Here is a 57,671-nt window from a genome sequence, read left to right on the forward strand (position 1 = left end):
GTTCCTGAGGAATATAGAGGAGGAGTTCCTGTTGTTTTTATGATTGGATTGTCTAAATATTTTGATCTTATTTTAGGGAATAATAATGCTATTATTTTTAATACAAAATATTACCGAACGGTATTGTTCTTAGGATTAGGTTTAGTTGTTTTAACCTTTGTTTTAAATATAATTTTTATACCGATTTATGGTATTACAGGTTCTGCATTTGCAACGTTGTTATCTATTACAGCATACAGTTTGGCAAAATTACTTTTTGTAGTTAAGAAACTTCATTTGTATCCTTTTACTAAACAAAACTTGTATTCATTGCTGGTTACAACGGTATTATTTCTATTATTTTACTTTTGGGAATTTCCAGTTTATCCTTTAATCGGAATTGCTTTAAAATCAGTTATTGTGACGGTTTTTTATGTGTATTTAAACTATAAATTTGCTATCTCTAAAGAGATAAATCAAGTAATAAATAAGTTTATAGGCAAGCTTGGAATTAAAATTTAGTAAGAAATAAGGTCACGAACTAAAAGTGATGCATTTTGTTTTTATATTTGTTATAGCCGCTTGTGGTTTTATTACATACAAATATGAAAAAGAGAATAATTGTTTTTCTGTTTATTTCGTTGCTATTAGTTTCACAAGTTAGTTTTGCTCAAAAGGCAAAAAAACAACCTGAAAAAGAAATCGTTCAAAGTAATACTGTCGATACGATTGCTAAAATTAATTTAAAAGGATATCCTGTAACACCTTTTAAAGACACCCTTTTTTATGTTTATAATAAGGTAGGTTCATTCTCGGCAGAGAATAGAGCCAAAGCTATTTCGGACAAAATAAAAAAGATTTATGAAGATGCTTTTTTTGTAAGCGATTCTCTAAAAATTATTCCTTCGGATATAAGTTTGGATATTGTTTACGAAAGTGATTTTGTTATAATGTCGATTCTTGAAGCGGATGCGAAATCAGAGAATATGCCTGCTGCCAATGTTGCCAAGCGTAATTTTACGGCAATAAAAAGAGCTATTCTTTTCCAGAATGAAAACTATTCTTTATTACCAAAAAGACTTGGATTTACGGCTCTGCTAATATTAATTCTTGGTCTTGTATTGTTTTTTGTAGGCAAACTTTTTAATAAAGGAAGTCTTTATGTATCCAGAAATAAAAAAAAGTATTTTACAGGATATAAATACAATGAGATAACTATTCTTAGTCCGCAAAAGCAACACTTTTTGGCATTACGATTAATAGGAGCTATAAAGGTTTTCGTTTTGTTATTAATTGTGTATTTATCTTTACCAATACTCTTTAGTATTTTTCCTGCTACCGAAGGTTATACAACAACTTTATTACGATGGATTCTTACGCCTGCAAAATTGGCTGTAATGGGGTTTCTGGCATTTCTTCCTAATTTGTTTACAATACTTGTAATTGCATTTATTTTTAGATACACCTTAAAAGGGATTAAGTTTTTTGTAGATGAGATTAGTAAAGGGAACATAAAAATAGATGGTTTTTATAGTGATTGGGCAAAACCAACCTTTAATATCATCCGCTTTTTAATGTATGCCTTTATGTTGGTTATTATTTTTCCGTACTTACCAGGTTCAGATTCACCTATATTTAAAGGAGTTTCGGTTTTTGTGGGAATCTTATTTTCATTAGGATCGTCTAATGCAATTGCTAATATGGTTGCAGGACTTGTAATAACCTATATGCGCCCTTTTAAAATAGGAGATTTTATAAAAATAGGAGATGTAAGCGGAGAAGTAATTGAAAAAACGGCTTTGGTTACGCGTGTAAGAACACCAAAATTTGAGGACATTACAATACCGAATTCAACTGTTTTATCGAGTACATCGACTAATTATTCGGCAAACACAAAAGAAGATGCAAGAGGATTGGTTATGCATTCTACCGTTACAATTGGATACGATGTGCCTTGGAGAGATGTTCATAAAGCATTAATTAATGCAGCTACAAAAACGGATTTTATAGAAACTACTCCGGCTCCGTTTGTTTTGCAAACAAGTTTGGATGATTTTTATGTTGCCTATGAAATTAATGCTTATACCAAAGAGCCTCAGAAACAACCTCAAATTTATTCATCCCTACATCAAAATATTCAGGATAGTTTTAACGAAGCTGGAATTGAAATTATGTCGCCACATTATAAAGCGCTGCGTGATGGAAATAAAACGACAATACCCGAAGACTATTTAGGTAATAATTACGAAACTCCTACGTTTAATATAAATGGCAAGTTATAATTTGTTTAAAAGGAATTAGATAGCTAAAAAAAAAGAGAATTGCCTTATGTGTAATGAAACTTTTAATAAGGGACTCTATCTTGTGGAATTAATATTTTTTAGTGTTTTATGATGAAAAATTAATTGTAATATCACTAAAAGTGGGTATTGTGTAGTTTCTGATTGTGAGCTAATTTTGCTTTCTAAATTCCCCCAAATAAATTATTAAAGTAAATAGCTAAAATAATTTTAATTAACGATTATGAAAAGCCCACAGTTTACACAAGAAGAAAGTCTACAAGTATTTTCGAATATAATTTCAAATAAAATACATAACGGTTTTATCTTAGAAGAAAGAAACGATGAAATGCTTTTTGCAGTTTTATCAAAAGGGGAAAGAGTAGTTGATCATAGTTTTAATTTCCTGATTTGTTGCTTAACATTCGGATTATGGTCTATTGCGTGGTTATATTTAACCATAGAATCATCTAAAAACAAAAAGATATTAGTTGCCATCGATGAAGATGGAATTCCTTTTGAAGATAAATGTTATTACGAATAATTTAAGATTACAGTTTGTCTTTTAGATAAATACCTGTTATAGATTTTTTTACTTTAACGATTTCTTCCGGAGTTCCTTCGGCCAATAATTCTCCACCATTTTCTCCGCCTTCTGGACCTAAATCTATTATCCAGTCGGCACATTTTATAAGGTCAAGATTGTGTTCAATCACAATTATAGAATGTCCTTTGTCTATCAATGCATCAAATGAAGCCAATAATTTCTTGATATCATGAAAATGAAGTCCAGTTGTAGGTTCATCAAAAACAAATAAAGCTTTATCTTTTGTCGCTCCTTTTACCAAGAACGAAGCCAGTTTTATACGTTGTGCTTCACCACCAGAAAGAGTTGAAGACGATTGTCCTAATTGTACATATCCTAAACCAACATCTTGTAGAGGTTGCAATTTTTGAGTAATCTTAGTTTGGCTGTTTTTAGAAAAGAAACTAATAGCGTCATCAATTGTCATGGTTAAGATGTCATTGATGTTTTTGTCATCAAAAGTAATTTCTAATACTTCTTTCTTGAAGCGTTTTCCGCCGCAAGTTTCGCATGGCAACTGTACATCTGCCATAAAAACCATCTCGACGTTAATAGAGCCTTCACCTTTACAAGTTTCGCATCTTCCACCATCTACGTTAAAAGAAAAATGTTTGGCTTGGTAGCCTCTTATTTTTGATAGTTTTTCTTTGGCATATAATTCTCGTATATCATCATAAGCCTTAATGTAGGTTACAGGATTAGAACGCGAACTTCTTCCAATAGGATTTTGATCGACATATTCGATATGTTTTATTTGCGAGAAAGAACCTTTTATTTCGGTAAATTGACCAGCTTTTTCGGCTGCATTATCTAGTTTTTTCTGAATTGCAGGGAATAAAATCTTTTTAACAAGTGTACTTTTTCCGCTACCAGAAACTCCCGTAATTACAGTTAAAACATCTAATGGGAAAGTAACATCTATATTCTTAAGGTTGTTTTCGCGAGCCCCAATAACCTGTACGAAATTTTTAGATTTACGGCGTTGTTTAGGAACAGAAATTTCTAAATCGCCATTTAAATATTTAGCTGTTAGAGAAGTTGATTTTAATATTTCGTCATACGTTCCCTGAGCCACTAATTCTCCTCCAAAAGTTCCTGCTTCAGGACCAATATCGATAATCATATCGGCAGCTTTCATGATGTCTTCATCATGTTCTACAACAATTACCGTATTACCTAAGTCACGAAGAGAAAGCAATACTTTTATCAATCGTTCAGAATCTTTTGGGTGTAAACCAATACTTGGCTCGTCTAGAATATACATCGATCCAACTAAACTACTTCCTAGAGAAGTTGCCAGATTGATACGCTGAGATTCTCCACCTGAAAGAGTAGAAGAATTTCGGTTTAAAGTAAGATAAGATAATCCTACTTCTGTCAAGAATGATAATCTATTATTAATTTCGACCATCAAACGTTTTGCGATTTGTTTTTCGTAAACGTTAAGATCTATTTCGTTGAAAAAAGTAACTAAATGCTGAATTGGTAAATCGACTAAATCGGAAACCGTTTTGCCGTTTATTTTTACGTAAGAAGCTTCTATTCGTAAACGTTTTCCTTTACAAACATGGCATTTTGTTTTTCCGCGGTAACGCGAAAGCATTACTCTATTCTGAATTTTATAATTTTTTTCTTCTAGTTCTTTGAAGAAATCATTTAAACCTTCAAAATATTGATTTCCTTTCCAGATTAACTCTTTTTGTTCCTCGCTTAATTGAAAGTAAGGTTTATGTATCGGAAAATCGAATTTATGAGAATTATTTACCAACTGATCACGAAACCAACTCATGCTTTCGCCACGCCAAGGAAAAATAGCATTCTCGTAAATAGATAAAGAAGTATTAGGAACGACTAAATCGGCATCGATACCAATAATATTTCCATATCCTTCGCAAGCAGGGCAAGCTCCGTATGGATTATTGAAACTGAATAAGTGCGGATTTGGTTCTAAAAATGTGATTCCGTCTAACTCAAAATTATTAGAATAACTGAATCTTTTATTTGTGTTTAATTCCTGTAAAAAACAAATTCCTTTTCCTTCAAAAAAGGCAGTTTGAACAGCATCGGAAAGACGATTATAAAATTCTTCCTCGTCTTTTACAACGATTCGATCAATAATCAATAAAATATCCTGATCCTTTTTCGTGTCAAGCGAAGAAGCAAATTCATCCAAACGAACCATTTCGTTATCGATTAATATACGAGCAAAACCTTGTTGTAATAAAACATTAAATTTTTCTTCTAGTTTTCTTCCTTTTTCAAGATGAATAGGAGCTAGAAGTAACCATTTGCTATCTAAATCGAAGCTTTTTACTTCGGTAACAACATCGGTAACAGTGTTTTTTTTGACTTCCTGACCTGAAATCGGAGAGTATGTACGACCAATTCTTGCGAAAAGTAACTTTACATAATCGTAAATCTCTGTAGATGTTCCTACAGTCGAGCGCGCATTAGTAGTATTTACTTTTTGCTCAATAGCAATTGCAGGAGCAATTCCTTTTATGTATTCGACCTTTGGTTTGTCTAATCGACCTAAAAACTGACGTGCATACGATGACAAACTCTCGACATAACGACGTTGTCCTTCGGCATACAAAGTATCAAAAGCCAAACTTGATTTCCCAGAACCCGAAAGTCCCGTGATAACAACAAGTTTGTTTCTTGGAATGGCAACATCTACATTTTTTAAATTATGTACCTGAGCACCTTTAATAATGATATTCTTCTTTGGGTCGAGTGTAGAAAGGTCAATTTGCATACAAAAAATCAATTTCCACAAAAGTAATCAATTTTCATTTGAGTTATGTTAAGGAGAGGGACTCAATTTGTTTAAAAATAATGTGATAATTGTTGTTTTAGAGTTTAGATAAGTGTGATAAAATACTATTTGTATTTTTATTTCATTTTTTGCCAAAATAGTATTTTATCAATAAATAATGATTTATTTTAGTGCAGTTTTAGTACTAAATTAATACCACAGAGGCATTGAAATCGAAACTTTATTTTTTATTCATTTTTTTATATTGTAGTGTTTATTCTCAGGAATTACCGCCTATAATTAAATATTCTCCCAGTGTTTACGGAGCGGGTAATCAGAGTTGGATGATTTCGCAGGATCAAAAGCATTCTTTGTTTTTTGCTAATAACGAAGGGCTTTTGGAATTTAATGGAACCAATTGGGAGTTATATCCATCTCCTAACGAAACGATTATTAGGTCTGTAAAAGTTATAGATGATAAAATTTATACAGGCTTTTATATGAATTTTGGTTATTGGACAAGGCAGCCAAACGGAAAATTAAAATATACTTCGCTTAGTGATTCTATAAAAAATAAAATTCTAGATGACGAACAGTTTTGGAATATCTTAAAATACGACCAATGGATTTTGTTTCAATCTTTAAACAGAATTTATATTTATGATACTAAAACTAAAAAGTTTCAGATAATAGCACCTAAAAATGGTGTAGTTAAATCTTTTAGAACAAATACTTCTATTTACTTTCAGACTATGAAAGAAGGTCTTTTTGAAATAGAAAGCGGCAAAAAAGTCTTGATTTCTGACAATCTGATTTTAAAGAATAATACTATTGTAAATATTTTTTCTGATGATGAAGGTTTGCTAATTCAGACGCAATTAAGCGGATTTTATAAGCTAATCGGGAATAATTTAACCAAAATTTATACGGAGATAGATAACGAATTGGCAGCTAGTTTTGTTTATAGTAGTCAGCTACTTTCGGATGGTAGTTTTGCGCTTGGAACGGTTTCGGACGGGATTTTTATAATTTCGAAAGAAGGAAAACTCAAGTATCATATTTCTCAAAATAAAGGACTGAGTAATAATACCGCTTTATCATTGTTTGAGGATGATGATAAAAACCTTTGGGTAGGATTAGATAACGGTATAAACTGTATTAATCTTCAGTCGCCCATTCATAGTTTTACCGATGATACAGGGATTCTGGGAACGGTTTATGCCTCGGCAACCCACAACGGAATTTTATATATAGGAACAAATCAAGGGTTATTTTATAAAAAATACCAAAGCACCGAAGAATTTAAGTTTATAAGCGGAACCAAAGGTCAGGTTTGGTCTTTGTTTACCTATGACGGAACTTTATTTTGTGGGCACGATTCGGGAACATTTGTTATAGAGAATAATATTGCTAAAAAGATTTTTTCGGCGTCTGGAACTTGGAAATTTGAAACAATCGCGAGTCATAGTAATTTATTGATGCAAGGTAATTATTATGGCATTTCGGTTCTGGAAAAGGGTAATAATCAGTGGGAATTTAGAAATAAAATAACAGGATTTGATTATTCGTCACGCTATTTTGAAATTACTAAGAATCTGGAGATATATGTAAGTCATGAGTACAAAGGAATTTTTAGGTTACAACTAGATAATGAACTAACAAAAGTTAAAACATTTTTTGCATATGCATCGCCCAAGAAAGGGAAAAATGCGAGTTTAATTAAGTTTAATAATTCTATTTATTATGCTTACAAAGGAGGGATTTTTAAGCTTAATAATGCAACAAAACAATTTGAAAAAGACAAACTGTTAAGTTCCGTTTTTGAGAAAGACGAATATACTTCGGGGAAATTAATTGTAGATAATTCTAATAAGATATGGTTGTTTTCTAAAAACTACATTCATTATTTTTCGGCAAGTAAACTAGGAAGTGAGCTTAAGCAAAATGTTATTCCGATACCTGCATCGTTAACCAACTCCATGTTAGGATTTGAGAATATTACGCAAATATCCAAATCAGATTACCTCATCGGTACAACTGATGGTTATTATACGCTGAATATTGATGATTTGAGTTTTAAAAATTATGTAGTTTCTATTGCTGCCATTACTACAAATAAACTTAATGAACGAATTGCCAATGAATCTATTCTTGAAGAAGGAAGTTTTAAATCTGACGAGAATAATATAACTTTTAATTATACGGTTCCTGAATACAATAAATACATTAACTCAGAATACCAATATTTACTAGAAGGTTTTCAGGATGATTGGAGCGAATGGAGTGTAAAACCAGCGGTGAATTTCAAGAACCTTCCGTCAGGAAATTATACATTTAAGGTAAGGGCAAAATTTGCCAATAAAGTATTAGAAAATACGGCAACATATTCGTTTACGATATTAAAACCCTGGTATCTTACCAATGTGGCTTATTTTATTTATTTGTTATTAGTATTAATCGTAGCTTATTTTATAAATAAAGCCTACAGGAATTATTACCATAAACAGAAAGAAAAACTAATAGAAGAAAATAATTTGTTATTAGAGATTAAAGAGCTTGAAAATGAGCAACAATTAATGAAGTTGCGAAACGAGCAATTAACTCAGGATGTCGATAGTAAAAACAGAGAATTGGCAGTTTCTACAATGAGTTTAAATAGTAAAAACGAATTATTGGCTTTTATAAAAGAAGATTTAAAGAAAACATCCGAAGACGGGGATAAAAATATAAAATCGGTAATTACGACCATCAATAAAAATATCACCGAAGATGATTCCTGGAACGTGTTTAAAGAAGCATTTGACAATGCTGATAAAGATTTCCTGAAAAGGATAAAACAACTTCACCCTTTATTAACTCCAAATGATTTACGACTTTGTGCATACCTGAGATTGAATCTGTCGTCAAAAGAAATTGCTCCATTGCTAAATATCTCGGTAAGAAGCGTGGAGATAAAACGTTACCGTTTGCGTAAAAAAATGGATTTGCAGCATGAACAAGGCTTAGTAGAGTATATTCTTGCTGTATAGGAAGCTACTAAACAGAAAATTTCACCTATACATCACCACAACATTAACGTTATTGTTGTGGTTTTTTTTATGATTTACATTAATATTTTAACATAATTTAACATTGCGGATTTACTATTAATACTGGTAATTTTTTATGTTATATTAAAAATAAATAGTCTTTTTTGTGATTGTATGTTTTTTGTAAAGGTTGTTTTTGAATTATTATCAGTGAATCCGAATAAATTTATCTTTCAATAAAAACTAACTAATTATGAAATCTAGATTATTACTAATGGTATTGTTACTGTTTACATCTTTTGCGTTTTCGCAAGCTTTTGATGTAAAGGGAACTGTACTCGATGGCTCAGGTTTATCATTGCCTGGCGTAAATGTAAAAGTTAAAAGTTCGTCACAAAGTACAACCACCGATTTTGACGGATCTTTTAAGTTGTTAGGTATCCCAAAAGGAACCACAATTGTTTTAAGTTATATTGGTTTTAGAACACAAGAAGTTGTGGTTTCGAGCAGTATAATTACTGTAAAGATGAGTGATGATGCCAGATCGCTTGATGAAGTTGTTGTATTAGGATACAGCAGCAAAAAGAAAAGAGATGTAACAGGAGCAGTTTCTATTGTATCTAGTAAAACCATCGAAGATTTACATCCTATTAAAGTAGAGCAAGCCTTGCAAGGAACCGTTGCAGGTGTTAGTGTTACTGCGCAATCGGGTTCTCCGGGAGCAGCTATGGATATACATATTAGAGGTGTTGCCACCAATGGAAATAATGCTGCAACTGTATTTATAGATGGATATCAGGGAGATTTGAGTATTTTAAATCCTAATGATATCGAATCGATTACGGTTCTTAAAGATGCGCAAGCAGCAATTTATGGAGTATTAGGAGCTAACGGAATTGTTTTGGTAACTACAAAAACGGGTAAAAAGAATTCTAAAACCAAGGTTTCTTTTAATTCCTCTTTTGGTACACAGGAAACAACCAAAAAAATGTCGGTATTAAATGCTACAGAATATGCATTATTATTAAATGAGAGTTATGCCAATGGCGGACAAACATTGCCTTATCCTAATGTTTCGGGTTTAGGAAAAGGAACAGATTGGCAAGATGAAATTTTTAATCCAGCTCCAATAATTAATAATGATATATCAATATCAGGAGGTTCTGATAAAATCACATATACATTTAGTGGATCTGATTTAAGCCAACAAGGTATTATTGGAGGTTCTAAATCTGACTTTAAAAGAAATACAGCAAGATTGTCTTTAGGAGTCGATTTATCTAGTAAAATAAAACTACAAACCAATATTATTTATACTTACCTAGATAGAGATTCATTAAATGAAAACGGATTGGGTTCTGTGCTTTTTAATGCCATAAATACACCTTCGACTTTACCAGTTCGTGACCAAAACGGGAATTATACATTAGTTCCTAGTACACCAGGTTACGGAGTCGAAATTATTAATCCGCTTGCACAAATAGAGAATACATACAATGATTATAAATTAAAAAAATTGAACGGAAGTGTTAGTCTTACTTATGATGTAACCAAAGAGTTTAAACTAACATCACGTATCGGGTTTAATACAGGAAATAGTATTAGGAAAAACTTCTCAAAGCAAATAAGTTATGGAGGAAAAGTGTTTGATATTTCCCGAAGCAGTGTTACTCAAAACACAGTAAACGATAATGATTATACCTACGATTTTTTGGCAGAGTATAAAAAGACACTTTTTGACAGTCATAACATCAAAGCAATTTTTGTATCAACAAGTTATAAAACTTGGGGATCAGGACTTGGAGCAACAGGGTATGATGTACCTAATAATTCATGGCAATATGCCGATATAAATTTGGCTAAAGGAACAAGCCCGGCTGGAGGTCGTGATGTTTCGTCTTATAACTACGATGAAAGAAGAATCTCTTATGTTGGAATTTTAGAATATGATTTTAAAGGAAAATATCTTTTTAGCGGAGTTATCAGAAGAGATGCTTCGACCAAATTTGGACCAGATAACAGAGTAGCATTCTTTCCGTCATTTACTGGAGGATGGGTAGTCTCTGAAGAATCATTTTTAAAAGATAACAGTTTCATTAATTTCTTAAAACTAAGAGTAAGTTATGGAGTTTTAGGAAACGACTTAATCCCTAATAATGGTTATGCAGGATTGTTAGATGGAGAAGCGACTTATGTATATAATGGAGCTTTAGTAAACGGAACCGCAATTGGGGCGTTACCAAATTCAAAATTGCAATGGGAAGAAGCTAAAAAGTTTGATGTAGGATTAGATTTTCGATTATTTAATGAAAAAATAGACTTTACAGCAGATTACTTTATAGATACACGCGATAACTTATTAATCCCAAGAATTCCAGTATCGGCAATAACAGGAGTCTATGCTCCGGGAGCTTCTCCGCCTACTATGAATGCAGGTTCGGTACGCAACAAAGGATTTGAGTTTGCTATTAATTACAAAGACAAAATATCTGATAGTTTTAATTTTAATATCGGATACAATATAACAACCATCAATAATGAAGTTTTAGAAGTAGCAAATAGTACAGGTTATACCGATGCAGGAAGTTTTGGAGTAGGGCAACCGCTACCTCCGTCAAGAATGGAAAAAGGACAACCAATAGGTTATTTTTATGGATATAAAACTGATGGAATTTTCCAGAACCAAGCCGAGATTGCAGCACATCCATCTCAAGCAGCTTTAGGTTCGGTTACAACAGCTCCAGGAGATATTCGCTATAAAGATTTAAATAATGATGGCGTAATAGATAGTAGAGACAGAACCAACATTGGGGATCCAATTGCAAGTGTAATCATGGGATTAAATTTAAACTTTAATTACAAAAACCTTGACTTTCTTGCTTATTCCTATGCATCTATAGGAAATGATATGGTTAGAAACTACGAGCGTACACTTACAGATGTAAACAAATCTAATTATGTTTTAGGAAGATGGACAGGCGAGGGAACAAGTAATACAGTTCCTAGAGTAACAACCGGAGCGACAAACAACACTCTCTTTTCAGACTATTATGTAGAAGATGCTTCGTTTTTAAGAATCCAAAACGTGCAATTAGGCTATACATTAAACAAAGCATTCTCGGATAAAATCGGAATCTCAAAACTACGCTTGTATATGGGAGTAAACAACTTGTACACATTTACCAAGTATAGAGGTTTTGATCCAGCTGCTTTATCAGGACCATTAAATGCCGATAATGTTTCGCAATCGTCAGTGGGATCAGGAATCGATAACGGATTTTATCCAACACCAAGGATTTATACAATGGGATTAAATCTAAATTTTTAAAATTAAGAAAATGAAAAAGTATATTATAAATATAGGACTAGGAATCGTGCTTTTGGGAGCAATAAGTATTTCTTGTACAGATAGTTTTGTCGAGCGTGATCCAGTATATTCAATAGATTCCGAAAATTATTTTAATTCAGAGTCAGATTATTACAATGCCTTAATTGGAGCCTACGATTTATTGCAATCCTCTTATGTAAATGTTTTGTTGGGTGAGATAGCCTCAGACAATACATTTTCGGGAGGAGAAAGTGCCAGTGATGTAATAGGATTCCAGCAAGTAGATGATATGACGCACACAGCTGTAAATAGTAATATAAAAGATGTTTGGAACTGGATGTTTGCGGGAGTTAATAGAGCAAGTTACATTTTAGAGTTTAAAGACAAAACAGACTTCCCAGGGAAAAATCAAATATTGGCGGAAGCACATTTTTTAAGAGCATATTATCATTTTGAATTAGTAAAATGGTTTGGAGCTATTCCGCTAAACGGAGACAAGAGATTTAAATTAAATGATGAGAAAATAATTCCGCGTTCATCAGTTCCAGAAGTTTATGCTTCTATAGAAGCCGATTTGCTTTACGCAGTCGATAATTTAAACCCAAATGCCCCAGAGGTAGGAAGAGCGACTAAAGGTGCAGCACAAGCACTATTAGGAAAAGTGTACTTGTATCAAAACAAATATTTGGATGCATCCAAAGTTTTAGATAAAGTAATTGAATCAGGTAAATATTCATTAGTGACAGATTACAATACAATCTTTGAAAACGCTGGAGAAAACGGAAGAGAATCTGTGTTTGAAGTACAATATAGCGATGCCGAAGGAGCAAATTTTGGATGTTTACAATGTAGCGAAGGTAACGTAGCAGTAGGATTTAACGGAGTAAGAAACTATGTAGGACCATTTTTTGACTCAGGATATAGTTTTAATGTACCAACTCCAAAAATTGCCGATGCATTTGAGGTTGGCGATAAACGTAAAGATGTTGCTATTCTGGATATTGTTGCTTGGGCTGCAGCCAATAATGCCACTTATGGAGTAGGATATAAACACACAGGATATTTTAACCGTAAATATTTACCACGTCAAGGCGATGCTAATATTGGGGATCAAAACCTAACAAATCCTAATAATTATAGAGCAATACGTTATGCCGATGTTTTGTTAATGGCAGCCGAAGCTTATAACAGAGGAGGATTAGACGATGCCAAAGCAAGAACATACTTAAACGAAGTAAGAAGACGTGCATTTGGAGATACAAATCATGATATATCAGCTTCAGGACCAGCCTTAACAGATTTTATCTGGTCAGAAAGAAGATTTGAATTTGTTGGAGAAGGACTTCGCTTTTTCGATTTAGTGCGTACAGGAAAAGCAGCACAAGAAATTGTAGGTTTTAAGGCTGGAAAAAATGAAATATTTCCAGTTCCTATCGAAGAGATTCAATTCTCAAACGGAAACTGGCAGCAAAATCCTCAATATTAAAAAATAGTATCATGAAAAAATTACATTTTATTATAAGTCTGTTCGTTTTAGCAATCGCAATAGGTTGTTCTAATGACAGTAGTGGCAGCGATGTCGATATAGATTCGGTAGGAGCGCCAGTAAATATATCGGCACTTACAACAATTGCACAAGATAATTCAGGAAAAGTTACTTTTTTGCCCAAAGGCGAAGGAGTTACACAATATGAAATTTATTTTGGGCACGGAGCCACACAGCCCGTTATTGTAAATCCAGGAGCTACAACTACACATACATATCCAGAAGGAATATATCAGGCAAAAATTGTAGCAATGGGAATTAATGGAAAAAAGACAGAAATAACGCAAACACTTACAGTTTCGTTTTTGGCACCAACAAATTTACAGGTAACATTAGCGCATGTAGTTGGCGATAATTTATCGGCATCAGTAAGCGCAAAAGCCAATTTTGAAACCTTCTTTCAGGTTTATTTTGGCGAAGACCCAAATGAAATTCCTGTTGATTTTATGGAAGGAGAAACAATTAAGCACACTTATGCAAACGTTGGGACTTATGAAGTAAAAGTTGTCGCTTTAAGCGGAGGAGTAGCAACGACTACGCATACAGAATCGATAACAATTTCGAACCCAATTCTTCTGCCAGTCGATTTTGAGTCGGCTACATTAAATTACGCATTTAATAATTTTGGAGGAGCACTTACCACAGTAGCCAATAATCCTAGTGTAGATGCCAGTAATGTAAGTGCAAAAGTGGCTAAATTAACCAAAACGGCAGGAGCAGAAGTTTGGGCAGGTTCATTCTTAGAACTAGGAGTGCCGATTGATTTCTCGACATTGAAAAAAATCAGAATTAAAGCTTGGTCTCCAAAAGCAGGAATAGTGGTTAAAATGAAATTAGAGAATTTAACTGATTCAAATATAAATGCCGAGGTAGATGTTACCAATACAGTTGCAAATGGTTGGGAAGAACTTACATTCGACTTTTCGGCTGTAGATAATACCAATAAATACCAACGAGTAGTTCTTTTCTTCGATTTTGGTAATGCAGGAACAGGAGCCGATTATTACTATGATGATATTCAGTTAACCTCTGGAGGAGAATCTCTAGTGCTGCCATTAACATTCGAATCGGCTACATTAAGTTATGCTTACGGAAATTTTGGAGGAGCAACCACAGCAGTCATTGCAAATCCAGATAAATCGGGGATAAATACATCAGCAACCGTAAGTGCTTTAACAAAAGGGAACGGATCAGAAGTTTGGGCAGGTTCATCATTAGCATTAGATACTCCAATAAATTTCTCCACATTTAAAAAATTAAAAATGAAAGTTTGGTCACCACAGGCTGGAATTATTGTGAAATTTAAATTAGAGAATCTAACAGACTCGAGCATAAACAAAGAGATAGATGCTACCACAACAGTTGCTAATGGATGGGAAGAACTCACGTTTGATTTTGCAGGGATTGTAAATGCCAATAATTATCAGAGAATTGTAGTATTCTTTGATTTTGGAAACAGTGGCACAGGCAAAACATACTATTTTGATGATATAAAACAATCCAACTAAAAATATAAGGAATCATGAGTAAAAAAATAATTATAAATATCGTGTGCATACTCACCATGCTTCTTATGGTAGGTTGTCAGGAAGATAATTTAAAATTTGGAGAATTACAAGCACCAACAAACCTTGTAATTACTGCCGAAATTGTAGGTAAAACGGATGCAGATCCTAACGGAGATGGCTCGGGATTGGTAAAACTTGTCGCTACTGCAAATGATGCAATCTCATACAAGTACGCCTTTAGCGACGGTACATCGTTAAACTCGCCAACAGGTAAAACCGAAAAGCGATTTACCAAAACAGGATTAAATACCTATACAGTAACTGTAATAGCAACAGGAACAGGAGGAATACAATCAAGCACCTCGATAGAGGTTACAGTACAAAGTGATTTTAGTGATCCCGATGCAGTAATGTTCTTAACAGGCGGAACTTCTAAAAAATGGTATTGGTCAGCTTCAGAACCAGGCCATCTGGGTGTTGGGCAAAATGATGGCGACGCAACCAAGAATTATTATGCTAATTATTATACAGCAGGACCATTTGAGAAAGCAGCTTCACCAGCAAGTAGTTGTTTATATGATAATGTATTGACCTTTTCGCTAGACGGGGAACAAATAAAATATCAGCTGGATAACGGAGGAGCAACATTCTTTAATGCAGCTTTTGCAAGCGTAGCAGGAGGAAGTTCGCCAGACGATGCATGTTTAGCATACAACTCAAGCGGGACAAAAATAGTATCATTAAGTCCTTCAGAATCGGTTATTATGGGTAATCCAGACCATTTAACGCAAACAAGAGGAACAACAATGAATTTCTCCGATGGAGGATTTATGGGGTATTATATAGGTCAGAACTCATACGAGATAATCTCCATAACAGCAAACAGAATGGTTGTAAGAGCAGTTATGGGAGGTAATCCGGCATTAGCATGGTATCATATATTTACCACAACAAAACCTACTCAGGCGCCTCCAGCTGATTATACCACTTTAGTTTGGTCGGATGAATTTAATACTGACGGAGCACCAAATCCTGCAAACTGGGTAAATGAGTTAGGAACTGGCGACAGCGGATGGGGAAATAATGAAAAACAAAATTATACCAACAGTCCAAACAATGTAATAGTGCAAGGCGGAAGCTTAAAGATAACTGCCAAAAAAGAAGCTTCAGGCGGAATGGCATATTCCTCGGCACGATTAAAAACAGATGGTAAATTTAAATTCACCTATGGTAAAGTTGAGGTAAAAGCCAAATTACCAATAGGAGGAGGGACTTGGCCAGCAATCTGGATGTTAGGACAAAATTATGCAACAAATACATGGCCAGCTTGCGGAGAAATAGATATTATGGAGCATGTAGGTAATAGCCAAAATCTGATTCATAGTACACTGCACTATCCAGGACATTCTGGCGGAGGTGGAAACACAGGTTCAACAACTATTGCAACAGCATCATCAGAGTTTCATGTTTATAAAGCAGTTTGGAGCCCGGAATCAATTAAGTTTTATGTAGATGATGCCTTGTTTCATTCTTTTGCCAATGATGCAACAACACCATTTAATAAAGATTTCTTTCTGATACTAAATTTTGCAATGGGAGGAAACTTTGGAGGAGTCATAGATCCAGCATTTACACAATCTACAATGGAGATAGATTATGTAAGAGTATATCAATAATATAAAAGTTAAAGTTAGTCGGAATAAGGAGGTTAGCGGCACATTTGTTGGCCTTCTTATTTTTAATGATAAATAAAAGAAATAAAATGAAGAGAATTTTAATCCTATTATTAATAGGTAATTTAAGTTTTGCACAACAAGCAAAAAGGAAATTGGTTTGGGAAGAAAATTTTAACGGAAAAACCCTAAACGAAACAGTTTGGAATTACGAACTCGGAGACGGTTGTCCTGATTTATGTGGTTGGGGTAATAACGAAAGACAAATTTATACCAAGACAAACCATCAATTAAAAGATGGAAGCTTAATTATTAATGCAAGAAAAGACGGAAATGTATATACATCAACACGTATTACAACCAAAGGCAAAAAAGAGTTTAAATACGGACGCATCGAAGCCAGAGCCAAATTACCAGTTGGTCATGGCCTATGGCCAGCATTCTGGATGTTAGGAGCAAATAAAGATCAGGTAAACTGGCCAAAATGTGGCGAAATAGATATCTTAGAGTATATAGGCAGAGATCCACACATGGTTTATACCACATTACACACGCAAGATAGCCACGGGAATACAATTAATACCAAGAAAACTGCATTTCCAGATATCGAAAAAGGATTCCATGTATTCGCAATAGAGTGGACAAAAGACAAAATCGACTTTTTTGTAGACAAAGATTTAGTGTACACATTTGAACCGAAAGATAAAAATGAAGACGTTTGGCCATTTGATAAGCCATTTTATATATTAGTTAATCTGGCAATAGGAGGAAATTTTGGAGGACCTGAAGTAGACGATAAAGTTTTTCCACAAGATTTTATTGTCGATTATATTCGGGTATATCAGTAATTTAAGATTGCAAAAAAAAGAAGGTTAAATCGTAATTACTTTATTTTGTGAGATTTAAGCTTCTTTTTTAACTGTTGTAACCAAAATGTTAATTTATTGTTTCTTGGTCTTTTTTTAGAAATCATTGACTTTATTTTAATGTTTCTCAGTTTTTTGTGTTAATTATTCTTAATTTAATTTGCTTTATAAAATATTTATTTGTTAAATTTGAACACTTAATTAACACTTTAAAAACCAGAAGCCTATACATTAAAATTACTTTTTAGAAAATTACTCCAATTCAAAACTAAAACTAAAAGGTAGTATTATGGCTAATCTGCAAATTCCTGACGCTCTATTGGTGAAGAACTATGTTGAAGGTAACGAAAGTGCCTTGTCAACATTAATAAAAAGACATGAATCTAAGATTTATGGATTCATATATTCAAAAATAGCAGACAGAGATATATCAAATGATATTTTCCAAGATACATTTATAAAAGTAATCAAGACATTAAAAAGTAATTCTTATAACGAAGAAGGTAAATTCCTTCCTTGGGTAATGCGTATATCACACAACTTAATTGTGGATCATTATCGAAAAAATAAGAAAATGCCAATGTATAGAGAAACCGAAGAGTTTTCGATATTCTCCATCATGTCCGATGATTCCTTAACGATAGAGAACAAAATGATTATGGATCAAGTTGAGGTCGATTTAAAAAAATTAATCGAAGAACTTCCAGATGATCAAAAAGAAGTACTCGTAATGCGTATGTATCAAGACATGAGCTTTAAAGAAATATCCGAAATAACCGGTGTAAGTATTAATACAGCATTAGGTAGAATGAGATATGCATTGATGAATATTCGAAAAATTATAGAAAAACATCAAATTATTTTAACTAATTAATATACTAAATTGAGCAATAGGTCGTTGTTATATAAAATAAACATTTATTAGCATGGCAAAAATTTACTCAAAAAAAGTGATGATTAGTAAAAATCTAAAACCAAACAAAGAAGTAGTTTCTTTTTTATTGAGCTATTCACAAGCCTTAACAGTAGTGAAAATCGAAGATAAAAGTTTTGAGATTATAGCTAATTAAACAGCCCACAGCAACTGTCGGATGTTTTGAAAGTAAATGAAATTAATCAAATTGGTCGTTTGATTAAAAAATCACTAAGGGCAATATGCAATTAGTGATTTTTTTGTTTTTTAGAAGACTGATTTTCGTAATACTCATCAATAACCGATTTTCTTCCAATAGTCTTTGTGATAATATCTTTATCAAGATCCCACCCACGAGCAGGCGAATATTCTCGACCGTACCAAATAATTTCAAGATGCAAATCATTCCAAACCTCCTCAGGAAAAAGACGTTTAGCATCCTTTTCAGTTTGAGTAACATTTTTTCCGTTAGATAAATTCCATCTATACATCAACCTATGAATGTGAGTATCTACAGGAAATGCAGGAACACCAAAAGCTTGCGACATAACAACACTTGCTGTTTTATGCCCAACAGCAGGCAATTCCTCCAGATATTCATAACTCTGAGGAACCTCACCGCCATGTTTATCAATCAGGATATGCGACAAACCATAAATACCTTTAGCCTTCATAGGCGATAAACCACAAGGACGAATAATATTCTGAATTTCTTCAACCGACATTTTAATCATATCATACGGATTATCAGCCTTTGCAAACAATATAGGCGTAATCTGGTTCACACGAACATCAGTGCACTGAGCCGACAATAAAACAGCGATTAATAAAGTATAAGGGTCTTTATGATCTAGAGGGACAGGGATAGTAGGATATAATTCTTTTAACGTATTTATAACAAAAGTTACCCGTTCTTGTTTATTCATTTCCGTAAATTTAATCCCGTAAAAATAGCACAAATTTTATCATGAGCCTAATCCAGCTTTCCGTTACAACGCCTCATCGCGGTAGTAACATTTTTAAGTATTCGCAAGAGCTTCCGCTGGTCGCTTTGCCAATACATAAAATGTAAACCACCACAATTCCGGGGTTTTCACTACAATCTGGGCTAACAAATCAGGAATTATGGCAGATGAGTTAGGAATTATAAGCCATGAATTATTTAAATTTACAATCAAAAAATCTAAACTAATCAGTTGAGTAATCTAACAATCTAAGCGAGTCTAAAATTCTAAGTAGTCTAAGCCAGTCTAATTAATCAAAGAAGTCTAAAAAAATATAAAAATGACAACATTACAAATAGGAGATAAAGCACCAAATTTTTCAGGAACAGATCAAGACGGAAACACACATAAACTAGCCGATTATGCAGGCAAAAAATTAGTAGTATTCTTTTATCCAAAAGCAAATACACCAGGATGCACGGCCGAAGCTTGCGACTTAAGAGATAACTACGAACGTTTTCAAGCAAATAATTATGCATTATTGGGAGTTAGTGCCGATGCACAAAAAGCACAAGCCAAATTCAAAGAAAAATACGATTTCCCTTTCCCGTTATTGGCAGATGAAGATAAATCAGTAATTCAAGCCTTTGGAGTTTGGGGACCTAAAAAATTCATGGGTCGTGAATATGACGGAATCCACAGAACAACTTTTGTTATCAACGAAAAAGGAATTATCGAAGACATAATCTCAAAAGTAAAAACCAAAGAACACGCCGATCAAATCTTGAAGTAGAGATTACTATTTCGGTTTTTAAACTCAGTTTTCATGAGGTCTTTGTCAAAGTTTTGAACCAAGGCTGTAAGGAACTTTAGTAAAAAATATTATTTTTATTTTCGTATATCTTTAAACATATCATGAAATGCAAATCAGAACAGATGTGAGAGAAATATTAAGTTATATCTCAGATGATCAACTTGATTTTTTTGCTCGAGAAACTATGGTTGATTGGAATGCTAAAAAATTAAAAGGTAAGGAATTATTTAAACTTTGTGTTTTTGGAGTTCTAAATGAAAATAGAGCTAGCTCTAGAGTATTTGAGAATTTTTATGAAAATCATTTCTTTTGTAAATATGCTCAAATTCCTAAAGATAAAAGTGTTAGTCACAGTAGTATTGCTGAGAGAATAGGAAAAATAAACGTTGCGTATTTTGAGAAATTATATCAGCATACTGTTACTATCTTTCAGGATAAACTTAACGAAAAAGATAAAGCTAAATTAAGTTTATACGACTCAACAATTACAAGTTTATCAGCTTCTTTACTGAGTTTTGGAATGCAAAATGGACAAAAGAACAAAAAAGGCGAACAAGGAAAAAATAGTATAAAATTCACGATTGGCTTTAGTGAGCTGCCTTTTAATGTCAAGTTTCACAAAGATCAAAAAATGATTAGTGAGGATTTGGCTTTGGGAAATATTCTAGAAGAGCACATAGCCAATAAAAAAGATATTGCAGTTTTTGACAGGGGAATGAAGGATAGAAAGACAATGGTTGAACTCTCCAATGATGATAAGTATTTTGTGACCCGAATTTATAAATCATCTAAATATGAAGTAGATAAAGGTAGTAAAGTAACTCTATTAGATTTTGAAAATGAAATCCTTAAACTAACAAGACATAGCAAGGTTTACCTTTATGCTAATCAAAAGAAGACTAAAATAGTTTTTAGATTAGTTGAGGGGATATTAAAATCTGATGGAGAAAAAATATTGTTTTTAAGCAATTTACCTGAAGATGAATTTACAGCAAATCAAATAGCTGAAATTTACAAAAGACGTTGGGATATTGAGCGTTTCTTTAGATTCATAAAACAAGAATTGAATTTTAAACACTATTTTTCAAGACAGTGGAACGGAATTCAAGTAATGATTTACATTATTTTAATTGCATCAATATTGCTTTTGAGTTACATAAAACTAAATCAATTAAAAGGATATAAAATCCCCAAAATGTCATTTTGTAATCAATTGCAAAATGACATTATTCAACAAGTAGTAATACATTGTGGTGGAGATCCTACTAAATTAGAAACATTTAATACATGAAACCAAGTTCCTTACAGCCTTGGTTTTAAGCTTTGACAAAGGTCTGTGTGTAAAAACGAAAAACTTAAAGGCTCTTATGAAATCTAGAGCCCTAGCCCTGATAGAAGCGGTATCCTTTTTCTGGCTTCTTTAGACAGGAAAAGATACAAGCGGATAGCAGGAAATAGCTTCTAATTAAAATTTCAATATCTAAAATTCCAAATTCCAATTGTTTTATGGTTCGATACCTTTGTCAAAGTTTTTAAAACTTTGACAAAGGTTTACAGGCAAGTCAAAAAAAAATCCCAAACTCTTTTTAGAATTTGGGATTTTAGATATTGTAATTTAAAGAAATTTAGATTTTCTTCATTTGATCTTTCATCATTGTGATTTGCTCTTTCAGCATTCCTTGTTTGTCTAATTTCTTAGCTTCATTCAACAAATTAGTCGCTTCAAGCTTTCTTCGGCGTGACATAGCAACACCAGCAAGGTTTAATTTTGCAACAGCTAAATCCATATCCATAGATAAGCCAAGTTCAATTGCTTTTTTGAAATATTTCTCAGCTTGATTAATATTAGTTTGAGAAACCATAATGCCATGTAGGTAATTAAAGTAACCTTGTTGTTTTCTTACTAAAGCAGTTTCAGGATTTTTGATGTATGCCAGCCATTTTTTAGCACCTTCAAAATCTTGTTTTCTTAATTTCAGGAAGGCTAATAAGATGAATTCATTTTTAAAGTAAAGGAAAATAGGTATTCCAGCTAATAATATAAGAAAGATTCCGTTTCCGGTATTACTTTCTGTAAATTGCCAAACGCCAGCAACTACTAATAGTCCGGCTAAAATAATTTTAATATTTCTGTGAAACATAATAGGTGTATTTTTGTGATTGCAAAGATAGTAAAATGAATTAAAAATATTTTTATAAAACTACTTGCAAGGAAAAAAAGTCTTTGTATATTTGCACTCGGTTTTAGAGTAACAATATTCGAAGAACAAAAAGAAGATATTAGACACCATATTTAAAGATACAAAGCAATGAGCAAAAGAACGTTTCAACCATCGAAAAGAAAAAGAAGAAATAAGCACGGATTTATGGACAGAATGGCTTCTGCGAATGGAAGAAAAGTTCTTGCACGTAGAAGAGCTAAAGGAAGACATAAACTGACTGTTTCTAGCGAACCTAGACACAAAAAATAATGTTTCTATAAACATAAATAAGGCGTTACTTTTTTTAGTATCGCCTTTTTTTATACCTTGTCATTAAAAAATGAGTAATGTTTTAATTTCTAATGCAGTAGGATTAAACATTAAAAGAAAATATAACTACACAATACAATTAAAATGCCAAAAGACACATCAATAAAATCAGTTTTAATAATAGGTTCGGGGCCTATTGTTATTGGTCAAGCTTGCGAATTTGATTATGCAGGATCACAATCAGCACGTTCTATTCGTGAAGAAGGAATTGAAGTTATCTTGATAAACTCAAATCCAGCGACTATTATGACCGACCCATCAATGGCGGATCATGTATATTTAAAACCACTAACTACAAAATCGATTATTGAAATTCTGAAAGCACATCCACAAATTGATGCTGTTTTGCCTACAATGGGAGGACAAACTGCATTAAATTTATGTTTGGAAGCTGATGAAAAGGGAATTTGGGCTGATTTTGGAGTAAAATTAATTGGTGTTGATGTGAACGCCATTAATATTACTGAAGATAGAGAGCAGTTTAAACAACTTCTTGAAAAAATTAATGTACCAACTGCACCTGCAAAAACGGCTACTTCGTACTTAGAAGGAAAAGAAATTGCACAGGAATTTGGTTTCCCACTTGTAATTCGTCCTTCATTTACACTTGGAGGAACTGGAGCTGCGATTGTTTATAAAAAAGAAGATTTTGATGAGCTTTTAACAAGAGGTCTTGAAGCTTCGCCAATACATGAGGTTTTAATTGATAAAGCTTTAATGGGTTGGAAAGAATATGAGTTGGAACTTTTAAGAGATAAGAATGATAATGTTGTAATTATTTGTTCTATCGAAAATATGGATCCAATGGGAATTCATACTGGAGATTCGATTACAGTTGCACCAGCAATGACTTTATCGGATACAACATTCCAAAAATTAAGAGATTACGCTATATTAATGATGCGTAGTATCGGAAACTTTGCAGGAGGTTGTAATGTGCAATTTGCGGTTTCGCCAGACGAAAAAGAAGATATCGTTGCGATTGAAATCAACCCTCGTGTATCTCGTTCATCTGCATTAGCATCGAAAGCAACTGGTTATCCAATTGCAAAAATTGCTTCTAAACTAGCTTTAGGGTACAATCTTGATGAGTTGCAAAACCAAATTACAAAATCGACTTCGGCTCTTTTTGAACCGACTTTAGATTATGTGATTGTAAAAATACCTCGTTGGAACTTTGATAAATTTGAAGGTGCTGACAGAACTCTTGGTCTTCAGATGAAATCTGTAGGTGAGGTTATGGGTATCGGACGTTCATTTCAAGAAGCTTTACATAAAGCAACACAATCATTAGAAATTAAACGTAATGGTTTAGGTGCTGATGGAAAAGGATATAAAAATTACGAACAAATTATCGAGAAACTAACTTTTGCAAGTTGGGATCGTGTTTTTGTAATTTATGATGCAATTGCAATGGGAATTCCGTTGAGCCGTATTCATGAGATTACTAAAATAGATATGTGGTTCTTGAAACAATATGAAGAACTTTATACGCTAGAGAAAGAAATTTCAAACTATAAAGTAGCTACTTTGCCAAAAGAACTTTTGCTTGAAGCGAAACAAAAAGGTTTTGCCGACAGACAAATTGCTCACATGATGAATTGTCTGGAAAGTGAAGTGCATACTTTACGTATGGATAAGAACATTAATCGTGTGTTTAAATTAGTAGATACTTGTGCTGCCGAATTTAAGGCGAAAACTCCTTATTACTATTCAACTTTTGAAGCTGAAATAGAAAAAGCAAATGGGGAACGTTATGTAGATAACGAAAGTATTGTTACCGATAAAAAGAAAATAATAGTTTTAGGTTCTGGACCAAACCGAATTGGACAAGGAATTGAATTTGATTATTCTTGCGTTCACGGTGTACTTGCAGCTAAAGAGTGTGGTTACGAAACTATCATGATTAACTGTAATCCAGAAACTGTTTCGACAGATTTTGATACTGCTGATAAATTGTATTTTGAGCCAGTTTTCTGGGAGCATATCTACGATATCATTCAGCATGAAAAACCAGAAGGTGTAATTGTACAGTTAGGTGGTCAGACAGCATTAAAACTAGCAGATAAATTATCTAAATACGGTGTAAAAATTATAGGAACAAGTTTTGATGCCTTAGATTTAGCCGAAGATAGAGGACGTTTCTCTGAGTTATTAACTGAATTGCATATTCCTTTCCCTCAATTTGGAATCGCTGAAACTGCGGATGAAGCTTCTGCTCTTGCAGATACTTTAGATTTTCCATTATTGATTCGTCCTTCTTATGTATTAGGTGGTCAGGGAATGAAAATCGTAATCAACAAGAAAGAACTTGAAGAGCACGTTATTAATTTATTGAAAACAATTCCTGGGAATAAATTACTTCTGGATCATTACTTAGCTGGAGCAATCGAAGCTGAGGCTGATGCAATTTGTGATGCTGATGGAAATGTTTATATCATAGGAATAATGGAGCACATCGAGCCTTGTGGAGTTCACTCGGGAGATAGTAATGCGACATTACCTCCTTTTAACTTAGGAGAGTTTGTAATGCAACAAATAAAAGATCATACTATAAAAATTGCGAGAGCTCTTAAAACAGTTGGTTTAATAAACATACAATTTGCGATAAAAGATGATACGGTTTATATTATCGAGGCAAATCCTAGAGCATCGAGAACAGTACCATTTATTGCAAAAGCTTACGGAGAACCTTATGTAAACTACGCTACAAAAGTAATGTTGGGACATAATAAGGTAACCGATTTTAAATTCAACCCGCAATTAAAAGGATTTGCAATTAAACAACCTGTATTCTCTTTTAGTAAATTCCATAATGTAAACAAAGCATTAGGGCCAGAGATGAAATCAACAGGTGAAAGTATCTTGTTTATCGACGACTTAAAAGACGATCAGTTCTACGAATTGTACTCAAGAAGAAAAATGTATTTGAGTAAATAATCTCAAATCCTGATATAAAAAAAGCCTCAAAATCTAAATTTTGAGGCTTTTTTGTTTAATAGGAGAATTGCTTATTTTACAATTATCTTTTTAGATGTATTGTTAACTTTTAAAATATAATTTCCTGAAGTTAAATTTGATAAAATGATTTTATTGTCTTTGCTGTCAGATGCTTTGAAGTTTTGAACTTCTCTACCTGTCATGTCAAATAATTGAATCGTTTTTAAATCAACTTTACTGTTTTCGATAACTAAATAATCTGTTGCAGGATTAGGATAAACTACAAAGTTATCTGTTGTATTGTTAACGTCTTTTAATCCTAACATTGGGTCAGTAATTTTAATTACTTTTTTGGCACTTGTGCTAACGTAAAGTGCTCCATTGTAAAAAGCCATTTGTCCTGCGCTGTCACCAAGATTAAGTCTTGTATATTGAGTTTGGTCTCCATTTGAGCCCCCTGCAGGGAAACGAAAAATTCTACCTAGCGTACCTGTTGAAATGTATAAATCTCCATTTGGTGTGTAAAGAAGGTTAGATGGATTCATCATTCCTGAAATAAGTGTGCTTACAGTACCTGCAGGGGTTATTTTTTTTATTTCGCCTTCAACTTTATCTGCAACAATTAAATTGCTCGATTTATCAAATACCATCCCATTTGGTTGAGTAAGACCTGTAGCAAAAGTGGTAACTATTCCATTAATGTCTATTTTTTTGATGCTTCCGGAAATAGCTTCTGAGTAATATACATTGCCAGATGCATCGATTGCTATCCCGTAAGGGTCATTTAAAGCTGGGTAAGAAGTTGCTACCCCGGTTGGTGTTACTTTTTTGATTTCGTCAATGGAGCCTGATCCAGCAATCCAAAGATTACCATTGGGGTCAAAAGCTATTTGTTGTGGTGTTCCGTTTAGAGAACTAATAAAAGGAGTTTTTATAAGGCTTGGAGTGATTTTAGTTACATTGTATGCGCTGTAATCGGCAACATATAAGTTTCCAGCACTATCAAATGCAATTCCTGTTGGTGTATTTAATCCAGTTACATAATCACTAGGTGTTTGGGCATTAATACTAAATGTAGAGAATAAAGCAAAGAGTAAAATTTTTTTCATATATATGATTTTAATGTTTGGTCAAATATATATTATTTCGTTTTCAGTGTTGCTTTTTTTGTAAAAAATTATGTCGTTTTGTTTTTATTTCTGTTAAAAAAAAGATGAAATATCATAAATTTTATTAATACTGCTTTTGATACAGCTTTTTGAATAGAAATAATCAAATTCGGGTATAAAAAAAGCCTCAATCAAGAGGCTTTTTTGTTTTTAAAGTAAGAATTATTTAATCAGTTGTTGTAACGGTTTAAGTTGTTCCATATCTATATTAGATTCTTTAAGAACGGTCATTAATGTCATGATATTGTTTGGATTCATATTTTTTCCTAAAACACGAACTACTGCAAAACCATTTTCATTTCTGTTGGCATAAATTATGAACTCTTCAATATTCTCGTCTGTTCCTACATAGCTTACTGAAGCGCCATCTTTTCCAGAACCAAATTTCATTAATTGTTGGTATTTTGGGTTCTTTAAAATAGTATTTAGCTTAGTTCTTTCGGCTTCATATTCCGTTTGGTTTTTATCATTTCGTTTAAAAGCCAAGATGTTCATTTTGTCGAAAGAGTTTAATGCTTCGCTTTGTTCAGCAGATAGTTTTTCTTTGTTTACATTGAGAATACTTGGCGAAACATCGAGAGCAATAAAGTTTTTGTTTTCGGTATTTTCTACGAAATATTTCTGTAATGAAGGTTCAGAATTGCAACTTACTAGAAGTAATAATCCTAAAAAGGCGAAAATGTTGGTGATTCGTTTCATGTTATTTTTTTCCTTTAGATGCTTTTTTCAAATCAGAACCTCCAGGTAATTTCATTTTGTCTGTAAGTACCGAGATTTCATTTAAATCAAAATTACCAGTAAGTGATAGTAAAACTGTGTCTTCATTTTTACCTGAATCAATAAACATAAATAACTCTTTTATTTGAGTGTCGCTTGCTCCAGATTTTACATAAATTTTTACGTTTCTTCCGTTATCGTTTACTCGCATTAACTCTTCTAAACCTGCAGATTTTATGTATTTATCTGCGGTAAGTTTCATGTCGGCTTCAACTCTGGTACTTTGTGTTGTAAACACCTTTAGATTATCTAGTTTTTTAATAAGGCTTAAGTATTGTTGTGTTTCTTTATCCGAAGCATCAACTTTTACCTTACTCATTAAATCGAACATTTTTTTGTTTACGATTACAGATGTTACATCATCCTGACCATCATATTTGTCAAAAGCTCCTTGTGCATAAAATGCATGGCTTACAAATGCGAAAACTAGTGTTATTATGAAATTTTTACTCAAGCTTCTTCTATTGTTTTTTCTGTTTTCGTGAATCGTTGATTTCATTTTATCGAGTTTTATTTTGTTTGAAAATTAAGTTTTTTGATTGTTCGTATTCTTTAATATACTGGACACTTTCTATACCAGTATTAACATTGTGTGACACCATAGCCAAGGCTTTTTGCGTCGCCGCCAAAGCTTCTTCTGGGGAGTCATAAGTTCCTAAGTCTGATTTTGCAACAACAGGAGTTGTGTTATTTGTGTTGTTGAGGTAAAAATAAGAACCTATTCCTAGTAAAAGGACAGCCGAAGCAGCAATTGATAACCACGCCACATTACGTTTCTTAGTTTGTAGTGGAATTTCTTGCGTTAAACGTTGTTCTTTTACTTGAGAGAAATAACCAAAAAGTGGTTTGTATTGCTCTAAATGCTGCGCAACATTCGGAGAAGAAAAGTAATTTTTTAATTCATTTTCTTCGGCAATAGTGCTTTCTCCCTGAAAGTATTTTTCTAATAATATTTCTATTTTATCTGATTCCATATTGATGTGTATTAAGCATAGATTCTCTTATTTTTTTTCTAGCTCTTGAAAGCGCTACGCGAATAGCGGTTTCATTCATATTAACTATTTTGGAGATTTCGTCAAACTCATATTGTTCGACATCTCGTAACTGAATTAAAATTTGTTGCTGCTCTGGCAATTGACTCATTATTTTTTCTACCCATTCTAAACTATTATTATCTTCTACTTTTTGATCTAATCGCGGCTCTCTATCGGTGTAATTAGAATGTACAAGGGTAAGATTACTGGCTCGTTTTGATTTTAATTGATCCAGACAATAATTTTTTGTCATTGTCATGGCAAGAGCTTCAACATTATTATAAGTGCTTAATGTTTCTTTCTTACTCCATAGTTTAACTAAAATCTCTTGCGAGGCATCTTCTGCTTCTTCTGTACTTATGAGTAATCGTTTTGCCAGACGAAATACTTTGTCTTTAAAAGGATTTACTAACTGAAGGAAAACGATTTGGTTCATAAAAATTACAAATTATAGGTTCGCTTATAGTATCAAGACGAAACAGAATTATTTTTGTTACAAAAGTGTGTGAAATAAAACTAAAGATAGTATTTTTACGTTAATACTATATTGATACCTACTATATGAAGACAATATTAAGAACCGCAATATTATTATTTTTAGCAGTATTCTGCTTTCAAGCCTGTCAGGATCAAGATGATGTGGCTGCTCCTAAAAACCTACAGGTTCAGGATTTTATCTGGAAAGGATTAAATCAATATTATTTATGGCAAGGTGATGTTCCTAATTTATCCGATGATCGGTTTAATAATAATCAAGAAGCGTTAAATTCTTTTTTAAGAGGATATCCAGATCCCGAAACATTATTTAATTCTTTGCGAGTAGATCCGTCAATAGACAGATTTAGTTGGATTGTAGATGATTATACTGTATTGGAACAAGAACTTCAAGGAACATCTAAAAATAATGGAATTGATTTTAAATTAAGTCCAAAATCTAAAGGTTCTAATGATTTGATTGGTTTTGTGCGTTATATTCTTCCTAACTCAGATGCTGCAAGCAAAGGAGTGAAGCGTGGAGATTTATTTTATGGTATTAATGGTACGCAAATTACTTATGATAATTATAAAACTTTACTCGCGCCAGATAGTTATACGATAAATTTAACTGATTATGATGGAACGACATTTGTACCAAACGGCAAATCGGTTACGCTTACTAAATCTGTTTTGGATGAAAATCCAATTTTCATAAATAAAGTGATAGAGAAGAATGGTCGTAAAATAGGTTACTTAATGTATAATGGTTTTTATGGTAACTATGATGATCAATTAAATGCTGCATTTGGAGAATTAAAAGGAAAAGGTATTACCGATTTAGTTCTTGATTTGCGATATAATGGGGGAGGTTCTGTGCAAACAGCAACCCGATTAGCAAGTATGATTACAGGACAGTTTACAGATAAAGTTTTCTCTAAACAAAAATGGAATGCTAAAATGAATGAAAGTTTAGAAATTAATAATGCAGAATTTCTAATCAATAATTTTGTAGATAAATTTAATGGAGTTGCTTTAAATAGTTTGAATTTGACCAAAGTATATATATTAACTTCTAAAAGTACAGCTTCGGCAAGTGAATTGGTTATTAATGGGTTAAAACCATACATTGATGTAATACAAATAGGTGATGTAACTATAGGTAAAAATGTAGGTTCGGTTACTTTGTATGATTCTCCTACTTTTCTTAAAAGAAATGTTAATCCAAGTCATAAATATGCGATGCAGCCAATTGTTTTGAAGATTGTTAACTCAGTAGGTTTTGGAGAATATACTAATGGATTAACGCCTACTTATAGCGTAATAGAAACTATAAATTCGTTGGGAGTTTTAGGAGATGAAAATGAGCCATTATTAGGCACTGCAATTTCTAAAATTACAGGTACAGGTAAAGTAATTTTGCCTAAAGATGGTAAAGAGTTTGAATACTTTACCGATTCTAAATCAATAGATGGTATTCGAAACCAAATGTATGTAGATAAAGCTCCTGAAGGACTTTTGAGAGCATTACAAGATTAGATAGAGAAATAAAAAAGGCTTTCGTTAGAAAGCCTTTTTTAATAAAGTAAAATGTAAATAAATGATTTTAATTAGTCATTGAAGTAAAATCCGTTTGGTCCTAAGCCAACTGTTAATTCCTTTATAAGAGTACCATTTAAATTATAGATATAAGCCTTACTATTTGAAGCAAAATCACCTCCGTCTGAAACATAAATTTTGTCATTCTTTACAGCAAAACCATACATTTTTCCATATTCTGAAGTTGAAGAATATTCAAAAACAGGTGTAGTAGATGCTGTTGTAGCAGTGTAATCTATTGCGTAAACAGCTGTATTTGCTGTATAATATATTTTGTTATTGTAAATATCTAAGTTTCTAGCTCCGTCAAGTGATTCTGGAAAAGTAATTTTAGTGATGGTATTATCTGATAATTTTACTTTTGCAATTTCGCTTCTATCTCCGTATGGAGTTCTGATAATATATAACGTACCATCTTTGGTTTCCATTGGATCTCCACCAAAGCCAATAGTCACTTTAGTTTCTATTTTGTTTGTACTTGGATTAATGATAACTAATTTATCACTGTTATAAGGCTCAGTTATGTAAAGTTTATTGTTTGTAAGTTCAATACGGTTGGCAGTTCCGTCTAAAGGAATTGTACTTTCTACCTTATTTGTAGATAAGTTAATTACAGCGACAAAATCATCAGTATTTCCTACTGGGTTTGTTTTGCTCCAGTATGTGTTTGCATTAGTAACATATGCTTTCCCATCTTTTACAACACCATATCTAGGTTTGATAAGTCCAGTCTCAATTTTAGCTACTAATTTAAAAGTGTAACGATTTACTACGTTAATCACATTTGTACCTCCAGAAATAATGTAGGCTTTGTCGTTATCAAAAAAGATATTTTGAAGATATTTTCCGATATAGTCATTACCATTTGTTGGTCCGTAAACATCTTTAACAAAAGTGTTTGTATTTAAGTCTTCATTGATAAAAGACACAGAACCACCACTGATATCATTTCCTTCATTTAAGATAAAAATACCATCCTCATAAGCTCCTTTTGGACCATCGTCATTGTTGTCATTATCATCATTAGAGCAAGAAGCAAGAAGCGAAATGCTTAATGCTAATAAAAATAATCTAGTTAGTTTCATTATATTAAAATTTAAGGTTTATGTACAAATTATAATTTCTTCCAGGCATTGGTCTGAATTCTAGACTTTCATATTCTTTATTCCAAACGTTTAAAATTTGAAAACCTATTTTAAAAGAGGATAAAAGTTTGAAGTCATAGTCTATACCTATGTTTGAAACGGTGTAAGCAGGAATTATGTTTTTTGGGTCATTATCGGATTGTGTATAAACAAAATCATTGTATAAAAATTGATAATTGGCTGAGAACTTATTTCTGTAATATGAAATTGCTCCTGTAATTTTATTAAAAGGAACAAAGAACAATTGCTTTTTGGTTTCGTCATTTTCTGAAACGGTATAAGCATAAGTCGCATTGACATTAAAATAATTTTTACCAAAATGTTTTTTCCAACTTAATAAGGTTTCAGCTCCGTAACTATTTACTTTGTCGGTGTTCTGAGGCATCCAGATGCCATTATCACTAGGTACCCATCGTAATAAGTCTTTTATTTTCATGTAATAAAAAGTTTGGGTCAGTGAGATATTTTTGTATGTAAAAACATTTCCAATTTCGGCTTGATAGGAGTTCTCTGGTTTTAAATCAGGATTTCCTCCTTCTTCCCAATACAAATCATTAAACGTTGGAATTCTGAAATTTCGAGAGAAATTTAATTTCAGATTATATAATTTACTAAATTGATAAGATGACCCTAAAGAGAATAAAACAGGAGATTTGTAATTATTTGTAAATTCTTTTCGGATGCCTAACTCGTTTTTCCAATTTGCAAAAAAATCTTGTTTTATCATTAATGCAGCTGAGCTAATTTCTCTCACATGATCTCCAAAACCAGTTCCGTAACCTTTGGTTCTATTATAATCTAGGATAGCGTTTACTTGAGTTGATTTAAAAAGAGTGTATCCTAAATCAGCTTTAGTAATTAGGCTTTCTGTTTTTCCGTGGCTATAGTTGTTTTTTGAATTATCTTCAAAATATTGATATTTCTCAGTAATAAAAGCAGTTTTAAAGTTGGTTGTGAATCTGCCAAAATCACCATCATATTCTATTAAATTACGACTGAAACTATTAATGTATTTTGATTTGGTTTCAGATTCAGAAATAATTGAAGTATTTCGGTCAGTATTAGATGTTTGGCTGTATAATTTAAGGCTGTTCTTTGCGTCAAATTTATAACCTAGGTTTGCGCTCATCGTAATGATATCATATTGCCCGTTTTGGTTCCAGCGTTGTTCACCTTTCCAGTTGTATCGGTTTAAGTATTTGTAATCATTGGCTGAGCTATTTTTAGAAAATCCAATTTGTGCGCTCCACTTTTCGTTTGAAATATTTGTTTTGTAGTTGATTCCAATGGTATTAAAGCTTCCGTAATCTAGCTTTAAATTATTTTCAAACCTTTTGTAAAAACTTAAATCATTGTTTAAATGTACTGTTCCTCCCACAGCACCACTTCCGTAAATAACACTTCCTCCACCAGCTTTTACACTTACCGAATTGTAGTCAGATCCGGCTATAGTATTAAAATCGGTACTTCCGTTCATCTGAGAATTGATATTGATACCGTTCCATATTACAGCAGCTTGGGAAGCCGTTGTTCCTCTAAAAGCAACTGTCGAAAGCATACCACGACCGTATTCTTTAAAATAAATAGTAGAGTTAAAGTTTAATAAATCGGTAAGTAATGCTTCATTTCTATTAATAATAGAGTCATTAAGTACTTGAATTGATTGTGAATCAGAGTATTTCTTGAGGTTAGTGTCGGAAACTATAACTTCTTTTAATTTTGTTATAGAATCATTTTGTGCCAAAATGAATTGGCAAACTAAGAGCGAAAAACAGATGTAAAACTTTTGTAATGTCATAATTTCTAAACTCTTTTTCCCGAGAGTTCGATATTTGTTAACAAAGGCAGGTCTCCTGGCTTCGCGTCTTGTTGTTTCCCTTCCCGTCCTAAAACAGTGGTTTGTAGTTAACAACAAGCATCCCTTACAGGACTAAGCTTACAGTTGCGGGTACAGCTCAAGATTTTCGAATGTAGATTTTGATGTTTTCAATCTTCAATTACTTGATTCCCTTTTAATGTGTCTCAAAAAATATAGCACAACCTTAATGAAAGTGCAAATATAAAGTTAAAAAAGCTTATAAATCAATTCTGTTTGATTATTTAATACTATTCATAAACAAAACAAAAATTGATTTTATTTAGATATCGACTTTAATTACTTGTCCAAAATCGACTTTGTTTTGGAAAGCATCTTTAAGAGGAAGAGAGTTTAAAAGACATAATATGCTTCTTATTACTCCGGCATGTGCAACAATAATTGCCTTTGACGGTTTTTTAGCAAGTATTTCGTTTTCTATAAAATGAGTGACTCTTTCATGTAAATCGATGAAAGATTCTCCGTTTGAAACTCGAATATTTACGAAATCTTCCATCCACGGATTTAAATCATTTGAAGAAATTTCATTCCAATTTTTCATTTCCCAATCACCAAAATCCATTTCCATCAAACGTTTGTCCTCTTTGTAATTTAAAATTTTGGTTTCTTGTTGGATATGTTTGGCAAGTAACACACAACGTTTTAATGGACTCGAATATAACAATGCATCTTGAGGTAATTGCTTTACAATGTTTTCAAAAATCAAATCATAAGGTTCAGCAATATTTACATCAGTTTGACCGTAGCAAATTCCTTTTTCGCAAACAGTTTCGGTATGACGAACTAAATAAATTTCCATACTGCTATAACACTTAAATAAAAAATAACTTCGCAAACTTGTTGTGTTGCGCCCAAACAATCTCCAGTATAACCATCAATCCATTTTTGGAAATAACGTGCCAAAAAGTAGCGTGTTAGGAAAACTGGAATTAATACTAAAAGTAATTGATATTGAAAATAAGAAAGAACCAAGAGAGGTAATAAACCAAAAAAGAAAGAACCTAAAACTTCTTTCCAGCTAAAGCTTTTTGCAATTGGTTTGCTTTTGCTTGTCGCATCTTCACGAGAATATTCATGTGTAAATACGATGCTTATAGCTGCTAAACGACTAATAGAGTGTCCTGCAATAAACAACAATAAAATAGTAATTACCGATTGCTGACTTGTAATTGTCTCTATAGTTACCAGTTCTGAAAGTAACTGAAATTTTAATAAAAATAATAATACAACACCAATAGCTCCATAAGCGCCAATGGCACTGTCTTTCATGATGAGTAAGATTTTTTCTTTGGTCCAACCCCCACCAAAACCATCACAAACATCGGCAAAACCATCTTCATGAAAAGCTCCAGTAATTAAAATCCCAGCAATCATTCCTATAATTACTGCTGCGGGTGTTGAAACTAAAAATGAAGCACCATAAAATGCCAGAAAAGATATACCTCCAACAATCCAACCAATCAAAGGGAAATATCGACTTGCTTTATTAAGGTAATCAGGATTATGGTCGATATTTTTAGGACAAGGAATCCTTGTGTAGAACATTAATGCAGTAAAAAAAATATGGAGTTGTTTTTTCATTTAATAGTTTTATTTATTTGGCTAAAGATAGTTGCTGAAACTAAAAACTGCGACTGAATACTGTTTTACTTCTTACTAACTCCAGCATTTTCAAAAGTAGCCATTTCGTTAAGGAAAACAATTGCCGATTGTAATATAGGTAAAGCAATTGCACAGCCCGTTCCTTCGCCTAAGCGTAAATTTAGTTGTAGAACTGATTGAGCTTCTAGATAATCTAATAATTTCTGATGTGCTTGTTCAGCAGATGAATGACAGTAAATAGCATTTTTCTTGATTTCAGGATTTATTTTATAAGCAATTAAAAATGCCACAGTACAAATAAAACCATCTACCAGAATTAGCATATTGTTTTTATAAGCGGCTAACATTCCGCTGGCCATTTGTATGATTTCAAAACCACCAAAATAGGCGAGTTGTACTTTTAATTCGGCTTGACCGGAATAATTTTCAATGGCTTTTTTTAGGATTTCCTGCTTCTGAATTAATTTTTCTTCATCAACTCCAGTTCCTTTTCCAACACATTCTTCTATAGAAAAACCTGTTAAAACACTCATTAAAACCGAAGCTGTAGATGTGTTACCAATACCCATTTCGCCAAAACCAATGCAATTACTTCCTGTTTTTGCAACAGAATCTACAATTTCTGAACCTTTCAAGAAACACAATTGTAATTCGGTTTCGCTCATTGCGGGAGCGTGTAAAAAGGATTGAGTTCCTTTGGCAATTTTAGCATTAATTAAATTCGCATTTGTAGGGAAATCATAATTTACACCAGCATCTACGATAGAAAGTTCAATTTTATTTTGTTTACAAAAAACATTTATTGCTGCACCGCCTTCTAGGAAATTACCAACCATTTGTCGGGTTACATCTTGCGGATAAGCACTCACGCCATGATTGGCAATACCGTGGTCTGCTGCAAAAACAACAATATTTGGTTTTATAATCTCAGGTTCCAGAGTTTGAAAAACTGTTCCTATTTGGAATGCCAGCTTTTCTAAAATACCTAAAGCTCCAATAGGTTTAGTTTTTGAATCGATTTTATGCTGTAGCGCTTCTTTAAAAGAGCTTTTAACTTCGACTTTAGGTTTATTATCAAAATCTAATTTCGGAATAAGACTCTCATTTATAGTTTTGATTTCGGTACAATCAAAAGTTTCCGATTTTTGTTTCCACTTTAATTGCTGCAACATGGGTTGATTATCGTAGTTTGTCGCAGGTTTACCAATACAGAAATAACCAAGCGGTTCTATATTTTCAGGTAAATCAATTATTTTCTTAAACTGATAATAATTTAAAATAGAAACCCAACCCATACCATAACCTTGCTCCGTAAGTGATAACCAGATATTTTGGGCAGCACAAACCGAACTAAATTTTACAGCTTCATTACTACCAACAGTTCCTATAGTAAAATTGTTTAGCACCGAGCGGTCATAAGCAATTATCATCCCAATAGGAGCCTCTTCTATAGCTTCCAGCTTCAAGGATTTATAGCGTTCTTTTTGCTCCTCATCATCAGTTAATAACTCCGCTTTTTTATTATAATCCAAAAATAAATCTTTGATAGCTTTTTTAACTTCATCCGATTTTATGATGTAATACTTAGTTGCATCTGTTAAACCCACCGAAGGCGCCCAATGTCCAGCTTGTAAAGCATTTTGAATAACTTCATCAGGAACTTCGTCATTAGTAAAGTGGCGTGTATCGCGGCGTGATTTTAATATATCATCTAAATAGCTCATGTTTTTTCTTTTTAAGAGGTTCAAAAGGAACAAAGGTCTAGGCTGATAGCCCAAAGCCGAAAGCTCTCGGCTTTTACTTTCCTTTTATTGTAACGGGAATTCCCGAAACCATAAGTACAACAGTATCGGCATTTTTAGCCAAAAACTGATTCATCCAACCTTGTAATTCAGTAAATTTTCTTCCTACGTGCGTATCAGCATGAAGTCCCATTCCTATTTCGTTGGTAACAATTATCAAAGTAGAATCTGGCTGATTGGCTATTTTTAGAAACTCAGCTTTAGCTTCTTCAAGAGATAATGTAACATCATTTTTAGTATCTACAAAAAAGTTAGTTAACCAAAGCGTTACACAATCAATCAAAGCTACTTTACCCGAAAAATCAATTTCGCTCAAATGTTTTTCCTTCTCAATATTTGTCCAGCGTTCGTCGCGTTCTTGTTGGTGACGATCAATTCGATTCTGGAAATCTTCATCCCATTTTCTAGCCGTTGCCACATACATTGGTGCATTTGTAAGTTGCAAAGCCAGTTGTTGTGCATAACCACTTTTCCCCGAACGCTCACCACCAGTAATCAAGTAAACCATCTTTTTTTAATTGTTAATTATTAATTGTAAATTTTAGAAGGGCGTTCCCTTCGGGCGGGCTATTCGCTATATCTTTTATTTTTTAAAGAAAAAAATAAAAGGATACCACTACTATCCCTAACGCAATTGCACCAACTATTTCTTTCGTGTTAATTGGTGAAATTCGTGTTTATTCTTTTAAATCAGTAAGGGCAATGTCGACATTTGTTTCCGCAACAGCTTCCTCTTTTCAGATGAAACCATTCCTTAAAAACATAATTTCCGTTTTCCAGATAATAATCGATTCCTTCAATAAGTGTATTGTTTTTTGGCAAAGCCGAAGCTTTATTGTCAGTTGCAATTTCTGGAGTGATTGTATTTACAAAATCATCTATTTTTACCACACAGGCATTTTTTAAACAATTCGGGCAAAGACAATCCACAACATCCGAAGGTACAAAAATAGGAGGGAAGTTGTTGCACCAACATTTATTTCCGTCGGGAGAATCACCGCAATTAAATGCAGTTCCGCAGCTTGAGCAGTTTTTTACTTTAAGACCATTCATACTGCAAAGATACTATTTGTTCAATTTTTTACGTTTAAAAGTAAACAAGAAATTTAGAAATTGCGCTACCTTTGTCGCTATCCAAATTGTAAAAGATGAAATTGTATGATTCAAAATCAGATATGATATAGAATAACAATTCCATAATTTCTTTAAAAACAAATAGTAACTACCTATGAAGTCATCATTACATAAAGTTATTTTTCTTTTCTCCTTTTTAGTATTAATAGGATGTAAGAAAAACGAAAGTACACCAGAAATAAAATCCGAAATAGGACAAAACAGTATCGAATATGCTTCGGGACTTTCTATAAAAAAATTCACTGGATATTCAGTTGTAAAAGTTACAAATCCTTGGCCAGATGCAGGAAAGGATTATACTTATGTATTAAAAGAAAAAGATGGGGTTGTGCCCGATAGTTTAAAAAGTTATACTACAATCCAGATCCCGTTACAAACAATTGTAGTAACATCAACAACCAATATTCCGTTTTTAGAAATGCTTGATGTCGAGAATAATTTGGTAGGTTTCCCGCATACCGATTATGTTTCTTCAGAGAAAACAAGAAAATTAATAGATAAAGGTTCTGTTAAGAATGTTGGTCAAAACGAAAAATTAAATATCGAGCAACTTATCGAATTAGCACCAAATTTAATTGTCACTTTCGGAGTTGATAATAACAATCCAATGTTAGATAACTTACAAAAAAGCGGTTTAAAAGTACTAATTCAGGCCGATTGGATGGAGCAATCTCCACTAGGAAAAGCCGAATGGATAAAACTTTACGGTGCATTATTTGGAAAAGAAGCACAAGCCAAAGAGCTTTTTGATAAAATTGTAACCAGTTATAACGAAGCTAAGAAATTAGTAGCCTCTAAGAAAGCAACTTCAACTGTTTTATATGGTTCTATGTACATGGATCAATGGTATGTTGCCAAAGGAAATAGTTGGGTAGCACAATTTATGGCCGATGCCAAAGCCGATTATTTATGGGCAAATCTAGAAGGAACAGGAAGTCTGGGATTATCATTCGAAAAAATATTAGACAAAGCCAAAACAGCTTCAGTCTGGATTGCGACAGGTTCTTTTAAATCATTAACAGAATTAGAAAAAAGTAATCCACATTACAGCCAGTTTGATGCTTTTAAAACAAAAAACATATATACTTTCGAGAATAAATTTGGAGCAACTGGAGGAACAATTTATTATGAATTAGCTCCAAGCCGACCAGATTTAGTGCTGAAAGATTACATTAAGATATTTCATCCTGAGTTATTGCCAAGTTATGAATTTACTTTTGCATCTAAATTAAACTAAATCCAATTGGCGAATCAAAAGCGAAATACAATCTTGTTCTTTATACTCGGTTTAGCACTTTTGTTATTATTCTTTCTGGACATTAGTTTCGGGTCTATCACAATTCCTTTTAAAGAAGTTTATACCAGTTTAACAGGAGGAGAAGCAAGTAAATCGACATGGGAATATATCATAATTAATTATCGTTTGCCTAAAGCAATTACCGCAGTATTAGTTGGTGTAGGATTATCGATAAGTGGTTTGTTGATGCAAACATTATTCAGAAATCCATTGGCTGGTCCCGATGTTTTAGGATTAAGTTCCGGAGCGATATTAGCAGTAGCAATTGTGATTTTAGGAGCAGGTTTATTGCCTTCATTCTTAAATACAATTTTGCTATCAAGCTACGGGATTGTAATTGCATCAACATTAGGGAGTATTTCGGTTTTATTACTGGTTTTATTAGTATCGCAACGATTACGAAATACAATGGCTATTTTAATAGTCGGGCTTATGTTTGGTAGTTTTACCAGTGCTATTGTTGGGGTTTTGACCTATTTTAGTTCGGCTGAACAATTACAGAAATTCACTTTTTGGTCACTAGGAAGTCTAGGAAATCTTTCCTGGTCATCGATTATAGTTTTAGCAGTGAGTGTTAGTATCGGTTTACTTTTAAGTGCGAGTAGTATCAAACCATTAAATGCATTGTTACTTGGAGAGAATTATGCCAAAAGCATGGGACTTAATTTTAAGAGAACAAGACTTGTAATTATTTTTGCCACAAGTATTTTGGCAGGAAGTGTTACTGCTTTTGCTGGGCCAATTGCTTTTATAGGATTAGCCGTTCCACATATAGCAAAGCTTACATTTAGAACCAGTAATCATGCTGTTTTATATTGGAGTACCCTTTTTTATGGAGGAATAATTATGTTGTTTTGCGACATCGCATCACAATTACCAGGATTAGAAACTACATTGCCTATTAATGCAATAACATCAATAATTGGAGCGCCGGTAGTAATTTGGTTATTAGTCCGAAAGAGAAATTTTGAGTAAACGTTTTTGCAACAGCTTTGTGAGCTTTGCGGTTAATTTTTTTGCCACAGATTAAAAAGATTAGAATGATTTTTTAAACCTTAGCACCTTAAAGAAAATGAAAAGCATCCTATCAACTTCAAACTTAAGTATTGGCTATAAGTCCAAGAAAGCAACTGTGACTATTGCTCAAAACTTAAACCTGAATTTAGAACCCGGAAAACTTATTGCTTTAATTGGTGCAAACGGAATCGGTAAATCGACATTGCTACGAACAATAACAGGAATTCAACATCCATTATCAGGAACAGTTTTGCTAAATGATAAGAACGTATTTGAATATAAACCACTCGATTTAGCACAGAACTTAAGCATTGTTTTAACCGAAAAATTACCGCCAAGCAATCTATCCGTTTTCGAATTAGTGGCTTTAGGGCGCCAACCTTATACAAACTGGATTGGGACTTTGACGCAGTATGATATTACTAAAGTAAATGAGGCATTAGAGCTCACACAAATAAGTCATTTATCACACAAAAAACATTACGAAATAAGCGACGGGCAATTGCAAAAAGTATTAATTGCACGAGCTTTAGCACAAGACACGCCATTTATTATTCTAGATGAACCAACTACACATCTCGATTTATTGCATAAAGTAGCTTTGTTTAAGTTGCTTAAGAAACTAACTCACGAAACGGGGAAATGCATTTTGTTCTCTACACATGATATTGATTTAGCAATACAATTAAGCGACGAAATGATTATTATGACACCCGAAGCTTTTATACAAGACGAACCTTGTAACTTAATTGCAACAGGAAGTTTTGCAACTTTATTTAAAGACGACCATATTAAATTTGATGCCGAAAAAGGGAAGTTTGTGATTACTTAGAATTCAGGTTTTTTCGACCTTGTGGGAAGAAAATCGATGTCAGATCCGATTAAACGATTAAACAAATAATCGCTTAAACCTTCAGCCCAATCTGTCTCTTAGCTTCACCCACCACAAACGCAACCGAATTTGCGATATTAAAACTTCTTATTAGGGACGACATTGGAATCGTAAGATGATTTTCGAATTGTTCTAAAACTTCCTCGCTCAATCCTACGCTTTCTTTACCAAAAACCAACCAATCTCCATCTTGGAAATCTGTTTCAAGATATGATTTCTTGGCATGAGAACTCATAAGGAAAACACGTGATAAATCTGGAATCTGAGCTTTCCATTCCGCTACATTCTGATATTCGGTTACATCAAGGTGAGCCCAATAATCGAGTCCGGAACGTTTTAAGTTTTTATCATTTATAACAAATCCAAAAGGATGTACTAAATGCAATCGGCTTTCTGTACCAACGCACAAGCGACCAATGTTTCCAGTATTATTAGGTATTTCGGGTTCTACGAGAACTATATTCAGCATTATTTAATTTGTTTATTCGGTTAATCGTTAATTTGGGAATTATCTAATTTTGATATATTCTTTAATTAATTTTCTAATTTAAAATCGGGTACTTCTAAAACTTCTCCAGCTTTTAAGCCCTGCAAATATACATTTCCTATACGAACACGTACCAATCGTAAAGTAGGAAAACCAACAGCAGCAGTCATTTTTCGCACTTGACGAAACTTACCTTCATTTACAGTTATCGAGGCCCATGAAGTTGGTCCATGTCGTTCATCTCTGATTTTTTTTGCTCTTGGGCCAAAATCAGGAATTTCGGTAACGATGAAAGCAGAACAAGGTTTGGTTTTATATTTCCCGCCATCAAAACCAATTTCAACTCCTTTTTGTAATTCTTCGATTGCTTCAGGAGTAATAATTCCATCTACTTGAACATAGTATTCTTTGTCGACTTTTTTGCTTCTTACCTGTTCACTTACTTTTCCATCTGTAGTTAGTAAAAGCAAACCTTCTGAATCTTCATCAAGTCTGCCAATAGCCATTGTACCTTCTGGAAAATTATGTAATTCACCCAAAAGTTTCTTCTTTCTTTTTAGCTCATATATAAACTGACTTAAATAACCGTATGGTTTAAAAAGAATAAAATGTTGATGCGACATGCTGGAATTTTTGAGCAAAGATAGTTTTGTTTCACAAGTAATTCCAATTTATAGATATTACTGCTTATTGTTTTTCATTTTAGTTAGCCACAAATAAACAGACCAGATTACGGTAATACCAAATAAGATAAGTAGCGGAACATAATAGTTGCTAAAAAAATCATGAAAATAAGTTCCGATTAAAATATATGCCGAGGCGATACAAAGTTTTAACACAATAAACTCGGCATTAGACCAACTTGTTTTGATTTTGAAGAAGTTCATGATATGTTGTTTTAGGAATTATTAATAAAAATACAATTTTTGAAAATTACTTTTGTGTTTACTATTTTATGAATGTAAAAGGTTTGTTTTAGAAAATTTAATTTAGTGTTGTTTTTGATTGAAAAGCCTTATGATTACTGGGCTTATTGAGTAGTTTGTGTCTAAAGCTTAAAGTGAAATACAATAAGAATTATTTGCTTAACCTGCATAATTTTTATGGATATCTGAAATAATTAATATTTATTGTGTAGTTTGGTGCTAAATATTTATAAAGGTTTAAACAATAACTTTAAAGTTTTATAATATTCGCTTAACTTTAAAGACAATAAATTTGAACTCTAAAAACACTAATTTTTAACGTATGAAAAACCACTACTCTTTGCGCCATTTAATGGCTTTTTTAAGTTTTTTTTATTGCTTTTCAGCAAATCTTTTTGCACAAACAAATCCCGAGCCTCAACCTTTGCCTTATTTGCAAAATTTTGAGACATTACCCGCCAGTTCAACAGCTTTTTTGCCTTTTGTTAAAGGTTTTCAAGGATGGGCTGCAAATTTAGATTCACCTAAAACTACTTATAGTACTACTTTGGTTGGAGATAGAGATTTATTAAAAAGCAGTTCAGCAAGTAATAATAGTGGGAATATCCATAATTATGGCGGTAAAATCGGTATTTTAAATACTGGTAAACTTGATTTAGCAATTGGATTTGCTTTTGTAACTAAAGATTTGAAAGGAATTCAGGTTAAATATGATGCGATGGAAATTCGTAATCCGTATGATGGAACGACTAGTACCCGTAAGAATGAGATGGCTTTGCAATACAGGATTGGTATTACAGGACCTTTTATTTCTCTATTAGAAACAGCTTATTTAAGTGGTGAAAAATTACAAACAGGTACAGGAGTTACTATCCCTCTAAATTTAAAGACAATAAAAGTAACTTTGCCACCTGAATGTGATAACCAATCTGTAGTTCAAATAAGATGGATTGTTAGAGATGCAGGAGGTGTTAACGCACGCCCTTCTTTTGCAATCGATAATATAGATATCAAAAAAGATGATGAAGCTCCAGTAAACGTAGTAAGTTATCCAAAAATAGATAATGTATTATCAGATGAGTTTGATTTCCATAATAAAATTGATGAGGTAGGGAAAACATATTATGTATTAGTACTAGCTACTGATGCAGCACCTACAGGCGCGCAAGTAAAAAGTGGTTTCAACGCAAGTGGAACAGCCGCTTTACAATCTGGTGTATTAGATATCACAGATAAATCATTGGTTTATTCAAAAACAATTACTGGTTTAACACTAAATACAGCATATAGTGTTTACTCTATTTCTGAAGATTCTTTTGGAAATATACAAGCAAGTGTAAACAAAATAGACGCGACCACTCCGGCTGTTGTGTCACCAAAAATAACTACAACAACTACAGTAATTAATTTGGGTGTCGAAGAACCAAATTTTACTTCATCGGTTCTGAGTTACCAAATAGGAGGAGATAATCTTAATAATCCAGTAACAGTTACGGCACCAACTAATTTTGCAGTATCTAAGGACAATGTTATTTTTGGATCTTCTGTTGTATATGATTTAGTGGATTTTGCAGGAAATGCTACGCCAACAGTTTATGTACGTTTTACACCAAATGCACTTGGTAGTTTTACAGGTCAAATTACTAATCAATCTGCAGGTGCAGCTACTAAAATAGTGAGTGTATCAGGCTTTGGAATTAATCCATACGTTCAGAATTTTAATGATGCTAATGTTTTTACTAATAGTGGTTGGACATCTTATAATGTAGCTGGTCCACTTAAGGCTTGGGAAAGTACAACTACAAATGCTAATTCAGCTCCCGGAGCAGTGGTAATGAATGGATTTTCAGATGGTGGAGTAAGTGAAGATTGGTTGATTTCGCCAAAATTACGCTTAAATAGCTTTAATAATTATCCTTTATTATCATTTTATGCTCGTAAATATTTTGCAGGACCAAGTTTAAAATTAATGGTTTCTACAAATTATGATGGAAAAAGTAGCCCTGCTAGTGCTAGTTGGACAGAAATAGATGGTAACTTTCCTGTAACAACGGGAGCTTATGTGCAATCACAATACATTAATTTAGGAGCATACATAACGGATCATACTTATGTAGCTTGGGTTTACGAAACGTTATCTGGAGGTAGTGGTAATGCATCAGAGTGGACGATTGATGATGTAGCTATAACAAATGAGCTAGGATTCGTAGATTCAAATCCTAATTTAGATTTTGGAGATGTGAGCCCTAATACAGTTTCTACTAGTAAAACTTTTATTTTTAAAGCTGGCGGTTACGGTGATATTACTATTGCCGCTCCACTAGATTATCAATTATCTCTTGATAATTCAAGCTTTTTATCAAGTGTTATTGTAAATGAAGCTGATGCATTGCTTGGGAAAACAATTTATGCAAGATTTACGCCTTCTACAAAAGAGTTAACTATTGCAGGTACATTGACTGTAACAGGAGCAGGATTAAATGAGAAAATTGGAACATTAAAAGGTTCTTCTTTGCCAAAAGAAGATACTTTTGATATTGTAACGTATAATCTTGAGTTTTTTGGAAGTAATGTGATTGGTGCAGATAAAAAAGAATTTGGTCCTATAGATGATGCTTTGCAAATTGAGAATGTTGCCAAAGTAATGAATAAGATGGATGCCGATGTATATGTTGTGCAAGAAGTGTCTGATGATCCTTCTATCGATATTTTAATAGCAAAATTAAATATTAACGGTAAAATATTTGATAAAGTAATTTCTCCTAATTGGTCCTATTCGTTTAATGAGCCTCAAGATAATTTTCCGCCACAAAAACTAGTAGTAATTTATAATACCAAAACAGCAACGGTTACAAGTGAGCGTGTAATGTTTAAGGATTTTTATGATGGACTTCGTAATGGAACTGAAACTTTGGTAAATTATCCAGGTACCAATGCCAACTTTTTCTCATCAGGGCGTTTACCTTATATGGTACAAATAGAAACAAATATTGGAGGAGTAAAAAAAACACTTAATTTGGTAGATCTTCATGCACGTGCCAATAGCGGAACAGATATTACTAAATACAATATGCGTAAATACGATGCTCAAGTATTAAAAGATAGCTTAGATCGTTATTATTCAAAGTCTAATTTAATTATTTTAGGAGATTATAATGATGACGTAAAAGCATCTGTTGTTACGCCAAATCCTTCTTCTTATAAAATGTTTGTAGACGATACTGCAAATTATAACGCACTTACTTTAGATATCAGTAAAGCAGGAGCTTTTAGTTTCCTAAGTTCAGGTGGATTTTTAGATCACATTATGATATCAAATGAATTAAATAGTGAATATATTCCTAATTCAATTGCAGTTTATGATCCACGTTCTGATATAAATAATTATGTAAATACAACATCTGATCACGGGCCAGTAATTGCTCGTTTTGAATTAAAAGGATCTACTTTAGGTACAATAGATTTTGAAACTAAGAATGGTTTTGCAGTAAAAGCATATCCTAATCCAGCAACAGATGTTGTCAATGTTCTTGTGAAAACTAATGAAGACAAGAAGCTTAAATTAAGACTTTATGATATTACGGGTCGTATGATAGGAAAACCTATTGATGTAAATGGAGGACAGGAAAATAGTACTTCGGTAATCCAGATAAGTGATTTAAAAACCGGAATCTATATTTATACCTTATCAGAAAATAATAAAGTTGTTTTTAAAGATAAGATCATAAAAAAATAATCGAAAGGTTTTATAAATTAAAAATGCTAGATTCTACTTTAAGAATCTAGCATTTTTTTACAGTATAATATGATTTGGTGTAATCTTATTATAATAAAGAGAGAATTAAAACAAACTAATTAAAACCCAAAATTAACCCCAAAATTCAGACCCCACTGAAATTGGTTAAACGATTGTGTTTTTAACGGATTGATATAATAATTCACACCAGGTTCTACAAAAAAATGAGTTTTTTTGAAGACTTCATACTGTAAAGTACTGCTAAATTTAGAGCCATATACAAAGTTGTTTACATCTAGATTTCCTCCTATCGAGTTACCATCTAAAAAAACTTCGTTGGAAATTAACTTTCCTATAAAACCACCAGTATTAAGTCTAATATCGGCCTTGCCTGTATTTAAGACAGAGTAAGAAACTTCAAGAGGCATTTCTAGATATTGCAATTGTTGATCAAGATTCCCAGTTTGATTTCCCGCATTACTACTTTGAATTTTTTGACTGCTATTGTCTGATGAAAAAACATAATTTCTATTTGTCGAAATATATTCAACACTAGGATTTGAAATGAAAAAATCATTTATAATTCCTGCAGATAATACATTTTGTTGTTTGTTATAATAAGATACATTGGCTACAGATTGTCCTAATTCATTAATTTTTAAACCAGAACTTACGGCCCATTTTTTATTAAGCTTGTAATTTGTTTTTACGCCATACCCAGTATTCTGTTTAGACTCAATATCATTACCCAACGCTTTCTTATTGCCATAATTCTCAGAGTTTACTAAACCAGCATAAAGACCAACAGACCATTTTTCTTTCAGAATTTCTTTTTCAGTTTTTACCCCTTCGTTGTCTTCTTTATTATTTAATCGGTTCTCTAATTGTTGTAGTTCAAGTGCTATTTGAACTTTATTCAATGAATCGTTATAAGATACTAGACTTTTTTCAGAACTATTATTTAAAACAATTGCTTCAGTTTTATTTTTGTTTATAGTATTATCAACTTCAGTATTATTTTGTTTAGCTGAAGAAGTGTTTGTGTCGTTTTTTGATAATGATTGAATATTGTTGTTTAAAGCAATTGCTTCAGTTTTATTCTTGTTTATAGTAGTACCAACTTCAGTATTGTTTTGTTTAGTAGAAGAAGTGCTTGTGTCGTTTTTTGATGATGATTGAATATTATTGTTTAAAACAATTGCTTCAGTTTTATTCTTGTATATAGTATTATTAACTTCAGTATTATTCTGTTTAGCTGAAGTAGTGTTTGTGTCGTTTTTTGATGATGATTGAATATTGTTATTTAAAACAATTTCTTCGTTTTTAGCCTCATTAAAAATGCTATTAATTTCGTTACCATTTACTTTAGGTGATGAGGTTTTAGCTTTGTTTTTAGATGATGATTCAGCTATTGAGATAGTTTCATTGGTTAATTGTAATGAAGGCTTATCTTTTTTGTTGATTGAACTTGTTACAGTTTTAGTCGATTCTTGATTGTTGTTTGATGTTTCATTAGCTACCGAATTATCAGATTCAGCAACTGTTATTGTAGCTTTATTATTTAAAGGAGTAGTATTAATTGTAGATGGAGTAGTAGGATTCGATTTTGAATTACTTTCTTGAGAATCTATGACAACATTGTTATCCTTTAATAAAATATCATTTTCATTCGAGTTAAAATATAGACCAGACGTGATAGCTAAACCTATTAAAAGACTAGCCGCTAGCGACCACCAAATGGCTACTACCTTTTTCTTTTTAGGTTTATCTAGTTCTTCTTCAATTTTAGCCCATAATTCTGGTGGTGGTACACTAGAAAAATTTTCTATTGAAGAAAAAATATCTTCTATTTTTTTCTTTTTCATGCTGTTTTAAAATTTAATACGGCCAAAATTTTTGTTTGTAATATTTTCTTAGCCCTATTTAAGTTTGATTTAGAAGTTCCTTCTGTAATCTGGAGCATTTCTGCAATTTCTTTGTGTTTCATCTTTTCAAAAACAAAAAGATTAAAAACCATTCGGTATTGATCGGGTAAATCCTGAATATATTCGATTAGTTTTTCTTGTGTTATCGGAATAGTTTCAAGCTCTTCTTCTTCGATAATTTCTGTTTCTGGATCAAAGACATCGAGAAAATGGTAATCTCTTTTTTTCTTCTTTAAGGTTTCGATGAGTTTATTGATAAAAATTCGTTTCATCCATCCCTCAAAACTACCTTCAAATTTATATTGTTTAATTTTTTGAAAAACGATTATAAAAGACTCCTGAAAAACATCTTTAGCATCATCTTCATTCTTCATATATTTTAGACAAATTCCATACAATACAGGCGAGAACAATTGATAAATTCTCAATTGCCCTCCTCTGTCATTGTCAATGCACTTTTTTATAAGTAAGTCTAAATTGTCTTCCAAAAAATAATTTTAAAGTATATTAGATTGCAATAGTGTTTGTGTTTCAGGATGCTACTTTTTGAAAGTAGAACTGTAGCCGTCAGTGAAATTGTTTACAATAACTAGATTACGGGAATCTAATTTTTCGATAACATATGTTATTCCTTCAAAAGTGATTAAATCATGTTCTAAATTATCAAATACACTAATACCCTTAGTAAGTTGATAGTTGCTATTTCTTATCTCAACATTGTTCTTATATGTAATAACTTTACCATCGGTTGTAAAAACAAGCTTTTTTGTACTCCCAAGAGTTTTAGGAGTTGAGGTATAACTACCATTTTGGCCTCCAGTTGATTTTTGCCAAACCCAACTTCCAGCAAGTATAGTGGCTTTATCTGACTTGAAAATTACATTTGATGAATAAGTTGAAACAGAAATAATAACTAGAAGAGCTAAAATTGTTTTTTTCATTTTAAGGAAATAATAAATTTTTGTTAATTTTTTTGCTGCAAAGTTACTTTACTTTCTCAATACTGCAATTTTATCCTTTATTACTTTATTAAATGCAATTATTTCAGATCCTTGGTCTGAAGTGTTATTATTGTCTATGAATACTTTAATTACTTTATCCCCTTGGTTTAGTTCAAAATAAATTCCACCTTGATTAGCTGAATCTGGGGTGCCGTAGGTCTTCGTAGTACCTCCAGCTAAGTTTAAAATTTCAGCAGGAACTAATTTTACAAATTCAGTATAATCACCTTTTTTAGTTAATGCTTCATAATTATATTTGGTAAAATCATAATTCCCAGAAGTAACATTAAGATAATGTAGTACGTTTAAATTGTTAATATTGAAAAATAATTGACAGCTAGCGCCAGTACATTGACCACTATAACTTCCTATAATTGCAAAGTTTTTATTCTGGCTTATTTTATTTAAATAAACAGGCTTGTCTGTTTTCGGGATTAAAACCAAATCATAAGGATTTGTTACTTCACTAGTAACGACTTCATTTGCTAGAGGTTCTTTCTCATAATATTGTACAATTACTTCACAAGAATTCTCAACTATAGAAGTAATTTTTATTTCATATCCACCACTTGGTTTCGGTCCAGCAAAAATTCCAATTAAATTATTTTTAGTAAAATCGATATTAGGATTTATAGGAGTTGGGCAAGGATTAGGATTTTTAGTAAAAAAAGAATCCATTTTTTCTTGTGATCTTATTGCTATAGCTGTTGGCTTTGTAGGGATTTCTTTTATTGTATAGTTACATTCTATCGGGAAACCTGAAAAAGCAACGTTACTAAAATCACCGCAGTTTTGATAATCATTGTCATTATTCATAGAACAAGAACTAATGCCTAAAGCGACAATTAGACCTAAAATAATTTTTTTCATTTTTTATATTTTAAAAGATTATACCTTATAGATGATATAATGACAAAAAGGTTGCGTCAATAATATCATTATTTTTAAAAATAATTTTTGCATTCCAATTTCTAGTGATAAATAGTATAAAATAGATGCTCATTTTAAAGTCAAAAAAATATTTTCTCGTCTCTAGAACTACATATTATTGTGTACTTTTACTTTTTTAAAAATCCTTTATGTCGAATCTGGTTCCCTTTTTATTGATTTTTATTGTTGCTTTGGTTATTGGGATTTTTGTAGGGAAACTTATTTTCTCGGCTAGATTTCAATCAGAAAAAGTAAGTTTAAATGAAAAACTAATTGCTTTAACAAACCAGTTTCAGCAGCAAAAAGAACATTTTTTATCAGAAAAAATTAGCTTAGAGAAACAACTTCAAATAACAAATTCTGATAAAGAAGTTATCCGTACCGAAAAAGATAGTCTGGCGATTCAGCTTTCTAAAAAAGAAGTAGATTTCGAAAACTTATGGGAACGTCATAAAGAACAAAAAAATGAAGTAGAACAACTTCAGGAAAAATTCACAAAAGAATTTGAAAATTTAGCCAATAAAATACTCGAAGAAAAATCGACAAAATTTACTGCTCAGAATAATGAGAACATGAAAAATATCTTGTTGCCACTACAAGATAAAATCATTGGTTTTGAAAAGAAAGTAGAGGATACACACAAAGAAAGTATTGATTATCATGCAGCATTGCGTCAACAAATATTAGGATTAAGTGAGATGAATGCTCAAATGAGTAAAGAAACACTCAACTTAACCAAAGCCCTAAAAGGAGATAGCAAGATGCAAGGGAATTGGGGAGAATTAGTATTAGAACGAGTTCTCGAAAAATCAGGTTTAGAAAAAGGAAGAGAATATGAAGTGCAACAAAGTTTTACCAATGAGATTGGTCTTCGCGTGCTTCCCGACGTTGTGATTCATTTGCCAGATGGTAAAAAAATGATTGTAGATTCTAAAGTTTCTTTAACGGCTTATGAAAAATGGATTAATGAAGAAAATGATAATTTAAAATCTGATTATTTAAAAGAACATGTCCAGTCGATAAAAAGACATGTTGAGCAACTGGGAAACAAAAATTACCATGATTTATATCAAATAGAAAGTCCGGATTTTGTTTTGCTTTTTATTCCGATAGAGCCCGCTTTTGCGATAGCATTAAATGAAGATACTACCTTATATAATAAAGCTTTCGAAAAAAATATTGTAATTGTCACGCCAACCACACTATTAGCTACTTTGCGAACAATCGATAGTATGTGGACAAACCAAAAACAACAAGAAAATGCTTTTGAAATTGCCAGACAAGCCGGAGCATTATACGATAAGTTTGAAGGTTTTATTGCAGATTTAATTAAAATTGGAAATAAAATAAATGACTCTAAAACGGAATACGAAAATGCAATGAGCAAACTAGTTGATGGTCGAGGGAATTTAATTACAAGTGTAGAGAAGTTAAAGAAAATGGGAGCAAAGGCCAAGAAGTCACTTCCAGAGAATATATTGACAAGAGCAAATAATAACGAAAATTAAAATTTTAAACAAATATTTGGATGAAACGATTTCTGGGAATTATCATTGGTATTGCAGCTATAGCTCTAATTGGGTATTTTAGTTTTATTTATTATGTACCTTATAGTACAGGAATCCGTTCAGGCGAATTAATAAGACTGAGTCATAAAGGAGTTATGATGAAAACTTGGGAAGGAGAACTAAGTCAAGGAATTTCGGGGGCACAAATATTCTCTTTCTCTGTTTTAGATGGTGATAAAAAAGTTATCGAAGATTTAAAAGTACTTCAGGGAGGTTATGTAAAATTGGAGTATGTCGAAAAATATAAAACATTTCCTTGGTGGGGAGAAACGCGTTTTTTTGTAAAAGCGGTAGAAAAAGAAGATTCTCCATTTAATGTAAAATAATATAGAATATGAGTACAAATACAAACTTTAAAACAGTAGCCTGTTCAAGAATAAGCATATCCGAATTAATGCTTCCTTCGCACACTAATTTTAGTGGTAAAATACACGGAGGATATATATTATCATTGCTAGATCAGATTGCTTTTGCTTGCGCCTCTAAGTTTTCAGGACATTATTGTGTAACAGCTTCAGTTGACACAGTAAATTTTTTAAAACCTATCGAAGTAGGAGAATTGGTAACCATGAAAGCCTCAGTAAATTATGTAGGTAAAAGTTCTATGATTGTTGGTATTCGTGTCGAGGCCGAAAATATACAAACAGGAGCAATAAAACATTGTAACTCCTCTTATTTTACAATGGTTGCTAAAGACAAAGAAGGAAAGAGCGTTCTGGTACCAGGACTTATATTATCAAATCTTGAAGAAGTAAGACGTTTTTGTAAAGCTCTGAAACACATTGAGGTTAAAAAAGAAGTAGAAAACCACGCAGAAGAATACAATTATAGTTCTATAGAAACATTAGCATCTTTAAACAAATACAATGTTTTACTAGAGTTAAATTAAAGTAGTTCTTTATGCAATTTTTGGGAATGTTTTAAGAACCAAAAAGAATTAAAATACGTAACTTTAAGAAAGAGGATTTAAGTATTTTTTATACTCGAATGCCTTTCCTGAACAGTTCCTTTTTGATTCATGTCTGTTGTTGGTTTGTTTTTGTCAATAGGCTTTTTTCAAAAAAATATCTTGCAATATGTTTAATCCTAATTGCTGAAGATTATGAAAAAAAGTACTTTTTTAATTCTATTACTTACCGTTAACTTTATTGTAGCACAAAATAGAATAAGAACTGCAATTGGTGTTCTTAATTTTGAAGCTTCAGTTCCTTTTTTCGAAGAGGTAAACGCAGTCAATAAATCGGTAATTGTGGTTATAGAGCCAGAAACAAGTAGTTTTGTTTGCGTGGCTGTGATGAAAGATTTTCGATTTAAAATGGATTTAATGGAAACCCATTTTAATGAAAATTATATCGAAAGTGATCGATATCCGAAAGCTGTTTTTAAAGGCAAAATTGGAAAATTCGACATGAAAGATATTGATGAAACCCCAAAAGAATATACCATTAAAGGGAAACTTCAAATTCACGGTAAAACAAAAGAAATAGTCGTAAGTGCTATACTTAAAAAAGTACCCCAAGGCATTGAAATAATTTCGTTTTTTCCGCTTAATACAGACGATTTTAATATTAAAATACCTTCTATGATAGAAAACAAAATATCCAAAACTGTAAACACAAGTTTGGTAGGAGTGATGAAATAAAAGTTATTTTAAACACACTAAGAGTGCTGGTTTTAAATTTGAATATTTAAATTTAAAACCAGCACTTTCTATTTTATTAGAAGAAACACGTTGTCCAGTTAATATAATTTCACCCATTTCTCCCGTGATTAATCGTACTACAAAAGTTGGTATTTTAGGCAACCAGATAGAATACCCATATACATTTGCCATAGCCCTAGAGAAAATGGCATTGGTTGTATCGTCACAAACAGCAGCATTATAAGAACCTTTCATATCAAGATTAATAATTGCCTGTAAATAAATAGCGCACAAATCATCAATATGAATCCAAGGCATATATTGTTTTCCGGTGCCTACAATAGAGCCGAAGCTATATTTAAAAATTGGAACTAGTTTTTTTAGAAAACCTTCATTTTTACCCAGAACCAATCCAGTTCGTATTTTAACCGTTCTAATGCCTAACGATTCGATACAATTTGTAGCAGCTTCCCATTTTTGGCAAGTTTCTCCAAGAAAATCATTTGCAGCAGGAGTTTCTTCGGTACAAATAATTTCACTTGTAAAGGCACCATAAATTCCAACTGCCGAAGCCGAGATAAATGCATCTAAGGTTTTATTGTTGTTTTTTAAAACAGAAAAAATGAGTTCAATAGGTTTTTCCCTACTATCTAAAATTTCTTTTTTTCGTTTATCAGTCCATTTTTTTGCAGCAATGCCTTCGCCCGCAAGATGAATAATACAGTCTGCTTTTAAAACAGCATCTTCATCTATATAATTATTCTCTAAATTCCATTTGTAATAGGTTACGCCCATGCTCGCTTTTCTATCACTACGAGTTAATATAGAAACCGAATACCCATTGGCGATCAATAAAGCAGTAAGTTTTGTTCCTATAAATCCAGAGCCACCAGTTAGTAAAATGTTTTTAGTCATGATAGTTTATAATATATTTAACACCTTGTATTGTTTAGCATTACGTAAATATAGTTAAACGTTGCTTACCTTTATGCTAAATTAAAAAAGTAGGTTGTATGGAAATTAAAAAAGAAATATTGACAAAAGATAAAATTGTTTCTCTGTATATGGATTACGTTTTGGAACACGGACAAAATCCCAAAACAGTTTTTCATTTTGCAAAATCAAATGATTTTGAAGAGGCCGAGTTTTATACTTTTTTCGGAACATTTGAAGGACTTGAAAAAGAAATTTTTAATCTGTTTTTCGAAAACACCCTCGAACTATTAGATAAAAATCCAGAGTACCAAGAGTATGATATGAAAAATAAAATGCTTGGTTTTTACTTTACATTCTTCGAATTATTAACTGCAAATCGTAGTTATGTTGTTCAGGCATTAAAAACGGATTCCAACCCGATTAAAAACTTGGTGAAACTAACTAAACTTCGAGATAGTTTTAAAAAATATATTAGTTTAATTATAACCGATGACCATCGAATCCAACAAGAAAAGCTTCAGAATTTTCAGGAAAAAGCAATTCAGGAAACAGCATGGATGCAATTATTGCTTACGCTTAAGTTTTGGATAGACGATGCATCACCAGCATTTGAGAAAACAGATATTTTTATCGAAAAAGCTGTAAATGTATCTTTCGAATTAATGAATGTAGCACCGATGAATCATTTGCTTGATTTTGGTAAATTCCTTTTTAAAGAAAAAATATATAGCAAACAATGAAAACCATCGACTATATCCCAACTTCCAAAATAGAAAGGGCGAGCAAACTTGTTCAAACTGGAGCAAAAATTGGAGTAAATTATTTAAAGTACTACGGAGAAAAAATTGTAAATCCAGATGTAACTCGCGATAAACTCAACGAGAATAATGCCGAGGATATTTACGACGGACTCAAAAGCTTAAAAGGAAGTGCGCTTAAAGTTGCACAAATGCTAAGCATGGACAAGAATTTCTTGCCACAAGCCTATGTCGAAAAATTTTCTTTATCACAATTTTCAGTTCCACCACTATCTGCACCTTTAGTATTAAAAACGTTTAAAACAAATTTTGGTAAAACACCTTACGAAATTTTTGATGAGTTTAATCCTAATTCTGTAAATGCAGCAAGTATTGGTCAGGTGCATTTGGCTGTAAAAGATGGAAAAAAACTAGCCGTAAAAATCCAGTATCCAGGAGTTGCCAACAGTATTTCGTCAGACTTAGCATTGGTAAAACCCATGGCGATACGAATGTTTAACCTGCAAGGAAAAGATTCTGATAAATATTTTAAAGAGGTAGAAGATAAATTAATTGAAGAAACTAACTATTTATTAGAATTACAGCAAAGCCAAGAAGTTGTTGAAGCTTGTAAAAAGATTGATAACCTAGTTTTTCCTAACTATTATCCAGAGTATTCTTCAGAGAAAATCATTACAATGGATTGGATGACTGGAATTCATCTTTCAGAATATACAGCCAAGAAACCCAATCAGGAAGAATCTAATCTTATAGGGCAAGCACTTTGGGATTTTTATATGTATCAAATTCATATATTACGTAAAGTTCACGCCGATCCACATCCTGGAAATTTCTTAGTAAATGATAAAAAACAGTTGGTAGCTTTAGATTTTGGATGTATGAAACAAATTCCAAATGACTTTTACGTACCCTATTTTGAGTTAATCAACAAAGAAGTTATAACGGATAAAGAGCTTTTTAATCAAAAGTTATTCGAATTAGAAATTCTTAGAACAGATGATACCAAAGAAGAAATAGAATATTTTACAGGAATGTTTCATGATTTGTTATCATTATTCACAAAACCATTCCAGTCAGATACATTTGATTTTTCAGATGAAGCCTTTTTTGATAATATAGGCAAGCTAGGCGAACGTTTCTCAAAAGATACAAATCTCAAAAAGATGAACGGGAATCGCGGTTCGAAACATTTTATATATATGAATAGAACATTCTTCGGGTTATATAATTTAATGTTCGATTTAAAAGCTAAGATTCAAGTAAATAATTATCAGAAATATTAGGAGCTTAATCCAGCTGTCCACTATATCTCTTGTGGTGAACACCACCACAATAGGATGCCGTTCCCATCTGGGCTAGAAATGGCAAAAAAAACAAAGCCTCTGTCAGAGTTCAAACTCAGACAGAGGCTTTAAAAATTAGATATTAATAACTTAAAAAAATTATCTCAAAATTCCTTTTTTATAAGTTGCAATAGCACGATCTCTTGCAAAAGCATGCTCAATCATAGGTTCATTATAACCCAAATCAAATTCAGGAATCCATTTTCGGATATAAACACCTTTCTCATCAAACTTCTTAAGTTGAATTTCGGGATTAAAAACTCTAAAATACGGAGCAGCATCACAGCCCGTTCCTGCAGCCCATTGCCAATTACCAACATTTGATGCTAATTCGTAATCAAGTAATTTCTCGGCAAAGTAAGCTTCTCCCCATTGCCAGCTAATTAATAAATGCTTGCATAAAAAACTAGCAACAACCATACGAACCCGATTATGCATATATCCAGTTTCATTAAGTTGGCGCATTCCGGCATCGACCATAGGGTAACCAGTAGTTCCAGAACACCAACGCTGGAAATCTTTCTCGTTATTTAACCATTGAATTCCATCATAAGCCGATTTAAAATTATGATTAACAACATTCGGAAAACTAAATAATATCTGGATAAAAAATTCTCTCCAGATTAATTCACTCAGGAAAACTTGATTTGTATGTGCAGCCCAATTTACTAATTTCCGAATGCTAACAGTACCAAATCGTAAATGAGGCGAAAGATAAGAAGTAGAATCTAAGGCAGGGAAATCTCTTGTTTCTTGATAATTCGAAATACTTTTTAAATTATGCGGCTGTACTTTTATAGTACTTTTTTCAAACCCAATCTGGTTTATTGTCGGGAATAGGAATTGACTTTTATAAAAATTAGAAAAAAGATCAGCGGTATTATATTCTTTGGCTTGACCTAAAATT

General features: G+C 32.5%; 50 protein-coding genes and 1 riboswitch (1 of these 51 running past the window's edge). Of the genes, 26 read left to right on the plus strand and 24 right to left on the minus strand.

What is annotated here, in order from left to right:
- From B8T70_RS11095 to B8T70_RS11105, 3 genes are all read left to right on the plus strand, one after another.
- On the plus strand, window positions 1-501 hold a 501-nt coding region (locus tag B8T70_RS11095), incomplete at its 5' end, for a polysaccharide biosynthesis C-terminal domain-containing protein (protein ID WP_207621526.1).
- 83 nt (window positions 502-584) lie between these two features.
- The gene (locus B8T70_RS11100) at window positions 585-2,261 is read left to right on the plus strand and encodes a mechanosensitive ion channel family protein (protein WP_086894889.1); all 1,677 of its coding nucleotides are present in this window, start codon (window positions 585-587) and stop codon (window positions 2,259-2,261) included.
- Between the two features lie 241 nt (window positions 2,262-2,502).
- On the plus strand, window positions 2,503-2,802 hold the full coding sequence (locus tag B8T70_RS11105) for a hypothetical protein (RefSeq protein WP_035623094.1): 300 nt from the start codon (window positions 2,503-2,505) through the stop codon (window positions 2,800-2,802).
- Window positions 2,803-2,809: 7 nt separating this feature from the next.
- Here the strand turns inward: B8T70_RS11105 and uvrA are convergent, their stop codons facing one another.
- Window positions 2,810-5,602, minus strand: coding sequence for an excinuclease ABC subunit UvrA (gene uvrA / locus B8T70_RS11110; RefSeq protein ID WP_086894890.1), 2,793 nt, complete (start codon window positions 5,600-5,602; stop codon window positions 2,810-2,812).
- A 227-nt stretch (window positions 5,603-5,829) separates the two neighbouring features.
- Between uvrA and B8T70_RS11115 the strand changes: the two genes are divergently transcribed.
- The 8 genes from B8T70_RS11115 to B8T70_RS23800 all read left to right on the plus strand — a co-directional run bounded on the left by B8T70_RS11115 (window position 5,830) and on the right by B8T70_RS23800 (window position 18,622).
- Complete coding sequence (locus B8T70_RS11115) at window positions 5,830-8,631, plus strand: triple tyrosine motif-containing protein (protein WP_304529089.1); 2,802 nt, start codon at window positions 5,830-5,832, stop codon at window positions 8,629-8,631.
- A gap of 253 nt (window positions 8,632-8,884) precedes the next feature.
- Window positions 8,885-11,959, plus strand: coding sequence for a TonB-dependent receptor (locus tag B8T70_RS11120; RefSeq protein WP_086894892.1), 3,075 nt, complete (start codon window positions 8,885-8,887; stop codon window positions 11,957-11,959).
- Window positions 11,960-11,969: 10 nt separating this feature from the next.
- Entirely contained in the window at window positions 11,970-13,445 is a 1,476-nt protein-coding gene (locus tag B8T70_RS11125; protein ID WP_086894893.1) for a RagB/SusD family nutrient uptake outer membrane protein, read from the plus strand.
- Between the two features lie 11 nt (window positions 13,446-13,456).
- Complete coding sequence (locus B8T70_RS11130; protein ID WP_086894894.1) at window positions 13,457-15,013, plus strand: hypothetical protein; 1,557 nt, start codon at window positions 13,457-13,459, stop codon at window positions 15,011-15,013.
- A gap of 14 nt (window positions 15,014-15,027) precedes the next feature.
- Complete coding sequence (locus B8T70_RS11135; protein WP_086894895.1) at window positions 15,028-16,689, plus strand: family 16 glycosylhydrolase; 1,662 nt, start codon at window positions 15,028-15,030, stop codon at window positions 16,687-16,689.
- 86 nt (window positions 16,690-16,775) lie between these two features.
- Complete coding sequence (locus B8T70_RS11140) at window positions 16,776-17,534, plus strand: family 16 glycosylhydrolase (RefSeq protein WP_086894928.1); 759 nt, start codon at window positions 16,776-16,778, stop codon at window positions 17,532-17,534.
- A 307-nt stretch (window positions 17,535-17,841) separates the two neighbouring features.
- Window positions 17,842-18,426: an RNA polymerase sigma factor gene (locus B8T70_RS11145; protein WP_039112632.1), complete on the plus strand. Its 585-nt coding sequence runs from the start codon at window positions 17,842-17,844 to the stop codon at window positions 18,424-18,426.
- 52 nt (window positions 18,427-18,478) lie between these two features.
- Window positions 18,479-18,622: a hypothetical protein gene (locus tag B8T70_RS23800; protein WP_165572092.1), complete on the plus strand. Its 144-nt coding sequence runs from the start codon at window positions 18,479-18,481 to the stop codon at window positions 18,620-18,622.
- A 91-nt stretch (window positions 18,623-18,713) separates the two neighbouring features.
- Here the strand turns inward: B8T70_RS23800 and nth are convergent, their stop codons facing one another.
- Entirely contained in the window at window positions 18,714-19,391 is a 678-nt protein-coding gene (gene nth / locus B8T70_RS11150; protein WP_039112633.1) for an endonuclease III, read from the minus strand.
- Between the two features lie 358 nt (window positions 19,392-19,749).
- Here nth and bcp point away from each other — a divergent pair, with 358 nt between their 5' ends.
- Both bcp and B8T70_RS11160 read left to right on the plus strand, forming a co-directional pair.
- Window positions 19,750-20,202, plus strand: coding sequence for a thioredoxin-dependent thiol peroxidase (gene bcp, locus B8T70_RS11155; RefSeq protein ID WP_035624919.1), 453 nt, complete (start codon window positions 19,750-19,752; stop codon window positions 20,200-20,202).
- A gap of 127 nt (window positions 20,203-20,329) precedes the next feature.
- Window positions 20,330-21,514 carry an IS4 family transposase gene (locus tag B8T70_RS11160; RefSeq protein WP_086894896.1) on the plus strand — a complete coding sequence of 395 codons (1,185 nt, stop codon included), beginning with the start codon at window positions 20,330-20,332 and terminating at the stop codon, window positions 21,512-21,514.
- Between the two features lie 334 nt (window positions 21,515-21,848).
- On the opposite strand, the gene B8T70_RS11165 is transcribed toward B8T70_RS11160, so the two are convergent.
- Entirely contained in the window at window positions 21,849-22,364 is a 516-nt protein-coding gene (locus tag B8T70_RS11165) for a hypothetical protein (RefSeq protein WP_086894897.1), read from the minus strand.
- A 168-nt stretch (window positions 22,365-22,532) separates the two neighbouring features.
- On the opposite strand from B8T70_RS11165, the gene rpmH reads away from it, so the two are divergent.
- Together rpmH and carB are read left to right on the plus strand one after the other, a co-directional pair.
- On the plus strand, window positions 22,533-22,694 hold the full coding sequence (gene rpmH / locus B8T70_RS11170; RefSeq protein ID WP_008464848.1) for a 50S ribosomal protein L34: 162 nt from the start codon (window positions 22,533-22,535) through the stop codon (window positions 22,692-22,694).
- A gap of 144 nt (window positions 22,695-22,838) precedes the next feature.
- Window positions 22,839-25,694 (plus strand): carbamoyl-phosphate synthase large subunit, encoded by a 2,856-nt coding sequence (gene carB, locus B8T70_RS11175; protein WP_039112228.1) that lies wholly within the window; start codon window positions 22,839-22,841, stop codon window positions 25,692-25,694.
- A 71-nt stretch (window positions 25,695-25,765) separates the two neighbouring features.
- On the opposite strand, the gene B8T70_RS11180 is transcribed toward carB, so the two are convergent.
- From B8T70_RS11180 to B8T70_RS11200, 5 genes are all read right to left on the minus strand, one after another.
- Window positions 25,766-26,803 (minus strand): T9SS type A sorting domain-containing protein, encoded by a 1,038-nt coding sequence (locus tag B8T70_RS11180; protein WP_086894898.1) that lies wholly within the window; start codon window positions 26,801-26,803, stop codon window positions 25,766-25,768.
- A 222-nt stretch (window positions 26,804-27,025) separates the two neighbouring features.
- Window positions 27,026-27,562 carry a DUF4252 domain-containing protein gene (locus B8T70_RS11185; protein ID WP_039119373.1) on the minus strand — a complete coding sequence of 179 codons (537 nt, stop codon included), beginning with the start codon at window positions 27,560-27,562 and terminating at the stop codon, window positions 27,026-27,028.
- Window position 27,563: 1 nt separating this feature from the next.
- Window positions 27,564-28,139 carry a DUF4252 domain-containing protein gene (locus tag B8T70_RS11190; protein ID WP_052250110.1) on the minus strand — a complete coding sequence of 192 codons (576 nt, stop codon included), beginning with the start codon at window positions 28,137-28,139 and terminating at the stop codon, window positions 27,564-27,566.
- 1 nt (window position 28,140) lies between these two features.
- A complete protein-coding gene (locus tag B8T70_RS11195; RefSeq protein ID WP_039119371.1) occupies window positions 28,141-28,614 on the minus strand; it encodes a hypothetical protein in 474 nt (157 codons plus the stop codon).
- Window positions 28,601-29,110 (minus strand): RNA polymerase sigma factor, encoded by a 510-nt coding sequence (locus B8T70_RS11200; protein WP_039112222.1) that lies wholly within the window; start codon window positions 29,108-29,110, stop codon window positions 28,601-28,603. Before B8T70_RS11200 ends, B8T70_RS11195 begins: the two co-directional genes overlap by 14 nt.
- Window positions 29,111-29,235: 125 nt before the next feature.
- Between B8T70_RS11200 and B8T70_RS11205 the strand changes: the two genes are divergently transcribed.
- On the plus strand, window positions 29,236-30,687 hold the full coding sequence (locus tag B8T70_RS11205) for a S41 family peptidase (protein WP_039119370.1): 1,452 nt from the start codon (window positions 29,236-29,238) through the stop codon (window positions 30,685-30,687).
- A 71-nt stretch (window positions 30,688-30,758) separates the two neighbouring features.
- On the opposite strand, the gene B8T70_RS11210 is transcribed toward B8T70_RS11205, so the two are convergent.
- From B8T70_RS11210 to B8T70_RS11240, 7 genes are all read right to left on the minus strand, one after another.
- On the minus strand, window positions 30,759-31,832 hold the full coding sequence (locus B8T70_RS11210) for a DUF5074 domain-containing protein (protein WP_086894899.1): 1,074 nt from the start codon (window positions 31,830-31,832) through the stop codon (window positions 30,759-30,761).
- Window positions 31,833-31,836: 4 nt separating this feature from the next.
- A complete protein-coding gene (locus B8T70_RS11215; RefSeq protein ID WP_086894900.1) occupies window positions 31,837-33,690 on the minus strand; it encodes a TonB-dependent siderophore receptor in 1,854 nt (617 codons plus the stop codon).
- A 27-nt stretch (window positions 33,691-33,717) separates the two neighbouring features.
- Window positions 33,718-33,952: riboswitch (cobalamin riboswitch) on the minus strand.
- A 78-nt stretch (window positions 33,953-34,030) separates the two neighbouring features.
- The gene (cobC, locus tag B8T70_RS11220) at window positions 34,031-34,567 is read right to left on the minus strand and encodes an alpha-ribazole phosphatase (RefSeq protein ID WP_086894901.1); all 537 of its coding nucleotides are present in this window, start codon (window positions 34,565-34,567) and stop codon (window positions 34,031-34,033) included.
- Window positions 34,552-35,349: an adenosylcobinamide-GDP ribazoletransferase gene (locus B8T70_RS11225; protein ID WP_086894902.1), complete on the minus strand. Its 798-nt coding sequence runs from the start codon at window positions 35,347-35,349 to the stop codon at window positions 34,552-34,554. Before B8T70_RS11225 ends, cobC begins: the two co-directional genes overlap by 16 nt.
- 65 nt (window positions 35,350-35,414) lie before the next feature.
- A complete protein-coding gene (gene cobT, locus B8T70_RS11230) occupies window positions 35,415-37,094 on the minus strand; it encodes a nicotinate-nucleotide--dimethylbenzimidazole phosphoribosyltransferase (protein ID WP_086894903.1) in 1,680 nt (559 codons plus the stop codon).
- 73 nt (window positions 37,095-37,167) lie between these two features.
- Window positions 37,168-37,680, minus strand: a complete 513-nt coding sequence (gene cobU / locus B8T70_RS11235) for a bifunctional adenosylcobinamide kinase/adenosylcobinamide-phosphate guanylyltransferase (protein WP_086894904.1) — start codon at window positions 37,678-37,680, stop codon at window positions 37,168-37,170.
- A gap of 182 nt (window positions 37,681-37,862) precedes the next feature.
- Window positions 37,863-38,225 (minus strand): DUF5522 domain-containing protein, encoded by a 363-nt coding sequence (locus tag B8T70_RS11240; RefSeq protein ID WP_086894905.1) that lies wholly within the window; start codon window positions 38,223-38,225, stop codon window positions 37,863-37,865.
- A gap of 175 nt (window positions 38,226-38,400) precedes the next feature.
- Between B8T70_RS11240 and B8T70_RS11245 the strand changes: the two genes are divergently transcribed.
- The 3 genes from B8T70_RS11245 to B8T70_RS11255 all read left to right on the plus strand — a co-directional run bounded on the left by B8T70_RS11245 (window position 38,401) and on the right by B8T70_RS11255 (window position 41,452).
- On the plus strand, window positions 38,401-39,543 hold the full coding sequence (locus tag B8T70_RS11245) for an ABC transporter substrate-binding protein (RefSeq protein WP_086894906.1): 1,143 nt from the start codon (window positions 38,401-38,403) through the stop codon (window positions 39,541-39,543).
- Window positions 39,544-39,549: 6 nt separating this feature from the next.
- On the plus strand, window positions 39,550-40,578 hold the full coding sequence (locus B8T70_RS11250; protein ID WP_086894907.1) for an iron ABC transporter permease: 1,029 nt from the start codon (window positions 39,550-39,552) through the stop codon (window positions 40,576-40,578).
- 97 nt (window positions 40,579-40,675) lie between these two features.
- Window positions 40,676-41,452, plus strand: coding sequence for an ABC transporter ATP-binding protein (locus B8T70_RS11255; protein ID WP_086894908.1), 777 nt, complete (start codon window positions 40,676-40,678; stop codon window positions 41,450-41,452).
- Between the two features lie 73 nt (window positions 41,453-41,525).
- On the opposite strand, the gene B8T70_RS11260 is transcribed toward B8T70_RS11255, so the two are convergent.
- The 3 genes from B8T70_RS11260 to B8T70_RS11270 form a co-directional block, all read right to left on the minus strand.
- A complete protein-coding gene (locus B8T70_RS11260) occupies window positions 41,526-41,981 on the minus strand; it encodes a tRNA (cytidine(34)-2'-O)-methyltransferase (RefSeq protein WP_086894909.1) in 456 nt (151 codons plus the stop codon).
- A gap of 65 nt (window positions 41,982-42,046) precedes the next feature.
- A complete protein-coding gene (locus B8T70_RS11265; RefSeq protein ID WP_039119360.1) occupies window positions 42,047-42,622 on the minus strand; it encodes a pseudouridine synthase in 576 nt (191 codons plus the stop codon).
- Between the two features lie 57 nt (window positions 42,623-42,679).
- Window positions 42,680-42,886: a hypothetical protein gene (locus B8T70_RS11270; RefSeq protein ID WP_039119359.1), complete on the minus strand. Its 207-nt coding sequence runs from the start codon at window positions 42,884-42,886 to the stop codon at window positions 42,680-42,682.
- Window positions 42,887-43,247: 361 nt separating this feature from the next.
- Here B8T70_RS11270 and B8T70_RS11275 point away from each other — a divergent pair, with 361 nt between their 5' ends.
- Window positions 43,248-46,661, plus strand: coding sequence for a T9SS-dependent choice-of-anchor J family protein (locus B8T70_RS11275; RefSeq protein ID WP_086894910.1), 3,414 nt, complete (start codon window positions 43,248-43,250; stop codon window positions 46,659-46,661).
- 119 nt (window positions 46,662-46,780) lie between these two features.
- On the opposite strand, the gene B8T70_RS11280 is transcribed toward B8T70_RS11275, so the two are convergent.
- From B8T70_RS11280 to B8T70_RS11295, 4 genes are read right to left on the minus strand one after another with little or no spacing between them, the layout of a single operon-like run.
- Window positions 46,781-48,526 (minus strand): hypothetical protein, encoded by a 1,746-nt coding sequence (locus B8T70_RS11280; protein WP_086894911.1) that lies wholly within the window; start codon window positions 48,524-48,526, stop codon window positions 46,781-46,783.
- Window positions 48,523-49,074 carry an RNA polymerase sigma factor gene (locus B8T70_RS11285; protein WP_039112207.1) on the minus strand — a complete coding sequence of 184 codons (552 nt, stop codon included), beginning with the start codon at window positions 49,072-49,074 and terminating at the stop codon, window positions 48,523-48,525. Before B8T70_RS11285 ends, B8T70_RS11280 begins: the two co-directional genes overlap by 4 nt.
- Window positions 49,075-49,125: 51 nt before the next feature.
- Complete coding sequence (locus tag B8T70_RS11290) at window positions 49,126-49,527, minus strand: hypothetical protein (protein ID WP_086894912.1); 402 nt, start codon at window positions 49,525-49,527, stop codon at window positions 49,126-49,128.
- A gap of 48 nt (window positions 49,528-49,575) precedes the next feature.
- Window positions 49,576-50,457: a protease complex subunit PrcB family protein gene (locus B8T70_RS11295; protein WP_086894913.1), complete on the minus strand. Its 882-nt coding sequence runs from the start codon at window positions 50,455-50,457 to the stop codon at window positions 49,576-49,578.
- 209 nt (window positions 50,458-50,666) lie between these two features.
- On the opposite strand from B8T70_RS11295, the gene rmuC reads away from it, so the two are divergent.
- From rmuC to B8T70_RS11315, 4 genes are all read left to right on the plus strand, one after another.
- A complete protein-coding gene (gene rmuC / locus B8T70_RS11300; protein WP_086894914.1) occupies window positions 50,667-52,025 on the plus strand; it encodes a DNA recombination protein RmuC in 1,359 nt (452 codons plus the stop codon).
- Window positions 52,026-52,045: 20 nt separating this feature from the next.
- Window positions 52,046-52,411: a hypothetical protein gene (locus B8T70_RS11305; RefSeq protein ID WP_039112203.1), complete on the plus strand. Its 366-nt coding sequence runs from the start codon at window positions 52,046-52,048 to the stop codon at window positions 52,409-52,411.
- Between the two features lie 8 nt (window positions 52,412-52,419).
- Complete coding sequence (locus B8T70_RS11310; protein WP_039112202.1) at window positions 52,420-52,974, plus strand: acyl-CoA thioesterase; 555 nt, start codon at window positions 52,420-52,422, stop codon at window positions 52,972-52,974.
- Between the two features lie 213 nt (window positions 52,975-53,187).
- Window positions 53,188-53,727: a YceI family protein gene (locus B8T70_RS11315; protein WP_039119353.1), complete on the plus strand. Its 540-nt coding sequence runs from the start codon at window positions 53,188-53,190 to the stop codon at window positions 53,725-53,727.
- Between the two features lie 3 nt (window positions 53,728-53,730).
- On the opposite strand, the gene B8T70_RS11320 is transcribed toward B8T70_RS11315, so the two are convergent.
- Entirely contained in the window at window positions 53,731-54,642 is a 912-nt protein-coding gene (locus tag B8T70_RS11320) for a TIGR01777 family oxidoreductase (protein ID WP_086894915.1), read from the minus strand.
- A gap of 98 nt (window positions 54,643-54,740) precedes the next feature.
- Here B8T70_RS11320 and B8T70_RS11325 point away from each other — a divergent pair, with 98 nt between their 5' ends.
- Both B8T70_RS11325 and B8T70_RS11330 read left to right on the plus strand, forming a co-directional pair.
- Window positions 54,741-55,403 carry a TetR family transcriptional regulator C-terminal domain-containing protein gene (locus tag B8T70_RS11325; RefSeq protein WP_086894916.1) on the plus strand — a complete coding sequence of 221 codons (663 nt, stop codon included), beginning with the start codon at window positions 54,741-54,743 and terminating at the stop codon, window positions 55,401-55,403.
- Window positions 55,400-56,704 (plus strand): AarF/ABC1/UbiB kinase family protein, encoded by a 1,305-nt coding sequence (locus B8T70_RS11330; protein WP_086894917.1) that lies wholly within the window; start codon window positions 55,400-55,402, stop codon window positions 56,702-56,704. The genes B8T70_RS11325 and B8T70_RS11330 overlap by 4 nt, the downstream gene beginning before the upstream one ends.
- A 159-nt stretch (window positions 56,705-56,863) precedes the next feature.
- Here the strand turns inward: B8T70_RS11330 and B8T70_RS11335 are convergent, their stop codons facing one another.
- Window positions 56,864-57,671 carry the 3' portion of a deoxyribodipyrimidine photo-lyase gene (locus B8T70_RS11335; RefSeq protein ID WP_086894918.1) on the minus strand. 488 nt of this gene lie beyond the right edge of the window, so 808 of the gene's 1,296 nt are visible here — the last part of the coding sequence; its start codon lies off the right edge, out of view; the stop codon is at window positions 56,864-56,866.

The organism is Flavobacterium sp. AJR, from assembly GCF_002156885.1.
Lineage (GTDB): Bacteria > Bacteroidota > Bacteroidia > Flavobacteriales > Flavobacteriaceae > Flavobacterium.

What these genes read in the sequence shown, in the direction of transcription:
- uvrA (WP_086894890.1), bottom strand. Translation starts at nt 5,602, where the DNA reads ATGCAAATTGACCTTTCTACACTCGACCCAAAGAAGAATATCATTATT.
- rpmH (WP_008464848.1), top strand. Translation starts at nt 22,533, where the DNA reads ATGAGCAAAAGAACGTTTCAACCATCGAAAAGAAAAAGAAGAAATAAG.
- B8T70_RS11225 (WP_086894902.1), bottom strand. Translation starts at nt 35,349, where the DNA reads ATGAAAAAACAACTCCATATTTTTTTTACTGCATTAATGTTCTACACA.
- B8T70_RS11255 (WP_086894908.1), top strand. Translation starts at nt 40,676, where the DNA reads ATGAAAAGCATCCTATCAACTTCAAACTTAAGTATTGGCTATAAGTCC.
- B8T70_RS11330 (WP_086894917.1), top strand. Translation starts at nt 55,400, where the DNA reads ATGAAAACCATCGACTATATCCCAACTTCCAAAATAGAAAGGGCGAGC.
- B8T70_RS11100 (WP_086894889.1), top strand. Translation starts at nt 585, where the DNA reads ATGAAAAAGAGAATAATTGTTTTTCTGTTTATTTCGTTGCTATTAGTT.
- B8T70_RS11165 (WP_086894897.1), bottom strand. Translation starts at nt 22,364, where the DNA reads ATGTTTCACAGAAATATTAAAATTATTTTAGCCGGACTATTAGTAGTT.
- B8T70_RS11215 (WP_086894900.1), bottom strand. Translation starts at nt 33,690, where the DNA reads ATGACATTACAAAAGTTTTACATCTGTTTTTCGCTCTTAGTTTGCCAA.
- B8T70_RS11135 (WP_086894895.1), top strand. Translation starts at nt 15,028, where the DNA reads ATGAGTAAAAAAATAATTATAAATATCGTGTGCATACTCACCATGCTT.
- B8T70_RS11140 (WP_086894928.1), top strand. Translation starts at nt 16,776, where the DNA reads ATGAAGAGAATTTTAATCCTATTATTAATAGGTAATTTAAGTTTTGCA.
- B8T70_RS11145 (WP_039112632.1), top strand. Translation starts at nt 17,842, where the DNA reads ATGGCTAATCTGCAAATTCCTGACGCTCTATTGGTGAAGAACTATGTT.
- B8T70_RS11205 (WP_039119370.1), top strand. Translation starts at nt 29,236, where the DNA reads ATGAAGACAATATTAAGAACCGCAATATTATTATTTTTAGCAGTATTC.
- B8T70_RS11210 (WP_086894899.1), bottom strand. Translation starts at nt 31,832, where the DNA reads ATGAAACTAACTAGATTATTTTTATTAGCATTAAGCATTTCGCTTCTT.
- B8T70_RS11265 (WP_039119360.1), bottom strand. Translation starts at nt 42,622, where the DNA reads ATGTCGCATCAACATTTTATTCTTTTTAAACCATACGGTTATTTAAGT.
- B8T70_RS23800 (WP_165572092.1), top strand. Translation starts at nt 18,479, where the DNA reads ATGGCAAAAATTTACTCAAAAAAAGTGATGATTAGTAAAAATCTAAAA.
- bcp (WP_035624919.1), top strand. Translation starts at nt 19,750, where the DNA reads ATGACAACATTACAAATAGGAGATAAAGCACCAAATTTTTCAGGAACA.
- B8T70_RS11200 (WP_039112222.1), bottom strand. Translation starts at nt 29,110, where the DNA reads ATGAACCAAATCGTTTTCCTTCAGTTAGTAAATCCTTTTAAAGACAAA.
- B8T70_RS11305 (WP_039112203.1), top strand. Translation starts at nt 52,046, where the DNA reads ATGAAACGATTTCTGGGAATTATCATTGGTATTGCAGCTATAGCTCTA.
- B8T70_RS11275 (WP_086894910.1), top strand. Translation starts at nt 43,248, where the DNA reads ATGAAAAACCACTACTCTTTGCGCCATTTAATGGCTTTTTTAAGTTTT.
- B8T70_RS11310 (WP_039112202.1), top strand. Translation starts at nt 52,420, where the DNA reads ATGAGTACAAATACAAACTTTAAAACAGTAGCCTGTTCAAGAATAAGC.
- cobT (WP_086894903.1), bottom strand. Translation starts at nt 37,094, where the DNA reads ATGAGCTATTTAGATGATATATTAAAATCACGCCGCGATACACGCCAC.
- B8T70_RS11290 (WP_086894912.1), bottom strand. Translation starts at nt 49,527, where the DNA reads ATGAAAAAAACAATTTTAGCTCTTCTAGTTATTATTTCTGTTTCAACT.
- B8T70_RS11240 (WP_086894905.1), bottom strand. Translation starts at nt 38,225, where the DNA reads ATGAATGGTCTTAAAGTAAAAAACTGCTCAAGCTGCGGAACTGCATTT.
- cobU (WP_086894904.1), bottom strand. Translation starts at nt 37,680, where the DNA reads ATGGTTTACTTGATTACTGGTGGTGAGCGTTCGGGGAAAAGTGGTTAT.
- carB (WP_039112228.1), top strand. Translation starts at nt 22,839, where the DNA reads ATGCCAAAAGACACATCAATAAAATCAGTTTTAATAATAGGTTCGGGG.
- rmuC (WP_086894914.1), top strand. Translation starts at nt 50,667, where the DNA reads ATGTCGAATCTGGTTCCCTTTTTATTGATTTTTATTGTTGCTTTGGTT.
- B8T70_RS11185 (WP_039119373.1), bottom strand. Translation starts at nt 27,562, where the DNA reads ATGAAACGAATCACCAACATTTTCGCCTTTTTAGGATTATTACTTCTA.
- B8T70_RS11295 (WP_086894913.1), bottom strand. Translation starts at nt 50,457, where the DNA reads ATGAAAAAAATTATTTTAGGTCTAATTGTCGCTTTAGGCATTAGTTCT.
- B8T70_RS11125 (WP_086894893.1), top strand. Translation starts at nt 11,970, where the DNA reads ATGAAAAAGTATATTATAAATATAGGACTAGGAATCGTGCTTTTGGGA.
- cobC (WP_086894901.1), bottom strand. Translation starts at nt 34,567, where the DNA reads ATGGAAATTTATTTAGTTCGTCATACCGAAACTGTTTGCGAAAAAGGA.
- B8T70_RS11320 (WP_086894915.1), bottom strand. Translation starts at nt 54,642, where the DNA reads ATGACTAAAAACATTTTACTAACTGGTGGCTCTGGATTTATAGGAACA.
- B8T70_RS11270 (WP_039119359.1), bottom strand. Translation starts at nt 42,886, where the DNA reads ATGAACTTCTTCAAAATCAAAACAAGTTGGTCTAATGCCGAGTTTATT.
- B8T70_RS11325 (WP_086894916.1), top strand. Translation starts at nt 54,741, where the DNA reads ATGGAAATTAAAAAAGAAATATTGACAAAAGATAAAATTGTTTCTCTG.
- B8T70_RS11105 (WP_035623094.1), top strand. Translation starts at nt 2,503, where the DNA reads ATGAAAAGCCCACAGTTTACACAAGAAGAAAGTCTACAAGTATTTTCG.
- B8T70_RS11315 (WP_039119353.1), top strand. Translation starts at nt 53,188, where the DNA reads ATGAAAAAAAGTACTTTTTTAATTCTATTACTTACCGTTAACTTTATT.
- B8T70_RS11245 (WP_086894906.1), top strand. Translation starts at nt 38,401, where the DNA reads ATGAAGTCATCATTACATAAAGTTATTTTTCTTTTCTCCTTTTTAGTA.
- B8T70_RS11180 (WP_086894898.1), bottom strand. Translation starts at nt 26,803, where the DNA reads ATGAAAAAAATTTTACTCTTTGCTTTATTCTCTACATTTAGTATTAAT.
- B8T70_RS11160 (WP_086894896.1), top strand. Translation starts at nt 20,330, where the DNA reads ATGCAAATCAGAACAGATGTGAGAGAAATATTAAGTTATATCTCAGAT.
- B8T70_RS11280 (WP_086894911.1), bottom strand. Translation starts at nt 48,526, where the DNA reads ATGAAAAAGAAAAAAATAGAAGATATTTTTTCTTCAATAGAAAATTTT.
- B8T70_RS11195 (WP_039119371.1), bottom strand. Translation starts at nt 28,614, where the DNA reads ATGGAATCAGATAAAATAGAAATATTATTAGAAAAATACTTTCAGGGA.
- B8T70_RS11190 (WP_052250110.1), bottom strand. Translation starts at nt 28,139, where the DNA reads ATGAAATCAACGATTCACGAAAACAGAAAAAACAATAGAAGAAGCTTG.
- nth (WP_039112633.1), bottom strand. Translation starts at nt 19,391, where the DNA reads ATGAATAAACAAGAACGGGTAACTTTTGTTATAAATACGTTAAAAGAA.
- B8T70_RS11130 (WP_086894894.1), top strand. Translation starts at nt 13,457, where the DNA reads ATGAAAAAATTACATTTTATTATAAGTCTGTTCGTTTTAGCAATCGCA.
- B8T70_RS11260 (WP_086894909.1), bottom strand. Translation starts at nt 41,981, where the DNA reads ATGCTGAATATAGTTCTCGTAGAACCCGAAATACCTAATAATACTGGA.
- B8T70_RS11120 (WP_086894892.1), top strand. Translation starts at nt 8,885, where the DNA reads ATGAAATCTAGATTATTACTAATGGTATTGTTACTGTTTACATCTTTT.